Source organism: Psychrobacter sp. PP-21 (assembly GCF_033790785.1).
GTDB lineage: Bacteria > Pseudomonadota > Gammaproteobacteria > Pseudomonadales > Moraxellaceae > Psychrobacter.
The window spans coordinates 1-56,331 of record NZ_JAMYEB010000017.1 but is presented as its reverse complement, the minus strand read 5'-3'; the positions used below and the strand labels follow the sequence as shown (position 1 = coordinate 56,331).

Annotated in this window: 47 protein-coding genes, 1 rRNA gene and 3 pseudogenes; 32 read left to right on the top strand and 19 right to left on the bottom strand. The window is 43.8% G+C overall.

Annotated features, from left to right (window positions below):
- Positions 1–3: 3 nt before the first annotated feature.
- The 4 genes from rrf (at position 4) to NJD71_RS11645 (ending at position 2,473) form a co-directional block, all read left to right on the top strand.
- A 5S ribosomal RNA gene (rrf, locus tag NJD71_RS11660) occupies positions 4–117 on the top strand.
- 113 nt (positions 118–230) lie between these two features.
- Positions 231–452 carry a hypothetical protein gene (locus tag NJD71_RS11655; RefSeq protein WP_319052112.1) on the top strand — a complete coding sequence of 74 codons (222 nt, stop codon included), beginning with the start codon at positions 231–233 and terminating at the stop codon, positions 450–452.
- 378 nt (positions 453–830) lie between these two features.
- Entirely contained in the window at positions 831–1,661 is an 831-nt protein-coding gene (locus NJD71_RS11650; protein WP_319052111.1) for a nucleotide-binding protein, read from the top strand.
- Between the two features lie 122 nt (positions 1,662–1,783).
- A complete protein-coding gene (locus NJD71_RS11645) occupies positions 1,784–2,473 on the top strand; it encodes a DUF3885 domain-containing protein (RefSeq protein WP_319052110.1) in 690 nt (229 codons plus the stop codon).
- Positions 2,474–2,524: 51 nt separating this feature from the next.
- On the opposite strand, the gene NJD71_RS11640 is transcribed toward NJD71_RS11645, so the two are convergent.
- Entirely contained in the window at positions 2,525–2,785 is a 261-nt protein-coding gene (locus tag NJD71_RS11640; RefSeq protein ID WP_319052109.1) for a DUF1289 domain-containing protein, read from the bottom strand.
- Positions 2,786–2,973: 188 nt separating this feature from the next.
- On the opposite strand from NJD71_RS11640, the gene NJD71_RS11635 reads away from it, so the two are divergent.
- The 3 genes from NJD71_RS11635 to NJD71_RS11625 all read left to right on the top strand — a co-directional run bounded on the left by NJD71_RS11635 (position 2,974) and on the right by NJD71_RS11625 (position 6,491).
- Positions 2,974–3,627 (top strand): YqiA/YcfP family alpha/beta fold hydrolase, encoded by a 654-nt coding sequence (locus NJD71_RS11635; protein WP_319052108.1) that lies wholly within the window; start codon positions 2,974–2,976, stop codon positions 3,625–3,627.
- Between the two features lie 110 nt (positions 3,628–3,737).
- Positions 3,738–5,624, top strand: coding sequence for a DNA topoisomerase IV subunit B (gene parE, locus NJD71_RS11630; protein WP_319052107.1), 1,887 nt, complete (start codon positions 3,738–3,740; stop codon positions 5,622–5,624).
- A gap of 177 nt (positions 5,625–5,801) precedes the next feature.
- Positions 5,802–6,491 (top strand): lysophospholipid acyltransferase family protein, encoded by a 690-nt coding sequence (locus NJD71_RS11625; RefSeq protein ID WP_319052106.1) that lies wholly within the window; start codon positions 5,802–5,804, stop codon positions 6,489–6,491.
- A 105-nt stretch (positions 6,492–6,596) separates the two neighbouring features.
- Here the strand turns inward: NJD71_RS11625 and NJD71_RS11620 are convergent, their stop codons facing one another.
- On the bottom strand, positions 6,597–7,379 hold the full coding sequence (locus tag NJD71_RS11620; RefSeq protein ID WP_319052105.1) for an SDR family NAD(P)-dependent oxidoreductase: 783 nt from the start codon (positions 7,377–7,379) through the stop codon (positions 6,597–6,599).
- A 294-nt stretch (positions 7,380–7,673) separates the two neighbouring features.
- Between NJD71_RS11620 and NJD71_RS11615 the strand changes: the two genes are divergently transcribed.
- On the top strand, positions 7,674–9,179 hold the full coding sequence (locus tag NJD71_RS11615; RefSeq protein WP_319052104.1) for a hypothetical protein: 1,506 nt from the start codon (positions 7,674–7,676) through the stop codon (positions 9,177–9,179).
- 203 nt (positions 9,180–9,382) lie between these two features.
- Here the strand turns inward: NJD71_RS11615 and NJD71_RS11610 are convergent, their stop codons facing one another.
- A complete protein-coding gene (locus tag NJD71_RS11610; RefSeq protein ID WP_319052103.1) occupies positions 9,383–11,047 on the bottom strand; it encodes a mechanosensitive ion channel in 1,665 nt (554 codons plus the stop codon).
- A gap of 462 nt (positions 11,048–11,509) precedes the next feature.
- Between NJD71_RS11610 and NJD71_RS11605 the strand changes: the two genes are divergently transcribed.
- Entirely contained in the window at positions 11,510–12,241 is a 732-nt protein-coding gene (locus tag NJD71_RS11605) for an FKBP-type peptidyl-prolyl cis-trans isomerase (protein ID WP_319052101.1), read from the top strand.
- Positions 12,242–12,387: 146 nt separating this feature from the next.
- On the opposite strand, the gene argA is transcribed toward NJD71_RS11605, so the two are convergent.
- A complete protein-coding gene (gene argA / locus NJD71_RS11600; protein ID WP_319052100.1) occupies positions 12,388–13,710 on the bottom strand; it encodes an amino-acid N-acetyltransferase in 1,323 nt (440 codons plus the stop codon).
- 555 nt (positions 13,711–14,265) lie between these two features.
- Here argA and NJD71_RS11595 point away from each other — a divergent pair.
- Positions 14,266–14,847, top strand: a complete 582-nt coding sequence (locus NJD71_RS11595; protein ID WP_319052099.1) for a hypothetical protein — start codon at positions 14,266–14,268, stop codon at positions 14,845–14,847.
- Positions 14,848–15,060: 213 nt separating this feature from the next.
- Here NJD71_RS11595 and NJD71_RS11590 read toward each other — a convergent pair whose 3' ends face one another.
- Positions 15,061–16,047, bottom strand: coding sequence for a patatin-like phospholipase family protein (locus NJD71_RS11590; protein ID WP_319052098.1), 987 nt, complete (start codon positions 16,045–16,047; stop codon positions 15,061–15,063).
- Positions 16,048–16,335: 288 nt separating this feature from the next.
- Between NJD71_RS11590 and recG the strand changes: the two genes are divergently transcribed.
- Positions 16,336–18,687 carry an ATP-dependent DNA helicase RecG gene (recG, locus tag NJD71_RS11585; RefSeq protein WP_319052115.1) on the top strand — a complete coding sequence of 784 codons (2,352 nt, stop codon included), beginning with the start codon at positions 16,336–16,338 and terminating at the stop codon, positions 18,685–18,687.
- 153 nt (positions 18,688–18,840) lie between these two features.
- Here recG and NJD71_RS11580 read toward each other — a convergent pair whose 3' ends face one another.
- The gene (locus NJD71_RS11580) at positions 18,841–18,969 is read right to left on the bottom strand and encodes a hypothetical protein (protein ID WP_319052097.1); all 129 of its coding nucleotides are present in this window, start codon (positions 18,967–18,969) and stop codon (positions 18,841–18,843) included.
- Between the two features lie 525 nt (positions 18,970–19,494).
- On the opposite strand from NJD71_RS11580, the gene NJD71_RS11575 reads away from it, so the two are divergent.
- From NJD71_RS11575 to ahr, 4 genes are all read left to right on the top strand, one after another.
- Positions 19,495–20,826 (top strand): efflux RND transporter periplasmic adaptor subunit, encoded by a 1,332-nt coding sequence (locus NJD71_RS11575; protein WP_319052096.1) that lies wholly within the window; start codon positions 19,495–19,497, stop codon positions 20,824–20,826.
- A complete protein-coding gene (locus tag NJD71_RS11570; RefSeq protein WP_319052095.1) occupies positions 20,823–23,927 on the top strand; it encodes an efflux RND transporter permease subunit in 3,105 nt (1,034 codons plus the stop codon). The genes NJD71_RS11575 and NJD71_RS11570 overlap by 4 nt, the downstream gene beginning before the upstream one ends.
- A 196-nt stretch (positions 23,928–24,123) precedes the next feature.
- Positions 24,124–24,738 carry a YceI family protein gene (locus NJD71_RS11565; RefSeq protein WP_319052094.1) on the top strand — a complete coding sequence of 205 codons (615 nt, stop codon included), beginning with the start codon at positions 24,124–24,126 and terminating at the stop codon, positions 24,736–24,738.
- A 333-nt stretch (positions 24,739–25,071) separates the two neighbouring features.
- Positions 25,072–26,073: an NADPH-dependent aldehyde reductase Ahr gene (gene ahr / locus NJD71_RS11560; protein ID WP_201600889.1), complete on the top strand. Its 1,002-nt coding sequence runs from the start codon at positions 25,072–25,074 to the stop codon at positions 26,071–26,073.
- 179 nt (positions 26,074–26,252) lie between these two features.
- Here the strand turns inward: ahr and NJD71_RS11555 are convergent, their stop codons facing one another.
- A complete protein-coding gene (locus tag NJD71_RS11555) occupies positions 26,253–27,188 on the bottom strand; it encodes a LysR family transcriptional regulator (protein WP_319052093.1) in 936 nt (311 codons plus the stop codon).
- Positions 27,189–27,285: 97 nt separating this feature from the next.
- On the opposite strand from NJD71_RS11555, the gene NJD71_RS11550 reads away from it, so the two are divergent.
- From NJD71_RS11550 to NJD71_RS11525, 6 genes are all read left to right on the top strand, one after another.
- Positions 27,286–27,720 (top strand): DMT family transporter, encoded by a 435-nt coding sequence (locus NJD71_RS11550; protein ID WP_201600155.1) that lies wholly within the window; start codon positions 27,286–27,288, stop codon positions 27,718–27,720.
- Positions 27,721–27,728: 8 nt separating this feature from the next.
- Positions 27,729–28,190, top strand: coding sequence for a DMT family transporter (locus tag NJD71_RS11545; RefSeq protein ID WP_319052114.1), 462 nt, complete (start codon positions 27,729–27,731; stop codon positions 28,188–28,190).
- A 422-nt stretch (positions 28,191–28,612) separates the two neighbouring features.
- A complete protein-coding gene (locus NJD71_RS11540; protein WP_319052092.1) occupies positions 28,613–29,605 on the top strand; it encodes a DUF1852 domain-containing protein in 993 nt (330 codons plus the stop codon).
- A gap of 72 nt (positions 29,606–29,677) precedes the next feature.
- Entirely contained in the window at positions 29,678–30,706 is a 1,029-nt protein-coding gene (locus NJD71_RS11535; RefSeq protein ID WP_319052091.1) for a methionine synthase, read from the top strand.
- Between the two features lie 103 nt (positions 30,707–30,809).
- The gene (locus NJD71_RS11530; RefSeq protein ID WP_025646795.1) at positions 30,810–31,313 is read left to right on the top strand and encodes a flavin reductase; all 504 of its coding nucleotides are present in this window, start codon (positions 30,810–30,812) and stop codon (positions 31,311–31,313) included.
- A 66-nt stretch (positions 31,314–31,379) separates the two neighbouring features.
- Positions 31,380–32,198 carry a sulfite exporter TauE/SafE family protein gene (locus NJD71_RS11525; protein WP_319052089.1) on the top strand — a complete coding sequence of 273 codons (819 nt, stop codon included), beginning with the start codon at positions 31,380–31,382 and terminating at the stop codon, positions 32,196–32,198.
- A gap of 438 nt (positions 32,199–32,636) precedes the next feature.
- On the opposite strand, the pseudogene NJD71_RS11520 reads toward NJD71_RS11525, so the two are convergent.
- Positions 32,637–32,846: pseudogene (locus NJD71_RS11520) on the bottom strand (IS3 family transposase); the annotation flags it as partial.
- Between the two features lie 67 nt (positions 32,847–32,913).
- On the opposite strand from NJD71_RS11520, the pseudogene NJD71_RS11515 reads away from it, so the two are divergent.
- From NJD71_RS11515 to NJD71_RS11505, 3 genes and pseudogenes are all read left to right on the top strand, one after another.
- Positions 32,914–33,580 (top strand): annotated as a pseudogene (locus NJD71_RS11515) (transposase); the annotation flags it as partial.
- Between the two features lie 65 nt (positions 33,581–33,645).
- Positions 33,646–33,921, top strand: a complete 276-nt coding sequence (locus NJD71_RS11510; protein WP_298910444.1) for a transposase — start codon at positions 33,646–33,648, stop codon at positions 33,919–33,921.
- Between the two features lie 92 nt (positions 33,922–34,013).
- On the top strand, positions 34,014–34,895 hold the full coding sequence (locus NJD71_RS11505; RefSeq protein ID WP_319052113.1) for an IS3 family transposase: 882 nt from the start codon (positions 34,014–34,016) through the stop codon (positions 34,893–34,895).
- Here the strand turns inward: NJD71_RS11505 and NJD71_RS11500 are convergent.
- On the bottom strand, positions 34,892–35,680 hold the full coding sequence (locus NJD71_RS11500) for a TnsA endonuclease N-terminal domain-containing protein (protein ID WP_319052088.1): 789 nt from the start codon (positions 35,678–35,680) through the stop codon (positions 34,892–34,894). The genes NJD71_RS11505 and NJD71_RS11500 overlap by 4 nt on opposite strands.
- A 32-nt stretch (positions 35,681–35,712) precedes the next feature.
- Between NJD71_RS11500 and NJD71_RS11495 the strand changes: the two are divergent.
- Positions 35,713–36,553, top strand: a pseudogene (locus NJD71_RS11495) (IS30 family transposase).
- 161 nt (positions 36,554–36,714) lie between these two features.
- On the opposite strand, the gene glmS reads toward NJD71_RS11495, so the two are convergent.
- From glmS to hisF, 7 genes are all read right to left on the bottom strand, one after another.
- Positions 36,715–38,559, bottom strand: a complete 1,845-nt coding sequence (gene glmS / locus NJD71_RS11490) for a glutamine--fructose-6-phosphate transaminase (isomerizing) (protein ID WP_319052087.1) — start codon at positions 38,557–38,559, stop codon at positions 36,715–36,717.
- A 196-nt stretch (positions 38,560–38,755) separates the two neighbouring features.
- Positions 38,756–40,132 (bottom strand): bifunctional UDP-N-acetylglucosamine diphosphorylase/glucosamine-1-phosphate N-acetyltransferase GlmU, encoded by a 1,377-nt coding sequence (glmU, locus tag NJD71_RS11485; protein ID WP_319052086.1) that lies wholly within the window; start codon positions 40,130–40,132, stop codon positions 38,756–38,758.
- Between the two features lie 169 nt (positions 40,133–40,301).
- The gene (locus NJD71_RS11480; protein WP_319052085.1) at positions 40,302–40,907 is read right to left on the bottom strand and encodes a phosphatidylglycerophosphatase A family protein; all 606 of its coding nucleotides are present in this window, start codon (positions 40,905–40,907) and stop codon (positions 40,302–40,304) included.
- Between the two features lie 3 nt (positions 40,908–40,910).
- Positions 40,911–41,954: a thiamine-phosphate kinase gene (thiL, locus tag NJD71_RS11475; protein ID WP_319052084.1), complete on the bottom strand. Its 1,044-nt coding sequence runs from the start codon at positions 41,952–41,954 to the stop codon at positions 40,911–40,913.
- Positions 41,955–41,956: 2 nt separating this feature from the next.
- Positions 41,957–42,796: a transcription antitermination factor NusB gene (gene nusB / locus NJD71_RS11470; RefSeq protein ID WP_319052083.1), complete on the bottom strand. Its 840-nt coding sequence runs from the start codon at positions 42,794–42,796 to the stop codon at positions 41,957–41,959.
- A gap of 257 nt (positions 42,797–43,053) precedes the next feature.
- A complete protein-coding gene (ribH, locus tag NJD71_RS11465; RefSeq protein WP_319052082.1) occupies positions 43,054–43,572 on the bottom strand; it encodes a 6,7-dimethyl-8-ribityllumazine synthase in 519 nt (172 codons plus the stop codon).
- Positions 43,573–43,758: 186 nt separating this feature from the next.
- Positions 43,759–44,541 (bottom strand): imidazole glycerol phosphate synthase subunit HisF, encoded by a 783-nt coding sequence (gene hisF / locus NJD71_RS11460; RefSeq protein WP_319052081.1) that lies wholly within the window; start codon positions 44,539–44,541, stop codon positions 43,759–43,761.
- A gap of 97 nt (positions 44,542–44,638) precedes the next feature.
- Between hisF and NJD71_RS11455 the strand changes: the two genes are divergently transcribed.
- The 5 genes from NJD71_RS11455 (at position 44,639) to NJD71_RS11435 (ending at position 49,040) form a co-directional block, all read left to right on the top strand.
- Positions 44,639–45,487 (top strand): class II glutamine amidotransferase, encoded by an 849-nt coding sequence (locus tag NJD71_RS11455; RefSeq protein ID WP_319052080.1) that lies wholly within the window; start codon positions 44,639–44,641, stop codon positions 45,485–45,487.
- Positions 45,488–45,773: 286 nt separating this feature from the next.
- Positions 45,774–46,940, top strand: a complete 1,167-nt coding sequence (locus NJD71_RS11450; protein ID WP_319052079.1) for a homoserine kinase — start codon at positions 45,774–45,776, stop codon at positions 46,938–46,940.
- Between the two features lie 78 nt (positions 46,941–47,018).
- A complete protein-coding gene (locus tag NJD71_RS11445; RefSeq protein WP_319052078.1) occupies positions 47,019–47,342 on the top strand; it encodes a hypothetical protein in 324 nt (107 codons plus the stop codon).
- Positions 47,343–48,263 carry a class II glutamine amidotransferase gene (locus NJD71_RS11440; protein WP_319052077.1) on the top strand — a complete coding sequence of 307 codons (921 nt, stop codon included), beginning with the start codon at positions 47,343–47,345 and terminating at the stop codon, positions 48,261–48,263.
- An 18-nt stretch (positions 48,264–48,281) separates the two neighbouring features.
- Positions 48,282–49,040, top strand: a complete 759-nt coding sequence (locus tag NJD71_RS11435; RefSeq protein WP_319052076.1) for a DUF3800 domain-containing protein — start codon at positions 48,282–48,284, stop codon at positions 49,038–49,040.
- A gap of 138 nt (positions 49,041–49,178) precedes the next feature.
- Here the strand turns inward: NJD71_RS11435 and NJD71_RS11430 are convergent, their stop codons facing one another.
- Together NJD71_RS11430 and NJD71_RS11425 are read right to left on the bottom strand one after the other, a co-directional pair.
- Entirely contained in the window at positions 49,179–49,727 is a 549-nt protein-coding gene (locus tag NJD71_RS11430; protein WP_319052075.1) for a YchJ family protein, read from the bottom strand.
- 29 nt (positions 49,728–49,756) lie between these two features.
- Positions 49,757–50,473: a metal-dependent hydrolase gene (locus NJD71_RS11425; protein ID WP_319052074.1), complete on the bottom strand. Its 717-nt coding sequence runs from the start codon at positions 50,471–50,473 to the stop codon at positions 49,757–49,759.
- A 127-nt stretch (positions 50,474–50,600) separates the two neighbouring features.
- On the opposite strand from NJD71_RS11425, the gene NJD71_RS11420 reads away from it, so the two are divergent.
- Entirely contained in the window at positions 50,601–51,620 is a 1,020-nt protein-coding gene (locus tag NJD71_RS11420) for a DUF3025 domain-containing protein (RefSeq protein WP_319052073.1), read from the top strand.
- A 321-nt stretch (positions 51,621–51,941) separates the two neighbouring features.
- A complete protein-coding gene (gene acnA / locus NJD71_RS11415; RefSeq protein ID WP_319052072.1) occupies positions 51,942–54,779 on the top strand; it encodes an aconitate hydratase AcnA in 2,838 nt (945 codons plus the stop codon).
- 180 nt (positions 54,780–54,959) lie between these two features.
- On the opposite strand, the gene NJD71_RS11410 is transcribed toward acnA, so the two are convergent.
- On the bottom strand, positions 54,960–56,000 hold the full coding sequence (locus NJD71_RS11410) for a hypothetical protein (protein ID WP_319052071.1): 1,041 nt from the start codon (positions 55,998–56,000) through the stop codon (positions 54,960–54,962).
- Between the last annotated feature and the right edge of the window lie 331 nt (positions 56,001–56,331).

Genomic DNA, 56,331 nt, shown 5'->3' with positions numbered 1-56,331 from the left:
TTTGCTGACGACAATAGCGCGATGGCCCCACCTGATCCCTTCCCGAACTCAGAAGTGAAACATCGTTGCGCCAATGGTAGTGTGGTTCGCCCATGTGAGAGTAGGTCATCGTCAGCTCTCTATTCTAGATTTGCCCCTTGATACTTTAGTGTCAAGGGGCTTTTCTTTGGCTGGAATTTCCTAAAGCTCAGATGCACCTGTCGGTAGTCGGTAAATGGGCGTACCAGTCGATGGTAGAATCATTCAGCGCGAAACCTGCGCCAGTCCGTATTCGCATGATGGGCGGTACAGTGCCAACGGCAGAGATTGTAGATGCTCTGCAAGTGCCGTTTGTTATCGTACCTTTGGTCAACGCTGACAATAATCAGCACGCTGCCAATGAAAATATGCGCATGGGTAACTATATTAATGGCGTACGTACTCTTTATAGTTTAGTTACTAGTCCTTTATAAATGAGAAAGTAAAGCAGTAATAGCCCAATCGCTGACGAAAAGAGCACGATGTAAAATTTGTTAATTGTCGGACTCAGAAGTGAAATATCTTATAATCGATAGTAGTGTGGTTCGCTGACGTGAGAGTAGGTCATCGTTATCTTTTTATAACTAAAGGTCTTCAATCAATTGTGTGATTGGAGACCTTTTTATATCTAGCCTTTGGATCTCAATAAGCTTTATTTTTTGAAAGTATTATATTTAATACTTTTGATTTTGTTATTTACAAATACGAAAGAGTGCAAGATGTGATTTTTATTGCTATATTATTTAGGAGATTATGGCATTATTTTTAGGATTTTAAATTTTTGACATTTAATAAAGTACGGAGATTATGAGTTGAGAAAACCCCGATTATTTATTGCATCCTCAGTTGAAAGTATTCCAATTGCCGAAGCTGTTAATGTCAATCTAGATCATCAGTTTGAAGTTACTATTTGGACAGGGGGTACTTTTAAACTCTCATCTTCAACTATTGAAGATTTAGTTGAGAAGTCTTCTACTGTCGACTTTGCACTGTTTATTTTTGCACCAGATGATGTAGCTGTAATTAGGGATGAAAATCAACATATAGTTAGAGATAATGTAGTATTTGAACTTGGTTTATTTATTGGTGCTATTGGAAAGAAACGTTCTTTTATTCTTAAGCCTCGTGATATAGATATACATCTACCAACTGATTTATTAGGTGTGACGCCTGCTGACTATGATGTGAATCGTTCAGATGGTGATTTAGTTTCTGCAACTAATAGGGCTTGCTCATTAATTAAAATAGAAGCTGCTAGTTTAGGTATTCTAAATCGTTCTAGTCTTTCTGAATCGAAAGCAATTATTGCGAATCCATCAAATTACAAGTTGAAAGAGCAAGACTATAGATTTTTAGCTTCTTGTCTTCAAAGTCAAGTTGCTAATCCTATTGGTTTACCTTTTTACATGATAAGTAATAATATCAATGGGATAGACGATGCTGTTCTTCAGCTTTCTTTAGTAAAACTAGAGCGCATGGGTTTTTTAAGCAAATCTATAGAAATAGATCACCAAGAAGGTTATGAGTTCTATGCTTACTCTATAACTGAATTAGGGGTTGATGAACTTTTAAAAAATGAAGAAGCTCTTCAACTAAAAGTATCTAAGTCGGTGAACAGTTTTGATGACCATATTCCGTTTTGAAGAATATAAAGTAGTGTTAATCACTGGTTTTCCATAAGCGTTTCATAAGGTAGTGTATTGCTTGCTTTACAAATTATTCGTAGTCGACTCATACACTGTTTAGTTTAGGGTTAAGGAATATTATGAGTAAAAATTCAAACTGGTATGCTTTTCAAAATTTTATCAAAACTAATTTTCCTGATAGTAATTTACATCCTACAGAGTCATTTATTAGTCATACCAACCATTTAAGATTTGAACTAGGCGATGGTTTTGAAAACGGTACCATCAAAAGAGTTGATCATTGTGTAAAAAAAGCAGTTAAGATTTTTGAGTCTGTATTTAACGATGAAGATGAAGTCTACATTCTAATTAACTCCTTTAAACATGACGGAGGTGGAGAGTTTTATAAGCCAACGAATGGGTATCTAGAAGCACAATTTTCGTATTTTGACGAAATAATTAAAGATGAGAATATTGTTATAACTTCAGAAACTGACGAGTTTTATGATATTCAAAAAGAAATTTCAGAGATAATGACAATTACTACTCATCATATTCAGAAAATATTTAGAGTAGATCTTGCCTCAGTAAACTATATCAATATCCTTAGAGGTACTGCTAATCTTGAAATGGGTTTATCCCCAGCAATAAGTGACAATATATACTTTATTAACAAATCTAAGAAAATCGTCTTTTACATGTATGATGATCGTGGGTGTATGGTCTATTCATCAGATATAGAGTCTATTCGATTTTTATATGATAACCTCTATGAATGGCTAGTTGAGTACCATATAGAAACATTCGATCATTTATTTCGACGCAAATAATGAATAGAAGCTAAGCAGATTTGCTCTAGTAACCAAAATTATTCCAAAGTATCAAAACAACAAACCCATCTCAACCTCTTCTTCAAAATCAAATCCTAGCTGCTCGTTTTTGCGCAGCCGCATAAGCTCAATACGCAGCTTACGTCCTGCGATAAGCCTCAGTACCTCACGTTGCTGCTCTGTCGTCATATGATGCCATCGTTGGCGCTCGGCTCGACTGCGCAGGCAACCAAAGCAATAGCCTTTTTTATTGCTTTCACAGACACCGATACAAGGGTTGTCAATGTCGAACAGCTCAAACTGTTGATTCATGGCGACTCCATTGCTATTACCATCATTCCTTTGACTGGCACCAGACGATTATGATCATATTATTATGTCGCAAATACCGACTAATAGTGTGCCGTTTTATTGTTATTATTTTTGCGCATCGGGTGCTATGCTTAGCGCTACTAGCCTATATAAGACAATCATAACAAAATTAATAAGTGAGATAATACGTGAACCTGATTTATATCCATGGACTGGACAGCGATGCGAACTCGGCTAAAGGGCTGCTGTTAGACAAATACTGCCAGCATCATCATCCTGATATCACGGTGCTGCGTCCTGATTTGAATAAATCGCCTGCGCAAGTTCGTGAGAAGTTGTTGTTATTGATAGACGGGTTAAACAATAGCAAAGATGAGCAGACCGAATCTTCCAGTACGGTATTGGTTGGTAGCTCATTGGGTGGATATTTTTCTACGTTAATCAGTAATAAAATGGGTTGCCCTGCATTACTACTAAACCCTAGTACGCAGCCACATATTACGCTACAGCGGTTTGCTGATGAGTCTGTATTAATCGATAGTGGTAAAGCAGCATTGTCTGAAGATTATGTTTTACATTCGACAGCAGGCGGCTGGGATATAACCAATGCTGATTTGCAATGGTTTGCAGATCATCAAATCTCTCAAGTTAATTATCCCAACAAAATTGCTGTACTGCTTAAACAGGGTGATGAGCTATTAAGCTCTGAGTTGTCTCAGGACTTTTATGAAGGGCAGGGCGCATCAGTAACCGTACAAGCAGGCGGCGATCATCGCTTTAGTGATTTTGGTGAGCAGCTACCGATGGTAATAGAGATGCTACAGAATTTAGTAAAAACCTAAACAGACGACATTATATGACGTGAACGATGGACTATTGACCTTAACGTCGCTGTTTTTGGTTATAATGGTTTTATAGAGTTAAACGCACATGAATAGTTAAGGATGCATTTGTGAGTCAATATAATGCGCAGTCGTTAGAAGTTTTAGAAGGGCTTGAACCCGTACGTCGTCGCCCGGGTATGTATACCGATACCACGCGACCAAACCATTTGGCGCAAGAGGTCATTGATAACTCGGTGGATGAAGCGTTGGCGGGTTATGCCAAAACCATCAAGGTGCAGCTGCACAGTGATGGGTCGCTGTCTGTCAAAGATGATGGGCGCGGTATGCCGACTGATATTCACCCTGAGTTTGGTCAATCAGGCATCGAGCTGATTTTGACCCGCTTGCATGCGGGTGGCAAGTTCTCGACCTCCAATTACGAAGTGTCTGGCGGTCTGCATGGTGTGGGTATTTCTGTCGTCAATGCGTTATCCACGCGTGTTGAAGTAACGGTATGGCGTGATAGTACGCAGTTTGATATGGCGTTTCAAAACGGCGCACCTGTGACGCCATTGACAGAAGCAGTCAGCTCCAATAAACGTAAACGTGGTACCAAAGTGCATTTTTGGGCCGATGGTAGTTTCTTTGATACGCCCAAATTTAATGTCAAGCAGCTCAAACACAATCTAAAAGCCAAAGCGGTATTGTCTGCGGGGCTAACGATTGAGTTCACCGATGATATCAATGATGAAAAGGTCGTTTGGCAATTTACTGATGGGGTGGTCGAGTATCTAAGCGAGCAATTAGATGGTCTTGAGACGCTACCTGAAGCACCGTTTTATTATAACTACGATGCAAAAGCAGGCGAACGTGCGGGTGTGACCTTTGCGTTGTCTTGGTTACCTGAGGGCGGTACGCCGATTCAAGAAAGCTATGTGAACCTGATCCCGACGGCTCAAGGCGGTACGCACGTCAATGGTCTGCGCACGGGTATCTTAGAAGCGTTACGTGAGTTTTGTGATATTCATAACTTGCTACCGCGCAGTGTGAAGTTAACTGCAGAAGATGTGTGGGATGGAGTGAACTATATCCTATCCTTGAAGTTCTCTGAGCCGCAGTTCTCTGGACAGACTAAAGAGCGCTTATCGAGCCGCGAGGCTGCTGGCGCTGTACAGACCTTGGCAAAAGATGCTTTTAGCTTATGGCTCAACCAACATGCAGATATGGGTACGCAGATTGCGGAATTGGCAATTAATAAAGCAGGACGACGCCTAAAATCCGCCAAAAAAGTCGCTCGTAAGAAGATTACCCAAGGGCCAGCATTGCCAGGTAAATTGGCAGATTGCCGCGGAGATCTGCGTGATGGCGCGGAACTGTTTTTAGTAGAGGGTGACTCGGCAGGCGGTAGCGCTAAGCAAGCGCGTGATCGTCACTATCAAGCGATATTACCCCTGCGTGGTAAGATTTTAAATACGTGGGAAGTGTCCTCAGATACGGTACTATCGAGCCAAGAGATTCACGATATCGCCATTGCGATCGGTGTGGATCCGGCTTCTGATGATCTGTCCGAGCTACGCTATGACAAGATATGTATCTTGGCAGATGCTGACTCTGACGGACTGCATATTGCGACACTGATCTGTGCGTTATTTGTGAAGCATTTCCCTGCGCTGGTCGATGCGGGTCATTTATTTGTCGCGATGCCGCCGCTCTACCGCGTGGATGTGGGTAAAGAAGTACATTATGCGTTAGATGAGCCAGAGCTTGCGCATATTTTGTCCAATGTACCGGGTAATAAGAAAGCGCAAATCACACGCTTCAAAGGTCTGGGTGAGATGAGCGCTGAGCAACTGCGTGAGACGACGATGAGCCGAGACACGCGTCGGTTAGTGCAGTTAGATATGGATGACATGGTACTGACCAATGGCATTATGGATATGCTACTGGCAAAGAAACGTGCCGCTGATCGCAAATCTTGGCTGGAAAGTAAAGGCGATTTAGCTGATATTTCTTAATCGATATCAGTGAGTCTTGAGAAATATGTGCAAGAGTGAACGACATAGGGTATTACTTATATTTATGACTGAGCGCTCTTGTACGTAGTAAAAGCACGCAAAATTCAGCCTAGTCAAACAGGCTTAATGTTATCATGTTAGTACCTTTCACTATATTGTACTGCCATGATGCCAAAGATGTTTAAACGCTCTAAGTCTGCTACTACTGAGTCTGCGCGCTCAAAGATACTGCCGAAGCTCAGTAGAAAACAAGTGGGTGATAATGTGCCTAGGCGCGGTAACAAAGTGTCGCCTGTGATTGGCTTGTGGCTCATGAAGACATTGGGATGGCGAACGGTTGGTGATATTCCTAATATCTCTCAGGCTGTGGTATTGGCATTACCCCATACCTCTAATGTTGATGGCGTTTATGCACTTCCTAGTTTATTTGCGCTAGATTTAAAAATTAGTATCATGGCAAAGCATACGCTGTTTAGAGTGCCAGTATTGTCTCAGCTGCTGTACTGGATGGGGATTATTCCGATTAATCGCACTGAAAAAGGCTCAGTACTACAAGCCAGTATTGATAAGTTTAAGACAGGTGAGCCGCTATTTTTGGGCTTATCACCAGAGGGTACACGGCAGTATACTGAAAGCTGGAAGACAGGGTTTTACTATTTGGCGCTCGGTGCTGGCGTGCCTATCTTGCCAGTCGCGCTGGATTATAATACCAAAGAAGTTCGTTTTTTATCTTTAGTACATCCAACTGGAGATATTGAAGCGGATTTGCCAAAAATTTATGCTCAATACCAAGGTGTCATGCCAAGGCATCCTGAGCGTTTATCGCAGCCGCTACAAGATATCAATAACGCCGCTAAATCTGAATAAGCCTTTTTTATTATATTTCTAAAGATAAAAAAGCCCCTGATACTATGTTATCAGGGGCTTTTTTTGAGTGATTTTATTGTGGCTGTTAACTTAAATAGCAAAATACTAGAACTGTGGCTGACCGTTAGAGGCGCTGACACCGCCATCAACAGGCAGGTTCACCCCAGTAATCATAGCAGCGTCGTTACTGGCCAAAAAAGTAATGGCAGCGGCGATATCTTCTGGGGCAGCCAAACGCCCAAGTGGACAACGGGCTAGGAATTTGTCTGTCTTATTGTCATTGTCTTGAATGGCAGTGGTCATACTGGTCTTAGTCACACTTGGATTGACAGCGTTGACGCGCACACCGTCAGGGCCATGATCTAGCGCCAGCGTACGCGTTAAGTTGGTTACGCCTGCTTTGGCAGCGTTGTAGGCGGCCATATTCCAGTCGCCACCCATACCTGAGAGGGATGAGACATTGACGATACTGCCTTTGGTTTCTATCAAATGGGGCATCGCCGCTTGTGAGACATAAAATGTACCATTTAAATTAACATCAATGGCTGAGCGCCAGTCTTCAGCAGACAGATCTGTTATCTTACCTTGAGTCGCTTTTCCAGCGTTGTTGACCAAAACATCAATCCTTTCAAACTTATCGATAGTATGCTTGATCATCTCCTGTACTTGGCTCTGTACGCTGATATCGCAAGTGACACATAGATAGTTATCAGTATGAATCCACGTATGATCTTCTGGAAACTGTTCTGCTGTTTTTGCTAAGGTATCAGCAGTACGCCCCACCAAAACCACTCTAGCACCTTCTTCAGCAAAGCGAATGGCAGTGGCACGGCCAATACCTGAACCTGCTCCAGTGACGATCACGGTTTTTTCTTTAAAACGCTTCATAATGCTCAATCCTTGTTATTATATAGTGCTGATTAAAATTTGATAAATGAACCTAACAGCGGTGCGTGAATGCAGCCTATAATTATAAAATCTACGAACAAGTAACACCGCTTTGATATCATCATAACAAGTCATTGCGTTGAAAGCGACTGTGTCTGATGGTGCTTATGTAGCGTAATTTTACAGTCGTAAATGCACTAAAGTACTAGCAATGATATTAGTAAAAACGCTATGGTTTTGAGAAGTCAAAAGGCGACTAATCGCCTAATATACGATAATAAAAGGTTGGAATTTGTGTCTCAGTCCTCTACTGCAATATCTGATGAAAGTTATCTTGCTAGTGAGCTTGCCTGTTATTTACAGTCAGCTGCGATAGGCGTCACGCTGCCTGCTATACAAACAGCTGGACAAAAATATGATGCTGGTCAATATCTCTACCAACTCTCAGCAGGCAAGCTGCAACTGCTGGCGTTGACACTGTATTTACCTTTAGATACCAGTTCAGCTGATATTAGTGCAGCACGTATGACTGCGGTAAAATCTGCCCTCGCATGGCATAAGGCATTAGCTTCTCAAAATAAAAGCACCGAAAGAAACGACATCGAAAAAAACCGCACCGAAAGTATCGACACCAACACTAAAGACATAGAGCCCGCTTGCCATGATGTTTTAGTTGTCGATATTCAGCTGACTGATGAGGAAGAGAGGAGTGCAGCACATACTGATAGTCATCAGACCAAACCACCCAGTCGTCTAAAGCATGACTTCGGCGCTCGCTATTTTTTGGAGGATTTGGTGGTAGATATGAGTGAGGCTGGGCCACAACTACACGTGTTCAGCTGGCACGACTGGCAATCGGTCTTGGTAGCGGTACAGACCCCTTGCGAGTTATGGCGGTTTTTGAGTTATCATTTAGCACAGTTGCAATACTCGGCTATCAGTCATGCGCCAAGTTTTGTATCAGAAGAAGTACTCGCGGCTCAGTTTTTGCAAAGTCCATCTTTATTGGCGCCTGCTATCACAGTAGATAATACGCTTATCAAACATGAAACTCAGGATAAACCCAATCCAGCACTTGTCACCATGGCGCTCGCGTACAAAAATCAGAGCGCAACTGCCCAGATGTATCATCAGCATATGCAACAAGCAGCGACACTATGGTCGCAGTTAAGTGCACAGATGATAGCAATGTATCGTGAAAAGCAGACAGCGACAGACGATCAAACACAGCCAGATATCTCAGTGTCTCGCTGGCAGCAACAACTGCTGGATGAGTCGTTGTTCTCGCGGCATGAACTGGTCCGTACGCTATATAGACATCCTAAGCAAAGTGATAAGCTGAGACAAGATGGTTATGTGGTACATCAGCATTCTTACGAGAGCTTGGGTCGGCACTATGTGCTCATATTCTATGGTCAGGATGCTCAGGCAAATAACAGCAAAGCGGCTATCCAGCCGAATCTAGCAAAAATTGCACAGGACGTAGCGACGCGCTTGCCAATAGTAGAGTTACATCATATCGTTGTGCTTGGTATTGATTTTATTACTGAAGATAATGAGACATTTATCGATATTGATGTATGGATACAGCCAGTCGATACGATGACTCAAAGAGAGCGGCAGCTAACTAAGCAAATACAGCAGCTAAAAAAGCAGGAATCGCAAAATAACGTCCAAAGAACAAATAAGCAAGCTGATCAGAATGCTAAATCTGATAACAATGACGAGAACAATAATAAGCCTGCTAAGTTACCTCAAATACAGCTAAGTCTTTCTATACCTGCAAAAAAAGACAAATAGGGATTGATTATTGTAGAGATTAACGATTTCTGCAAAGTAGTTTTTAGAGCAGGGTGGTTCTGAGTCAGGTGCTGTTTCAACATGGTTCCAATGTCGTTTCAATTTTTTATACCCTACCTCTAAGCGATTTCTACTAATACGCGCATAAAAAAAGACAGCCTAGGCTGTCTTTTTCTTATTTAAAAGTAAGGCGTTATGGATGCTTACTTATTGATATCATCGTTAAGATTGCTACCAGGAAGCGTCTGATCACTGTTGTAGATGTCATTGGTATCTACGCGAGGCGTCTCGATAACATCAGTACGCAAGTCAGTAGTTGACGTAGTAGCAGCTGAAGGCGTATTTTCACGTACTGAATCAGCAACTTTCTCTTGCGTCGATGAGTTTGGCGTGACTGCAGACTTTGCTTTCGCTTCGTCACGTTCACGATCCATTTTGTCTTGCATCTTACGTAGGAAGCGTGCAGCTGCTTCTTGACCACCAAGACCAAATGATAGGGCAAAGGCAACGGCTACGGCACCTAAAGTTAGACCAAATGCTAGATTAACGATCGAATCAGCAATACCCATTGCTTTTAGACCCATAGCAAGTACAAGACCCATGATCAATACACGTACGATATTTGCTAAGAACTGTGAACCTTGCTCAGAACGTTCAACAACGCCTGCAATGATATTGGCAAGCCAGAATCCGATGAATAGGATAATCGCACCTAATACGATGTTGGCACCAAAAGCGATGAACATCGTGATGATGCCTGATATAGCAACAAAACCTAATAGATCGGCGGCTGCAATGGCTGCAAATAGCATAGCAAAGAAGATAATCGCATGACCAACTAAGTCCGATACTCTCTGGCTGCCCATGGTTTCTTGCAAGCCAACTTTGGCAGGCAATTGGTTCACTTGCGTATTCTCAAGCAAACCTTTAACGATATTGGCGACCATACGAACAACATAGAAAGTCACTACTAGGATAGCGACTGCCATAAAGATATTTGGCAATGCTTCCATAATTTTGTTAAGCATATTGGTCGCAGGACGAGCAATTACTTCGATTTTCAATGCATTTAACGCAGCAATAATCGTTGGAATAATAACTACTAAAAATGCTAGCGAACCTGCAATGTTAGGTAGGCTGTTTTGTTCACTTAAGCCTGCTTTTGACGCCAATGCTTGAACGTTAAACGTAGAAACAAGATTGGTCACAATGCCGCGTACGACTTTGGCAATGATATAACCAACGACAAAGACCACACCAGCGATGAGGATGTTAGGGATAAAGCTGAAGATTTTGTCGACCATATTGGTCAATGGTGCAAACAAACCATCAAGCTCTAGCTGACCGAGTACCATGGTCAAAACAACCAATAAGATGAACCAGTAAACCATATCAGCGATGGTGCTGCTCATCGGTTTTACGCCGGCTTGTGCGCTTAGACGCTCGTCCATCGTTGTTTTAGAAAGCGCCGCATTGATTGCAGTGCGTGCGACAGTGGCGATGACCCAACCAATCACACCAAGCGCAATCGCACCGATGAGGTTAGGGATGAATGCCAATACTTGATTAACCATATTTGCAAATGGTGCCGAAATTGAGTTTAAGTTTAGTTGGCTAAGCGCCCCTGAAATAGCAATGATAAAGATAAACCAAAAAACAATCTTGGAGATAATTCCCTCAAGATCGTAAGTTTTACCAGTTGAAGAGTTCATGCGTTGATTAAGATTGACTTTAGAGAGCACACCGCGGACAAGTGCTGCGATACCGAGTGCGACCAGCCAACCAATGATAAATATCAAAATAGCGCCAATGATAGAACCGATAGGCCCACCAAGATAACCGTTAAAAGATGTGTACATTGGATTCATCTTATCCTCCTTGAATCATCCTATAGGTAACACTCAAAAGTATTGTTAGTACAATCACTGTTGAACGAGACAAATATACAGATGGTTTATTATAAATAGTGTCTTTAAATTGAGTTATGGAAAGATATTATCATTTTCGAATAAAGAGGATTATCAAAAGTATCAGGCTGGTTTTTAGTTATCGCTTTGCTACTGACACTCATATACCAATGATAAATACCAACATTCGATTACTTATCTCCTTAACGAACTCAGCTTAACTGAACTATTGATGGATTTAAAGACAGAAAGCTTTACCCGACACTATATTTGTGTGATAACTTGTTATTATCACAGGAAATATTTACACAGACTGTACATTCGCCCGATAATTTTGCGCAAAGCGTGGTTCCCAAAACTAAGATTTGTTATTATAGAGAAATGTGACATCTCGCCACTATTCTTACAATTAGAGAGTACTTTATGAAAAAAATCACTACTTTAAGCGTTAGCGCTCTTGCTAGTGCTATTTTGTTAATGACAGGCTGTAGCACCAATAACGGCAGTCAAGAAACAGCTGCTCAAAGCGTTTCTATCACAGAGCAAAGCTCAGCAAGTGAAAAAGTGGGCTATAGCTTAGGCTTCATGATGGCAGAAGGTAATAAAGAAGCAGTTAAAGATCTGAACCTAGATACTTTTGAAAAAGGCTTCCGTGATGGCTATGAAGGCAATGACTCAGCATTGACTCAAGAGCAGATGCAAGAAGTATTGATGACCTATCAAAAAGAACAAGAAGAGCAGTTCGTCAAAGACATGGAAAACAAAGCAACAGAAAACAAAACAGCAGGTACTGCATACCTAGCAGAAAATGCGAAGAAAGAAGGCGTTAAGCAAACCGAGTCTGGCTTACAGTACAAAGTACTAAAAGAAGGTACTGGTAAATCACCAAAAGCAACTGATGTGGTGGAAGTAAACTACGAAGGTAAATTGATTGATGGTACCGTATTTGATAGCTCTTATGAGCGCGGTGAGCCAATCGAGTTCCCACTTAACCAAGTCATCGCTGGCTGGACAGAAGGTCTACAGTTGATGAAAGAGGGCGGCAAATATGAGTTTTATATCCCATCAGATATCGCCTATGGCGAAGCGGGTAATGCGGGTATCGAGCCTAACAGCACGCTTATCTTCACGGTTGAGCTATTGAGTGTAAAGTAAGTATTTAGCGCGTGAAATAAGTATCTAGCGAATAAAAAGCCTTCATAATGATTATGAAGGCTTTTTTTGCGCAAATATTTTAGCTTTGATTGATATTACCCTTGTTAGAGCAAGTCAAATAAGAATAATATCAGCTTGGCTATCCTCTATAGGTTCTTTTGAAAGACTTTAGAGTTGCGACCATTATGGTACTGCTCTTGACGTGATTCTGGTAAGGCATCTGCTTCAACTTCAGCAAAGCCTTGCTCAACGAACCAATGCGCGGTACGAGTCGTCAAAACAAATAGCTTATGCAAGCCATGACTGCGCGCTTGTTGCTCCAAGAACGCAAGTAAGTCAGCACCGCGACTACCACTGCGATACTCAGGACGTACGGCCACACAAGCCACTTCTGCTGATTCAGCATCTAACGTATGTAGCGCGGCACAGCCCAAAATCATACCATCACGCTCGATGACACTATAATTATCAATTTCTTGTTCTAAGCGTTCACGTGAGCGGCTGACTAAGATGCCTTGCTCTTCTAGAGGGGATAGCAGCTCGATAAGACCAACCACGTCATCGATATTGGCACGGCGAATCTCTTCGTAAGGGTCGTGGCTGATAAGCGTACCAGAACCATCACGAGTGAATAGCTCTTCTAGTAGTGCGCCATTTTTGGCGTAGGAGATGATATGTGTGCGGTGTACCCCTTGGCGACATGCTAGGCTTGCGCAGTTTAAGAAGTAATTGATTTCACAGTTTAGATCACGGTCGCGCAAGAAGCGATCCACTTCGTTGGGAATCATCTCATGTAATAAACGATCACCATCATTGATGCCAGCTTCCTCACCCAAGAAGATAAGCTTATCGGCTCCTAACGCTACTGCAGCACTAAGCGCAACGTCTTCAGCGAGCAGGTTAAACACTTCACCCGTTGCCGAATAGCCCATAGAGCCTAGTATCACGGTGTGGTCGTGTAATAAATTGTTTTTGATGGCTTCCACATCGATAGAACGAACTTCGCCCGTCATTTGATAATCAATGCCTTCACGGATGCCATAAGGGCGCGCCGTCACAAAGTTACCTGAGATGGCATCAATGCGCGAACCATACATAGGCGAATTGGCAAGTCCCATCGACAGCTGTGCTTCGATCTGTAAACGAATAGCGCCAACCGCCTGTAGGATGGCTGGCATCGCGGCACGCGGTGTGATACGGATATCTTGATGTAGCGGAGACTCAATATTGTCGTCTTTGAGGTTTTTTTCGATTTGTGGTCGCGCCCCATGCACCAGTACCAGCTTGATGCCCAAACTATGGAGCAAAGCAAAGTCATGAATCAGTGTGCTGAAGTTAGGATGATTGACCGCTTCACCGCCAAACATGATCACGAACGTTTTGCCGCGATGGGTATTAATGTATGGGGCAGAGTTACGGAACCAATGGACGTATTCAGGATTAATCTGGGGCATGGAACTAGTAGTCATAATGGGAGCAGTAGTCGTTAGAATAAGAAAGAGTGCGCAGCAAAAACATGCCTTACGCTAAAGATTTACCATAGCAAAAAACGCGGTTATGAGCTATCTTTTATTTCAGCTGTGTTCGGGTGTTTCATCGCAGTATTCTGATATACACAACCTCAACACGGGGTTAATGTACACACAAAAGCTTTTTGCTATGCTAAGCGCTATTGCTTTACGGTTAGCGAACGAAGATAATCATAAAAATAGTGATTTTTTAAGAAGTAACCTTGTAGGAAGTAACTCTGTAAGAAGTGACTTTATAAAAAGAGTGGCTCTGAAAAAAATAGCAACGATGACGTGATCATGTAATTGATAGAACAAAATAGTTAAAAAGTAGATAATAATAATTTGCTTGTCGGCTATGGTTTAAGTAATACCATCAGTTATATGTGCTGTAGTATTAGGGCTAGGTTGCTCAAGCAGTCATGAGCGATATAAGACAGCTATTGAATAGATTTAAAAAGTTTAAGCTTTGCCATCTGCGTTTTACCGAAATATCAACTAGGGATAATGAGAATTATGAAAAAAAGTAACCAATTTGCTAGCCCATTTAGTGCTTGGAGCGGTCATCGCTTATTTCACGTTGTTGCCGGTACGCTCATCGGTGCAATGGTAGTCACGCAAGCATCAGCAATGCTCCCAACACCAGAGCAAGCAGTTGATAGTTCAATGGCAATGCAGGCAAGTGCGAGCGGTAACTCAAGCGCCCAAGCGGTCAATAGCAAAATCACAGCATCGTTGGTAAGCGTCGATGCCAATGGTCAAGAGACTCTCGTTCCTGTTGATACTAATACTCGATTGCAATCAGGCAATGTTTTGGAGTATCAAGGATACTTCACCAATACCAATGCAGATCGTGTACGTAAGATGACGGTTACTATGAGTATTCCTGATCAAGTAGAGCTGCTTGGTACCGTGGCACCTGATTTCCCATATGGTAGTGTTGATGGCAACAACTTCGCTCGTATGCCACTACGTACAAAGGTAGATAATCAACTGCAAGATGTCGCGCTCAGATACTATAAAGCAGTTCGCTGGGATCTCGAAGGCGTTGGACTAAATGATACGGTAGCGGTAAAATATCGCGCGCGTGTTAAATAACACCAAATCAGCTACGGCTTTAAAAACTTTATTCTGAGGGGTTTGCTAAGCGCTACCAGGTAACAGTAAGCATTAACAAAAAGCACCATAGTTCATAGCTATGGTGCTTTTTTATGTACTGAGATAAATATTGGCTGAAATTTTTTGGTAGGTGTTTCTGAATAAGTATCTTTGGATACACGTTTTTAGATAAGCGTCTTTGGATAGGCCTGACTAAAGGGTTGCGTATTTGCTTTTGAACTTTTCTTGTATCAGTTGTTTGATAGCGCTGATGTGAGGTGTAGTTGCTTGTGAGCCTGCTTCTATAAGATGACGGCGCTGCCTTGTATCTATTGAGCTTATGTGCCCCATATTTGGTGTAATGACAATATCAGCACGATCTCGCTCGCGGCGCATTGATGAGGTGCGTTGGTTCGTTGCGGGTGATACGATATTGGTTTCGAGAAATCCCCAAAAGTCACTCAATGATCTGATGGTTAGGGGATTATTAACCGTAGCACCATTGTTTTGAGCAGTGGTCACATCAACAGCAATAACAATATCCGCACCCAAGTCACGAGCGCTATCTACAGGGACTAGGCTCACCACCCCACCATCGACGTATTTTTTACCGACTTTTTCGGGGATGCGCGGCGCGATAAAAATATTAGGCACGCTACAAGAGGCTTGAACAGCAAGACCTGCATCACCCGTCGTAAAGACGGCTTTTTTTAGAGTATGCTTTTCTGCTGCGACCGCTGCAAAGCTAATAGGAAACGCCTCTATTGCTTTTGCGTTCACTTTATTATTAATAAAGTTTTTGAGCTTGATACCTTCAACAAATCCTTGATTGGATATCGTAAAATCTGTCAGCTGGCTGTCCGAGGTGGTCAGTGCCAACTGCTCAAGCTGTGCAGGCGTGTAGCCACTCGCATACAAGCTGCCAATTAAGCTACCGACACTGGTACCAACCACCATTGTAGGTTTAATGCCATTCTCTTCTAACGCCTTGATTACCCCCACATGAGCAAACCCTTTCGCACCGCCGCCGCCCAATACCAAGGCTACACTAGGTGGCGCTATGGCTGGTTCTAAAGTTACTGGATCGGCGGGCGTTGTAGTGCTACAAGCACTGATAGTGAGTCCAAATACAGTCACTAAACCGGCGCGTAGCAGGCCTAGAGGAGAGTGAAAATGACCATACCAAACAGAAGCAAACATAAAAGTACCTTATAGCGTTGCCATGATGTAAAAAGAAGACAGACGTTGTTCAATGGATAACAGTCAGACGTTCAGTCGTTTGCCATTGGATTGTTTTGCAGCAGTATTACCAAATAGCTGGGCATAAGCAATTGTATTGTCAGCTATAATGATACGAATTGGTATTTTTATATGTGCTATATATGGTAGCTATTTTATGACAACTGCCAATATGTACGGTATATTAAAAACACCCTTAGTATATAAAAATTAAAAATAATATCGTTAGGATTTTTGATGTCAGTATCAATGAATACTTCTTTAGCCAGTGTAAAAGTCCACACAAGGTCTGACTTGTCGCCTTCAGCACTAGACATGCCAGTGACAGCGCTGGCAGGCGTTGGAACAAAAGTGGCAGAGCAACTAGCGCAACTGAATATCAAACGGATATTTGATTTGCTGCTCCACTTACCGCGTGATTATGAAGATCGCAGTCGACTGGTATCAATTGGCGAGGTGGCGCATGGACAGTCGGCGTTGATCACCGGTCGAGTCGTCCATGTTGATACCAAACGTAGCGGTATGACCGTGACCGTGGACGATGATACGGGTACGATATCCTTGCGGTTTTTTAAGGTCTATCGTGGTCTGGTACAGACCATGAATATGGGGACACGGCTACAGCTGTTTGGGGAAGTCAAAGTCAGTCGTTACGGCAAACAAATACACCATCCTGAGTATCAGATCATCACTGACAATACTGTCACAACCGATACCGGTCTACAGCCTATCTATCCTAGCGTAAAAGGTCTGCATCAAAACAAACTACGTACCTTGATTAAACTGGCATTGCAGACAGTTCGTAGTCAGGGTTTGCCCATGACGTTATTCACAGCCAAAGACTTTGCATTCGTTGCTGATTTACCACTCGTGCCTTTTGAGCCATCCAAATCAGCGGTGTCAGAGGCCGAATATACCGAAGATATTTTTTCGACGTTGGTACGCAGTGTACCTGACAATGTGACTAGCAATGCGATTGGCAATAGCGTATATAAGCCCAGTCCTTCTACCTATCAGGCAGATAATGACATACATAACGTTGCTGCCAGTATTGCTCAGCACAATGTCTATAATTTAACGATATTTGAAGCACTAGTGCTGCTACATACACCGCCGACTTATACAAATGCGAGCCAGCAGTACAAGTTATTGACCCAACTGACGGCACGCACTCATGCTGCCTGTCAGCGTTTGATTATTGAAGAGTTGACTGCGCATCAGCTCAGTCTACTATATCGCCGCCAGCAACTTCATCAGCACAAAGCCCCTAAATGTACTACCCATAGCCAGCTTACCGATAAATTGTTTGGCGCATTGCCGTTTGATTTAACGGGTGCCCAAAAAAGAGTGATGACAGATATCACCACAGATATGGCAACCTCAATTCCGATGCTGCGACTGGTACAGGGTGACGTGGGCGCTGGTAAGACGTTGGTTGCAGCAGGGGCTGCCGGATATGCGTTAGACAGCGGTTGGCAAGTGGCCGTAATGGCACCGACTGAGATCTTGGCAGAACAGCATTTGGTAAACTTTAAGCAATGGTTTGAGCCATTGGGAATCAGTGTTGGCTGGCTTGCCGGCAAGCAAACGACTAAACAACGTCGCGAGGCATTGGAAGCGGTTGCGGAAAATACCGTACAAGTCATCGTTGGTACGCATGCTCTGTTCCAGGAGCAAGTAAAGTTTGCCAAACTGGGTCTGGTCATCATTGATGAACAGCATCGATTTGGTGTTGAGCAGCGTATGGCATTGACCAATAAAGGCGTAGCCAACAGCACGCCGCACCAACTGATCATGACAGCAACACCAATTCCGCGGACGCTTGCAATGAGTGTCTATGGCGACATGGATACCTCCATCATTGATGAGTTGCCGCCAGGACGCACACCAATCACGACGGTGACCGTTGATCGGAACCGACGTGATGAGGTGATTGAGCGCATAGCTGTTAACTGTGAGGCAGGCAGGCAAGCCTACTGGGTGTGCTCGTTAGTCGAGGCATCAAGCGTGCTAGATGCACAAGCGGCTGAAGCCACCTATGAAGACTTAAATGAGCGCTTAGATATTCGCATTGGGCTGGTGCATGGCAAAATGAAATCTGCTGATAAGCAAGCCATCATGCAAGAGTTCAAAGCAGGGGATTTAGATTTATTGATTGCCACCACCGTGATCGAGGTGGGCGTTGATGTCCCTAATGCGTCGCTTATGGTGATCGAAAATGCTGAGCGCTTGGGTCTATCACAACTGCATCAATTACGCGGGCGTGTTGGGCGCGGCTCTACTAAAAGCTACTGTGTGCTGCTCTATCAAAAGCCACTCTCGGAGACTGGCACAGAGCGTCTCAAGGTATTGCGTGATAGCACTGATGGTTTTGTTATTGCTCAAAAGGATCTAGAGCTGCGTGGACCGGGTGAGCTACTGGGTAAGCGCCAAACGGGTAACGTCGGATATTATTTGGCTGACCTGATACGTGATGAGCAATTATTTGCCATTGCTCAGCGTTTGGCTAAGCATTTGATAGCAGATCCAGCGCGTAAACCAGATGTTAGCCAATTGATTCATCGCTGGATGCCAGAGGCCAGTCGTTATACCAACGCCTAGTCAAATCAAACCTAGCAATACCGTTTGCGATCTTCGTACCATTAATAGACAGCAAAAAAGAGGACAGCCAACGCTATCCTCTTCTATTTTTAAACCCAAGCTATTTTATAAAAGCGGCTTATTATCAACATTAAGCCATTTCTCAGCAAAAAGCTATTTGGCTTTTTTTGCTTTTTTTAATGACTTCTTTAAATCTTTAAGATCTTTCTGTTTTTGCTTAATTTTTACTTTGGTATCTTTAATATCTTGCTTAATCTTTTTTACTTCTGCTTTATTAGCCATGATGGTTTCCTTTATTGATGACGTTATATCAATAATGACAAATTACCTCATAAATACAAGTATAAACTGTAGGGCGTATGTATCGTGAGTTATTGCAAGTTGCTGTTTTAAGTGCGCCTTTTACATATCCGTGCATTCGCTGCGACATCATGTTCAGCTACTTATCTATCCAAAGGATAAAGGATTAAGCGTTATTGTCAAAGAGATGCCTTGAAGGCTGAATATTAGATATAAAAGAATAGATAAATAGGTTTGGACGCAATGTGGATATACAACGATAAATTATCGTGGTCGGTTTTTTACTCACATTATAATTTTGCCTGTTAATATCTTTATCAAGTTCAATGTCTTACTATATTCTGATAATCATCATCAATTGACTATGCAGATATTCTACACAATTGACCCTGTAAAGAGATAGTCTACAATGATAAAAGACTATTGTTGATAATATCGGTTTACATCATCTTGTTTCCCTTATACTTCTTGCGGCGTTAGTACCGTGCTTATTTATAGAGACCAACTATGAGTGATTTTAAACAGCCTGAGGATAAGCACGTACCAACTCGCGAGCAAGACACCAATATTGAGCCATCCGAACCCTCCAAACTACCACCGTATCGTCAATCTGATACCCTGTCTCAAAACTCTACTTCCAAAATGCCGCTATGGCTACTACCTGTATTGGCAGCGGTGCTGGTCGTTGGTGTCCTCTTGGGCAAGTATTGGGGCAATAATGATACGGTAGCAACGGACGAGTCAGCAGCGTCCACTAGTGTGGCAGGCGATAATATAGCTGATGGTAGCGCTAGTACGGAGCAGTCTGTGCTCTCAGTAGAAACTATCAGTCCAAGCCAAGAGGAGATCGGTAGTACACTCAGTGCTGATGGCACCATTAATGCCAAAGACACTGCCAACGTCAGTGCAAAAGTAAATGGTGTTGCCATCGAACGTATACTGGTCGAGGAGGGTGACCGCGTAAGCGCAGGACAAGTCCTCGCAATGTTTGACACCGATGCGATGGAGCAACAAGTGCTACAGGCTGAGGCAGATGTCGCAGAAGCAGAAGCAACCCTTGCCAATGCTAGTGCAGATGCGGCACGTGTATTGCCTCTTATCGATATTGATGCCATTAGCAAACAAGAAGCTGATCGCTATCGTACCTCTGAAGTACGTGCAAGAGCCGCTTTGCAGGCGTCCAAAGCTCGTTTGAGCAATCAGCGTTTGACACGTGATAATGCAAAAGTGGTCGCACCAGTGAGCGGTATCATCAGTGCCAAGATGGTAGAGGTTGGGCAGGTCGCAGGCGGCGAGCCTTTATTTACAATTATCAAAGGCGGTATTTTAGAATGGCAAGCTGATATCGACCCTAAACTCATTGGCGATATCAACGTTGGTACATCGGTACGAGTCGCTCTGCCTGGCGGTGATGCAGTGATGGGGCAGGTGAGCCGTATTGCCCCGACAGCAGACAGCAATCGCCAAATCACGATTTATGCAAGTTTGGCACCCAATGCAAACATACGTGCTGGCATGTATCAGACAGGCCAGTTCCTGCTTGGAAGTACCAATACCCAAACGATTCCGAATAGCGCTATCGTGAGCAACGATGGCTACGATTATGTGATGCTAGTGATGGCTGAGACCACGTCTCGAGACGACAAGTCTATGGGCCGTATCAAGCAACAGCGTGTGACACTAGGCGAAAGACTGGGTGAAAATGTCGCCGTATTAGAGCCTTTGCCAAGTGATAGCCGAATTGTAAAACAAGGTGGTAGCTTTTTAAATGATGGTGACTTGGTGCGTATCGTAGATGGTGTGAGCCAAACGAGTACAGCAGTGCAGGCACAGTCATGAGTTTAAACGTCTCTGCTTACTCGATCAAAAACCCGCTAGTGGCTATCTTGCTGTTTGTGCTTCTAACATTGGGCGGTATTTACGGCTTCATGAAAATGAAGGTGCAGCAGTTCCCAGATATAGATCTACCCGCTGTGGTCGTGACGGTAACACTACCAGGCGCCGCGCCCTCACAGCTCGAAAACGACATCGCAAAGAAGATCGAAAATAAGCTGACCAGTATCGAGGGTGTGAGTCATATTCGTACCACGTTACAGACTGGTGCCGCGACGATGGCGACTGAGTTTACGTTAGAAAAAGACATTCAAGAAGCCGTCGATGATGTACGCTCGGCAGTCGGTGAAGTACGAGGAGATCTACCAGCCGCTGCCAATGATCCTATTATTACCAAAGTATCTACGGCAGGGTTTCCAGTCGTCACTTATTCTGTGGCCGCTCAAAACATGAGTGTGGAGGATCTATCGTGGTTTGTCGACGATACCGTCACCAAGCGGCTCTCTGATATACCTGGTGTCAGTACCGTTAGCCGTGTTGGAGGTCTACAGCGTGAAATCACAGTTGCTGCTGATCCAATTGCGCTCAGTGGTCTAAAACTATCCATCTCGCAACTGTCACAGCAAATCGCTGGTATCCAGCAAGACAGCTCGGGCGGGGAAGCTGAAGTGGGTAATACCACTCAAACTATCCGTGTGCTGGGTGCTGTTGAGCGTGCAAATGAGCTCAATAATGTACAGGTTGCTGTGCCCACAGGCGGTACACAAGCGCTTGGGCGTATGGCACAAATTACTGATGGCGCAGCTGATCCAAGCTCTATTGCTAAGCTGGATGGAGAAACGGTGGTGGCATTCAACATCACTCGCTCACGCGGTGCCAGTGAAGTCGATGTCATGAAGCTTGTCGATGATGAACTTGCCAAGCTCACAGCTGATGTGGGTAATATCAGTATCGAAAAAGTTTATGATCGCGCAACGCCAGTAGCTGAAGACTATGAATCCTCGCTACGTATGCTAATCGAAGGGGGTATTTTAGCCGTTGTCGTCGTATTTCTGTTCTTGCGCAATATTCGAGCGACGATTGTTGCTGCCGTTGCCTTACCTTTATCAGTAATACCGACCTTTTTGGGTATGTATTTGTTTGGGTTTAGCCTCAATATCATCTCGCTGCTGGCGTTGTCATTGGTCATCGGGGTGTTGGTTGATGATGCCATCGTTGAGGTCGAAAACATCATTCGGCATTTACGTATGGGCAAGACGCCTTATGAGGCGGCTATGGAAGCGGCCGATGAGATTGGTCTGGCGGTGGTTGCCACTACTTTTACTTTGATTGCGGTGTTTTTACCGACGGCATTTATGGGCGGTATTGTCGGACAGTTCTTTCGTCAGTTTGGTTGGACCGCTGCGTTATCGATCTTTGCATCACTCATGGTAGCGCGTCTGATCACCCCTATGATGGCAGCGTATATACTCAGACCAGAGAAAAAACACGTCGAAAAACAAAGCGCGATCATGACGTATTATCTTAAGATCGTCTCTTGGACACTGCATCACCGCTGGCTCACCATGGGTGCCACATTGGTACTGTTTGTAGCATCACTAGGGTTAGTCAAGCTGTTACCGACCTCATTCATTCCGGATAATGACATCGACCAGACTCGGGTTGCCATTGAGCTGACACCTGATGTGTCATTAGCCGATACAGAGCGCGTGGCGGCACTTGCTAGCACTCGTATCTTAGCGATGCCTGAGGTGACCAATATTTTCACCTCCGTGGGAGAGGCGCAGGCATCGATGGGTGCGTCAGATGGTGGTGGCGGCAAAGCTGAAAACATCGCAGGCTTAGATATTGTGCTGGCGCCACGTGCAGAACGAGGCACCAAAAAAGAAATCGAAAGAAAAATCAGCGAGTTGATGACAGATGTGCCAGGAGCACGCTTTACGGTAGGCTTATCAAGTGGCGGGGAGAGTGGCTATAACTTTTCATTGACCAGCACCAACCCGCAACTGCTGGAGCAAACGGCCCAGCAAATCATGACCGAAATACGCGGGCTACCAAGTGCAGGCGCTGTGACCAGTGACCGTAGTCTGCCGCGTCAAGAGCTGACGGTAACGCCTGATAGACTGGCAATGGCTGATAAAGGGGTCACAACTCAGGACATAGCGACCACATTGCGCGTGGCGACCGTTGGTGACTATGAGCAGCGCTTGTCAAAGCTCAATCTGGATACGCGTCAGATTCCTATCGTAGTGCGTCTGCCAGATGTGGCCAAGCAAAATGTGAGTCAGTTAGAAGGTCTATATGTACCGAGTACACTGCCTGCAGGACAAGGAGTACGCGTGGGCGAGGTCGCTGATCTAGACTTTGGCACAGGTCCTGCGCAGATCAGTAGGTTAGATCGCGAGCGGGCTATTAGTATCACCGTACAACCAGCAAGTGGTGAGCTTGGCGATTTGGTCCAAGCGGTCAAATCTGTGCCGACCATGCAGCAACTGCCATCTGCAATTACTATCATTGATCAGGGTCAAGCTGAGAACATGGCTGATCTCTTTAGTGGGTTTATCATTGCCATGTCAGTGGGGGTCGTCTGTATTTTGGGTGTACTCATTTTACTGTTTGGTCGTTTGTTGCAGCCGTTTACTATCTTAATGGCATTGCCATTATCGATAGGCGGGGCGTTTGTTGGCTTGGTTATTACCAATAGTAGCTTGTCGATGCCGTCGATGATTGGTTTTATCATGCTCATGGGTATTGCGACCAAAAACTCAATTCTACTCGTCGACTATGCGCTGATTGCGCAGCGCCAAGGCTTGGCACGTTTTGAGGCTATTGTAGATGCATGTCGCAAACGCGCACGCCCTATTATCATGACTACTATTGCAATGGGCGCTGGTATGTTGCCACTGGTGTTCGGTTGGGGTGATGCTGACCCAACATTTAGGCGACCAATGGCAGCAGCGGTATTGGGCGGTCTGGTCACCTCAACGTTACTTAGTCTAGTGGTCATTCCAGTCGTCTATACTCTGATGGATGATTTGTCAGGATGGTTTGCCAAATGGCTGGTGCCAAGCGGTAAAGATCAGGCAACCACGGACAGTAAGATATGATGTGATGTCTTTGGTCGATCATTTGCGTGACATACTACTAGCAATGATGTCGTATCAAAACAGACAAGCCCATACTTATTGATTAAGTATGGGCTTGTTGTCATTATATAAGAGCGCAATATACATAAGGGCCTGATTGCAAAGAATATAAATGACACGATTGCCCTATCATTTACGATCACAAAGGAATGTTATTATGAATCGAATGTCTCTTGCGGCAATCATGCTGCCCACTCGCAAGCTTCTACCAGCTGTATGTATAGGTATGTTGGGTCTCACTAGCAGCCATGCAGTGATTTATGATATTGACCCTACACATACCAATGTACGTTTTGCTATTGACCACTTTAATACCTCGACCAACACAGGTGGGTTCTACAATCTAACTGGACAGCTAGACTACAACGCCGCTGCTAAAACTGGTGATATCTCGTTGGTTATTCCTCTGAACAGCTTAAATACAGGAGATAAAGGGTTTGATATTGCACTCAAAAGCGCAGATTTTTTTGATGTTAAGCAGTTTCCATTAGCACAATTTGAGTCTACTAAATGGTACTTTTCAACCGATGATAATGGTTCAAACGTCAGTAAAATCGATGGGATGTTGACGCTACATGGCAAGACCAACCCCGTTACATTAACAGCGACTAAGTTCAATTGTTATCTGAACCCAATACTCAAAAAGCCAGTCTGTGGTGGTGATTTCACTACAATCATTGACCGAACAAAATGGGGTATTAGTAAATATACGCTATTAGGTATCACCAGCGAAGTGCAGCTGAATATTCAGATTGAAGCCGCAAAGCGTTAGTAGTAGCTGTGCTCAGCCCTTTAAGTATGAGACTGTGTATGAGGTTGGTTCTAATTTGTTAAAGGTGATAGTGTAATAGCGTCAGTCTTTGCTATAGTCCGCTCAATTGGATTTATTGAAGACGTTTTTATTTCTATTCAAAACGTTTGTATCCAAAATATTTTCTATATCGAATCAACAGGTATCTCAGTAAATATCTTAGTAATGTTGATCCCTTGGCAAAAAATGACCTCAACAATGTATTTGATGTCCCAATCGCTAATAGAGTTATAAATCAACAATCACAACGACCAAAAATCTAACTATCACAATGACTAAAAATAAGGAATAACGATGATTAATGCATATGCAGCAAAAGAGAAAGGTGGCAAATTTGAACCTTATGAGTATGACCCAGGTGCTCTAGGTGATCACGAAGTAGAAATCGAAGTACACAGCTGCGGCATATGCCACAGTGATCTATCAATGTGGCAAAACGAATGGGGCATGACCGAGTACCCGTTCGTCGGTGGTCATGAAGTTGCAGGTAAAGTCCTCAATAAGGGTAAACATGTCAAGCATCTGGAGCTAGGCGACAAAGTTGGACTTGGTTGGCATAAAGGGTACTGCAACGTCTGCGATCTATGTATCGGTGGAGATCATAACCTATGCCCTGAGCAAGAAGGGACGATCATTAGTAACCATGGTGGCTTTGCAGATAAAGTACGCGCAAAAGATACCAGTGTCATAAAAGTACCTGAAGGTCTAGATTTTAATGCAGTGGGACCACTGCTGTGTGGCGGTGTCACCGTGTTTAACCCACTTATAGAGTACGGTATCACACCAACCTCAAGAGTAGCCGTGATCGGTATTGGTGGCTTAGGTCATCTTGCATTGCAGTTTGCCAATGCATGGGGCTGTGAAGTGACCGCATTCACCAGTGAGTCGAAACTGGAAGAAGCAAAAGAGATGGGTGCTCATCATTCGCTAAATTCAAGAGAAGATAGCGAAATCGAAAAAGTCGCGGGTTCTTTTGATTTGATCATCTCAACGGTAAACGTCGATATGAATTGGGATCTGGTTGTTCAGACATTGAAGCCAAAGGGCAAACTACACTTTGTTGGTATATTAGAAGCACCGCTAGAGATATCGGTCGCGCCCATGATTATGGCGCAAAAAAGCCTATCAGGCTCACCCGGTGGCTCACCATCGACGCTGCGCAAAATGTTAGATTTTGCTGCTCGACATAATATCCAGCCAGTAACTGAAACCTATAAAATGTCTGAGATTAACGAAGCGTTTGAGCGCTTAGAAAGCGGTAATGCTCGCTACAGAGTGGTATTAGAAAGAGAATAGCTTCTAAAGACATTACTCTAAAGATAGAGAGCTCTAAACATAGTAGCGATAGGTCATTTAATAGATGACGTATCGCTACTATTTTTTTGTCTGATATAAACGCTTGAGGCTATTTGTCTTGTCTTATCTGAGTTTTCTATAAAGATTAAGGTAGATTACGGAATTTCATTCATTGTTTCTTAGTTGACCTGCCAATATAGCGGCTCGCCATAGATCTCAGTGAAATAATCAATCAAGGTTCTGACATTCAAAGAGATGTGACGCGTATTTGGATAGATAGCAGCGATATGCTGAGGCGTCGTCTTGATGGCAGTTTCATACTCAGGTAGGAGCTTCACCAACTTACCACTCTTTAAATGATCACCGATTAACCAGTCAGGAAACAGTACAACCCCCATGCCTTTGAGCGCTGATACCAGCAACGACTCCGCATTGTTTGACATGAGCAGCGCAGGGGCGGCAACTGGTGTCCAGTTTTTATCATTTTTCTTAAAAAACCAGCGGTTTGGCCCTGATGAGCCTTTATAAACCAAGCATTTATGATGAGCCAAGTCAGATGGCGCTTGTAGGGTGTCATGCTTATTTATATATGCTGGCGCGGCTGCAAGGTGATAGGTTTGCTCACCGAAAATACGTGCATGAAAGGACGAATCATTCAATGTGCCAATCCGAAAAATAACGTCGGTTGCATAATGATGGGGATCCACAAAATCATCGGTGAGCGTTAAGTCTATCTGTAATTTGGGATAGCGAGTACTGAGCGCTGGTATCCAAGGTGCGATATGCCGTTGACCAAAAAACACAGGGGCGTTAATTTTTAACAACCCACCCGGTTCTAATGTCCTGTCTTGCAACTCCTTTTGCGCCGCATTCATGCTTTCGGTCATCGCATGCGCGTAGCTCATAAACATGCGTCCCGCCTCAGTAGGAATGACGGCGCGGGTATTACGATAAAAAAGCTGCTGCCCTAGCGAGTCCTCTAATTGCTTGATGATACGAGACACTTTTGAGGCAGACACTCCTTCTTTTCGTGCCACGACAGAGAAACTCTGGGCATTAAAGACGCTGATAAAAAACAGTAGGGTTTTTATGCTGATGTTGTCGACGGTATTCATTTGTGCAACTTATGCAAAAGTCATTTCTACATTATAGCGTTTTTCGTGGGTATAGGCTGCGGTAAACTACGCGGCATTGCTCATTGAGGATCGTTTTATGCAGATTTTATTGATACTGGTGGTGGTTTTAGGCGGTATGGGGTTGTCGGTCGAGGCCGGACTGCTTGGCCCGCTGGGCAGTCAAGTGGGTGAGTTATGGGCGACGCTCAGTATTTTTGGCGTTGGGGCGGCCTTGACGTTTTTTTTGATGCTGTTTTTTAGTCCGCGAGAGAGCCCGTCGTTTTTCTCACAGCCGCCGTTGCTACTGATTGGTGGCATTTTGGGACCTGTCTACGTGGTGGTGTTAACGGTGGTCACACCCGTTATTGGGATTGCACTGACGATGATTGGCATACTTGCAGGTCAGGTCTTTCAAAGTTTGATTATCGATCACTATGGGTTGTTTGAAACCGAAGAGCGCAAAATAGATATTAGACGAGTGATTGCGTTAGGTTTCATCATTGCAGCACTTATTTTTATGGCAAAGGGGTAGATCACATGATGCTTATTTTAATGATTGTACTAGCAGTGATTGGCGGGGCGACCTTGAGCGTACAAGCGGCATTGAATGGTCGGCTGGGTAGTAATGTTGGCGTTTTCAAAAGTGCCTTTTTGACGTTCTCTGTCGGGGCAGTCGTGACCGCATTGCTTATTTTCTTCTTTGAGCCCAATCATGCGGTGACGTTGATGGATGTCCCTAAATGGCAGTTGCTTGGTGCATTGTACGGTGTGCCTTATATCGTCATCATGGTGGTTGCCGTACAGCGTATTGGTACCGCTGTGGCCACGGTCGCGGTGATCTTTGGTCAGCTGAGTATGAGCGTATTGATCGATAATTTTGGTTGGCTCGGTAATGAAGCCATCAGTTTGTCAGGCAGTCGCATCAGTGCGTTAGTGTGCTTGGCGATTGCGCTGTATTTTATTTATTCGAGTAATAAACCTAAGCCTAAAGAGGTCAGTTAGGTCCAATCTATTTTAGAGTCATGAACTTTGAAGGTATGAAGCCCCTGCTATTAAGCCAATAATAGCGGGGCTAACTGGTTTTTATGACAATATTTTCATGACATTGCTTTAATGACATTGTTTTAATGAATGAAACAATACCGTATCGCCCATATATCACTTCTCATTAAGCCTCAAGCTATATTCTTTGGTCTATTCACTGGTCAAAGCGTTCACTTCTCAGTTTTTTGCAGACTTAGATTTTTTATAGCAATAGTCAAAAATGCTCTTATCAATCTATATCTAATTCCAGATCTGTGTGAAAGATGAATAAAATTCATCCTATATTAAAATAGTATCGTTTTTATTCATGTAAAGTTTTGAGTATGATTCACCCATAACGATATTTTGTTCTATTTTAAATATGAAAGTGGTGAATCATTATGAGTAAAGAGTTTAGCTGTTCAATTAAAAGCATTCGTTTTGATGAAAACTATCATCCTGCTGACAATACACGACTGACGACAAATTTTGCTAACTTAGCACGCGGAGAGCAGCGCGAGGATAACCTACGCAAAACGTTGACGATGATTAACAATCGTTTTAATACCCTTGCGCATTGGGACAATCCTACAGCAGATCGTTATTCTGTTGAGATTGATATCGTCTCTGTAGATATGGATATCGAAGGCAATGGCGATGCTTTTCCTGTCATTGAAACACTCAAAACAACGATTATTGACCACAAAGAAAACAAACGCATCAACGGTATGATTGGTAATAGCTTTTCATCATATGTGCGCGATTATGATTTTAGCGTCGTGCTATTAGATCATTTCGATAAAAATCCAACGTCACCGCCACCAGAGCACTTTGGTGACTTGCATGGCAAGCTGTTTCAGTACCTATTGAACTCAGATGCCTATAAAGCCAATTTCGATAAGCAGCCTGTGATTTGCCTGAGTGTGTCGACAAGCAAAACCTATCATCGTACCAACAATCAACATCCGGTATTGGGTGTCGAGTACAAGCAAGATGAATACTCGCTCACCGACGACTATTTTCACAAGATGGGCTTAGTTGTGCGATATTTTAAGCCTGAAGGTAGCGTCGCACCGTTAGCGTTTTATTTTGCAGGTGACTTACTCAGCGACTATACCGACCTTGAGCTCATCAGTGCAATCAGCACCATGGAGACGTTCCAAAAGATTTATCGCCCTGAGATTTATAATGCCAATTCAAGCGCAGGTCAGGTCTATCAGCCAAGCCTAAAATACCAAGACTATTCGCTCACGCAGATTGTCTATGACCGTGAAGAGCGTAGTCAGATGGCGGTCAAGCAAGGCAAATTTACCGAAACGCATTTTATCAAGCCTTACCAAGATATTCTTGAAGCATGGGCGGCCAATTACGCTGTAAACGAGAACGTCGCTTAAAAAATCCAAATATAAAAGCGCACGCTATAACACCTAAAATAGAGACATCTGAAATAGAGAAGATAATACGACATGACTTTATTATTACCAACATCGACCGCTGGCAGCTTGCCAAAACCCTCTTGGTTGGCAGAACCTGAAAAAATTTGGTCGCCGTGGCAACTTGACGGTGAAGAATTGCTTCAGGCAAAACAGGATGCGCTGCTAGTATCGCTACAAGAGCAAGTGCAAGCAGGCGTCGATATCGTCAGTGACGGTGAGCAGACCCGTCAGCACTTTGTCACTACCTTTATTGAGCACTTAGACGGCGTGGATTTTAACCAGCGCGAAACCGTGCGTATCCGCAATCGATATGATGCCAGCGTACCGTCAGTGGTGGGTGCCGTGAGCCGCCAAAAACCTGTGTTTGTAGAAGATGCCAAGTTTTTACGTAAGCATACTGACAAGCCGATCAAATGGGCATTGCCTGGGCCGATGACCATGATTGATACGCTGTATGACGATCATTATAAAAGTCGCGAAAAGCTGGCATGGGAGTTTGCTAAAATTCTCAATCAAGAGGCCCGCGAGTTAGAAGCAGCAGGCGTGGATATTATCCAATTCGATGAACCTGCATTTAATGTATTCTTCGATGATGTCAATGATTGGGGCATTGCGACACTAGAGCGTGCTATAGAAGGACTTCAATGTGAGACAGCAGTACATATCTGCTACGGTTACGGCATCAAAGCCAATAACGACTGGAAAAAGACACTGGGCTCAGAGTGGCGTCAGTATGAGCAAGCGTTTCCTAAATTGCAGCAGTCCAATATCGATATCGTCTCATTAGAATGTCAAAACTCGCATGTGCCCATGGATTTGATAGAGCTCATTCGCGGTAAAAAAGTGATGGTTGGTGCAATCGATGTCGCTACTAATGATATTGAAACTCCTGAGGAGGTAGCCGATACGCTACGCAAGGCCTTACAATTTGTCGATGCGGACAAGCTGTATCCCTCGACCAACTGCGGTATGGCGCCGTTGTCTCGTGAGGTGGCACGCGGCAAGCTACATGCGCTGAGCGCTGGTGCGGCAATCGTGCGGCAAGAGCTGAGCGTTTAGCAAAACTTAACAAGTTTTGGCTTGTTTAAGCTTATGAGTGGCCTCAGTTAACAAGGTACTTATAGATTTAACGTTTCTCAGGATTGCAGTAATGATAAAAGATATGATTGAAGCCACTGATTTTAGAGATGCCATGGCGCTATTGCCCACGGCGGTCAATGTGATCACCACCAATGGTCCGTCAGGCACTCATGGGTTTACTGCCTCGGCGGTATGTAGCGTCACTGATACACCGCCGACACTGCTGGTATGTATGAATCAAGCCGCTCGCTCACATGGGCATTTTGTGGATAATAAAGTCTTGAGCGTCAATGTGCTTGGTGCCCAGCATGAACACTTATCCAATGCTTTTGCTTCTAAACTAAGCTCAGATGAGCGCTTCGAGCAAGGAGTTTGGACTGAGCTTGTGACAGGCGCGCCTATCCTGAAAGATGCGCTAGTGAGCTTTGATTGTGAGATTGAGCACATTCAAGAAGTGGGTACGCATAGTGTGCTGATGTGCCGAGTGGTCGCTATCAAACCTCCAGAATCCCCAAGCGGGCAAGATGAGAGTTTAGTGTATTTTAACCGTGCTTATCATTACGTCGGTCAAGTTGAGCTTGTATAAGTCATAACTGGCATTAATATAGAGCACTTGCTCAGAAAATAAATCTATATAAGAAGACACTATCCCGTGGAACTACTCATTTTTTTAATCATAGGTGCACTAGCAGGGTTTGCGGCCGGGCTTTTCGGCGTGGGCGGTGGCACCATTATCGTACCGCTGTTATTTATCGTCTTTACCCAAATGGGCTACGATGCCGATACCATTATGCATCTGGCTTTGGGGACGTCGCTTGCGACCATCATCGTCACTTCGATCAGCTCGCTGATGGCGCATAATAAAAAGGGCGGCGTCATGTGGCCGGTCTTTAAAAATCTAGCACCTGGTTTGGCGCTAGGGTGTTTTTTGGGAGCAGGGATAGCAGGGCAAATATCAGGGTTATATCTGCAGCTGATTGTCGGGGTGTTTTTACTGTGGGTCGCTTATAGAATGTTTACCGCTGGTAAAAGACGTACACATATGAGTGATGCGAGTCATACGCCTGTGGTATTACCGTCTAAACCCAAGCAACTTGCGGCAGGTGGTGTTATTGGTGTGGCTTCGGCCATTTTTGGTATTGGCGGTGGCAGCTTAACGGTGCCATATCTCACCCGTTATAATGTGGTTATGCAAAAGGCGGTAGGCACGTCGGCGGCGTGTGGTTTGCCTATTGCCATTGCTGGTGCGCTCGGCTTTATGTTCTTTGGTATGCAGCAGCAAGTTGATGTACCCAATACCATTGGCTTTGTGCATATTTATGCCTTTTTGGGCATTGCGAGTATGAGCTTTTTTACCGCTAAAGTTGGGGCAAAAGTCGCTCATATGCTCTCACCGCCACTGTTAAAAAAGTGCTTTTCGGTATTGTTATTCGTAGTGGGGCTTTATTTTCTTTATAAAGGGTTATTTTAAAGATTTGGATTGGTGTGTTTGAAATATGAAGACTAAGAACGATATGATATTGCTTAATATACGCCAATCTCAACTTATCGTAGGCCTTTGATTTTTATAGAATTTAAAATTCTAATTGTTTTAACTGAAATTTTAAAAACTAAGTAAACCAATACCTTAGAAAAATAAGTTGAGAGTGGGGTTTAATATTGAAAATCACGCCTAGTTTAGTAATCTGTTATAAAATGCTACTTTTCTTACTTGCTGTGACTGCGTCTCCAGAGGCTGCGAAAAATAGCGTTTAATCTTGCTATACCATTTTTATAATGGTTTCACTATAACATCCATTATATTCTTAGCGGTTTTCTTTGGTTTAGAAGCTATTAGACTTGAGACTGTCAGGTAAGCTTCATTGACCCATGCTGTCAAATCCGTAGAACCAAACTTGGGAGATTTTAATTACGCAGCCTGACGATAGTAGTCAAACCACACCTGTCTTGGCGCTCGATAGCCCAAGCCCTTTTGAATCCTAGTCTGATTATAATACAGCTCAATATACCCAATGATATCGCTAGTGGCTGCAAACCTCGTTTTATAATCTTGATGATATACTAGTTCATTCTTCAAGACGCCCCAGAAGCTTTCTATAGGTGCGTTGTCATAGCAATTACTGAGCTATGCTGAAGAAACCGTCGAGGTAAACTTGGTAAACTAAGCGTATTAATCGGAGTTTATCATGACCAAGAAAGTAAGAACCTACAGTGACGAATTTAAAGCCGAGGCCGTCAAGAAGATATCAGACAATAATGGCAATATCTCAGCCACTGCAAAGCAGCTTGGCATTGCCATGCAAACGCTATCAAATTGGCATAACAAAGCCAATCAAGGCAAGCTTGTGGGCACTGAACAATACGATCCTGATCTTATGACGGCTCTTCAGGAAATAAAGCAGCTCAAGCGGCAGCTCAAAGTGGCTGAAGAGGAACGCGAAATACTAAATGAGGAGGGATAAAGCGAAGCACTGCTTCGCCCCGACGCAAGGGGAGAGCTATGCTCGAGTTGGCCACGGCGTACTTCGCGAAAAACAGTTAGTCAGGTACGCCTTTATCAAAGACAACCAGTTCCTCTTTCGCATCACCACTATGTGCCGTGTGTTAAGGGTTAAGCCATCAAGCTATTACGACTGGCTAAGTCGTGATCTCAGCGACCAACAGATACATCGCAACCAGTCTGAATTACTGGTTAAAGCGGCTCACAATGAAACGAAAGAACGTTATGGCGCAGATCGACTGCATGCTCATCTAAGCGAGCAAGGCCATGACATCAGTCCCTACATGGTTAGAAGTATTAAAGAGGAACACGGCATCAAGTGCCGTCGTCATAAGCGCTTTAAAGTCACCACTGTAGTGGCATAATAAACTTGGACAGTGCATAAGAGGTTTATACTACCCTAAAAAAGGAAACTAGTATGACCAACAAACGCAACCAATATACCCGAGAATTCAAACTTGAAGCCATCAGCTTAGTCACTGATCACAACCGTAGCATCCCCGACGTTTCTGATTCACTTGGCATTGGCAAATCCACCTTACAGAAATGGCTGAGTCAGTACCGTCAAGAAATGGGTGGACAAGCACCTAAAGTCGGCAATGCCTTAACCGATGAACAGCGAGAACTCCAAGAACTGCGTAAACAAGTAAAACGGCTGACTATGGAGCGCGACATCTTAAATGAGGAGGGATAAAACGAAGCACTGCTTCGTCCCGACGCAAGACGAGAGCTATGCTCGAGTGAGGCTTCAGCTCTGCTAGCCTTGGACAGTCTGAGCGACTATCGCTGATAAGTCAGCTGGCAGAGCAAGACAAACAGATGAGTAAAACTCAATTGTGTGACCTGTTTGGCATGGTTAAGAGTAGCTATTACTATGGCTTGCAGCCAAAGCCGATAAATATTGAAATGGTCAAGCTTAAAGCCTTAATTCGCCAAATATTTAATGACTCAAAGCAATCAGCTGGCGCTCGCAGCATTGCTGCTATCTTGATGAATGAGCATGGCATTAAGCTGACACGTTACTTAGCTGCTAAGATTATGAGAAGTATGGGGCTCATCAGTTGCCAGCTAAAAACACATAAATACAAGCGAGCTGACGAAGAACACCAAGCTCATGACAACATACTGAACCGTAATTTTAGCCCATCAGCGCCCAATCAGGTCTGGACGGGTGATGTCACATATATTCGTATCAAAGGCGGCTGGTGCTACCTAGCGGTTGTTTTAGATTTATATGCCCGTCGTGTGGTGGGCTTTTCGGTGTCAGATTCCCCTGACAGCGTGTTGACAATCAAAGCGCTGCAAATGGCGTATCAGACGCGCTTAAAGCCAAGTGGCGTGTTGTTTCACTCTGATCAAGGAACCCATTACACTAGCAAGAAGTTTGCTGAATCCGTGGCGAGTTATGAGGGTATGACGCAAAGCATGAGCCGTCGTGGAAATTGTTGGGATAATGCGCCGACCGAAAGATTCTTCAGAAGCTTCAAAACTGAGTGGATGCCAAAGGGCGGTTATGAGGATATCGCTGAGGCTAAAAGCGCCATTGTTGATTACATCTGGGGCTATTATCAGACCGTGAGACCGCATGCTTTCAACGATTATTTGCCGCCAGCAGAAAAAGAGAGACGTTACTTTAATCAAAACCTCTTATCAGCTGTCCTAAATTAGTTGACCACTACAAATGTGAAGAACCTCAGCCCTAATAGCGTTCTCAACTCATTAAGCGAACTACCTACCTCACTGAAATATGCAGTATCAATATCTTTGCATACAGCGATAATGCTTTTTTCAGGATATCTGGTAAATTCCTTAGCGTAAAAATTCAAATTGTCTTGACTATCAATTGACCTATTTAGAGTAGTTTCTGGATATAGCCATTTAATGTTATTTTGAACGGCTATAGGTATGTCTTTTTCAGTGATTATCTGCCACGAAATGCCTTTAGAGTGCCAGTATCGACGCTCTATCTCTAGCTTCTCTAGAGTTCTGGGCTTCATTAGATCTTTTGAATATTTTGCCTGCAAAACAAATTGGCTAAGCTCTTTATCAGAGCTCACAACATAAAAGTCTGATGTCATAACATGAGTATTGCCTCTAATAGCAGGATGCTTTACTTGCATATTCTCTGCAATCTGAAGGGTTTCATCAAATTTAAGAGGAAATTGCTCTCGAATATCTATTATTTCTTGACTCCATTCAAGAAATAGAAATGTTGCTAGCTCTAAATCAGACATTAAATGGTGAGTACGTCTTGTTTTGTGACCGAAAACCCTATGGGATCGACCTGACGACGATATATCAGATATTTTTATCCAAGGTTTGTACTCGGCAAACTCCCCCTGACCTCTACCTTCTTTAAGCCACTTTTCTTGTTTTTTTGAAAGCCTAGATTCAAATAAGAAGTGCAACGTTTTAAAAGAATGAGTTGAAGAGTAAGATGTGCCGTGTTGCATTTCAAACTTCAACTCCTACATATCAGAACGTTATGAAACACTATACACATCTTACCCAAGAGCAAAGATATCAAATATCAGCACTATTGCAAGCTAAAAAAGGCATGAGTGAAATAGCTAGAATTATCGGCTGTCATAAATCAACGGTGAGTCGGGAGATAAGGCGAAACCTGGGACAAAGGGGTTATCGCCCCAAACAAGCCCATCGTTTGGCAAAAGCGCGCAAAGTTAAGAATAGCACACAGATTAGTCGCTTTGGCTGGTGCTATATTGAGCATCTACTCAGCAAACACTACTCCCCTGAACAGATAACAGGGCGACTGAGGATGCTGGGTTGGCAAGATGTCCCAAGCCATGAATCGATATACCAACACATCTATACTGACAAAAAGGCAGGGGGTGATCTACACACCACCCTCAGATGTCAAAAGCGTTATAAGAGACGGTATCTGCAAGGCAATGATAGGCGCGGGAAAATAGCGAACCGCTGTGATATTACTGAGCGTCCTAGCATCATTGAGACACGCAGTCGTATGGGCGATTATGAAGGGGATACGGTGGTTGGTCATGGACATCAAGGTGTTCTGGTTACTTTAGTAGATAGAACGACTCGAGAGACTAAGATCAAAGCGCTACCCAAAGGCTGATATTTACTTCGCTCAGCCTTATCATTCTTGGGAGCGCGGAACGAATGAGAATACCAATGGTTTAATTCGTCAGTTTCTACCTAAGTCGATGCGTCTAGATAACCTATGCAGGCACTTAGTTCAGTCGATTGAAGACAGTTTAAATAATCGACCTAGAAAGGTGCTAGGGTTTAGAACACCGCTTGAGGTAAAATCTAGCTTCGGGTGCGTTGCACTTCAATGTTGAATCTAAGAAGCATAAAAAACCCCTGCTAAAGTTATATAAACTTTAGCAGGGGGTAATAATGGAGTCAACAGTATGATACTTTATTACTCAGTATGATACTTTATTACTTAGTATGATACTTTATTACTCGCTGACAATTATAATAAAATCAATAAATTATATCACTCAACCGTCACTGACTTGGCCAAATTGCGTGGTTGATCGACATCAGTGCCACGCATCACTGCTACATGGTACGACAGCAACTGTACGGGTACACTGTAGACGATAGGGGCTAGGGCCTCGCAAACGTCAGGCACATTTACCAAATGCAGTCTGTCCTCTGCTACCATTTGACTGGCTTCACTAGCAAAGACGAATAGCTCACCATGACGCGCATGCACTTCTTGCATGTTGGCTTTTAATTTATCAAACATACTGTCTTTGGGTGCCAATACGACGATTGGCATATCTTTGTCTACCAGTGCCAATGGTCCGTGCTTGAGCTCACCTGCTGCATAGCCTTCGGCATGAATATAAGAGATCTCTTTTAGTTTCAGCGCGCCCTCTAAAGCAATTGGGAACTGTAGACCACGTCCCAAAAACAGACAGCTCTTCTTGTCTTCAAAATGCTCGCTCATGGCTTGGATAGGACCATCTAGACTGAGACTGGCATATAGCTGTCCCGGCAACTTCTGTAGCTCTCCAAGTAGGGTACTCAAGTGCTCATCGGTCATACGTTGCTGAGTAGCACCCACTTTAAGTATTAGTAGCATCAGTGCGACCAGCTGCGTGGTAAATGCTTTGGTTGAGGCAACGCCAATTTCAGGACCTGCTAGTGTCGGCAGGAATATATCTGTCTCGCGTACCAGTGATGAGGTCGGTACGTTGCACAGCGCTAAGCTAACTAAGCCTACAGGTGCTTGCTTTTGGATATCGCGTAGTGCAGATAAGGTATCAGCCGTTTCACCCGACTGAGAGATACAGATAACCAAAGTATTATCGACGACGACAGGGTTACGGTAACGGAACTCGCTTGCCACTTCGACCGAACAAGGGATACGAATAAGGCTCTCAAACCAGTACTTTGCGACCATACCAGCATGATAACTGGTACCACAAGCGATGACTTGGACATTACGGATACCTGATAGCTTTGTCTCATGACGCTGCAGAAAATCATCGCGTAGTTTAGTGGTTTCGCCATTATCTAAAGCCATCTCAATAGTACGACCGACAGCATCTGGCTGCTCATAGATTTCTTTGAGCATATAGTGCTTGAACTCACCTTTATCTGCGTTGTGCTGAGTGGCATCAATTTCATGTACTTGACGTTGGACTTCAACACCATCTGCATAAACCTGAATGCCACTGCGAGTCAATCTAGCAATATCACCTTCTTCTAGATACATAAAGCGATTGGTCACTGGCAGTAGAGCCAGCTGGTCTGAGGCGATAAAATTCTCGCCAATACCGACGCCAATCACCAACGGTGAGCCTAGACGCACAGTGATAAGCTCATCTGGGCAATCTACATGTACAATACCCAAAGCAAAGGCACCATGCAGTAATGGGATGATAGTACGGACAGCTTCTAACAAGTCAGGCGTTTTTTTATAGATATCATGGACTAAATGCGCCACCACTTCAGTATCTGTCTGCGAGGTAAACTCATAGCCCTTAGCTATCAGCTCTTCTTTTAGCTCAGCATAGTTTTCGACGATGCCGTTATGTACAACAGCAATTTTGCCTGATACATGTGGGTGTGCATTGCGCTGTGCTGGTTCACCGTGGGTGGCCCAGCGTGTATGAGCAATACCGATATAGCCATCAAAGAACTCTGGATTGACGGCGACAGCATCGACTAGCGCTTTTACTTTACCTACTTGACGCTCGCGGTGTAGCTCACCATCACGAATAACCGTCAGACCAGCTGAATCGTAGCCTCTATACTCTAAACGCTTCAAGCCTTCAAGTAAGATATTGGCAATATTTCTCTCAGCAACTGCGCCTACAATTCCACACATGGCTATTCCTTAAATTCAATTTTTAGTAGTTCAATATAGGATGGTACAAGATAAAAAGACTAGCCACTGATTCATCACTCGGGTCATCAATTAGCGCATCAGTTTATAAATATGATGAAGCAGTACCACAACGATTGAAGTACTGCTTAGGGTTGCTCAAGAGTGACGGTCATTAATCACGCTGGCAACGAGCCGGTTACTTCTTGGTCGGACGCTGAAAGTCGTTTTTTTGCACTTGACGCGCGCGGCCAAATGCCAAAGCATTATTATCAACATCTTTTGTAACCACAGAACCTGCCGCCACGGTCGCAGTATCACCAATCGTGACAGGCGCAACCAAGCTAGCATTGGAACCGATAAAAGCGTTGTCTTGGATAATGGTCTGCGATTTATTAGCACCATCATAATTACAGGTAATGACACCAGCACCAATATTGACGCCTGTACCAACAGTCGCATCACCCACATAACTCAAATGGTTTACTTTACTGCCGTAACCGACGGTCGATTTCTTAATTTCTACAAAGTTACCGATTTTACTATTATCAGACAATACCGTCTCAGGACGCAGATGGGCAAAAGGCCCTACATCGACACCAGCACCAATATCAGCGTGATCGATCACGCAGTAAGGTTTGATATGGCAGGCATTACCGATAGTGGCATGTTTAATCACACAGCCAGCTTCGATATAGACGTTATTACCTAAAACGCAATTACCCTCAAATACCACGCCAACATCTACAAACACATCTTGACCAGCGGTTAAAGACCCACGAATATCAACACGGGTAGGATCAGCAAACTGTACACCTGCTTCTTGTAAATCAGCGACTAACTTGCGCTGCCACGTGCGTTCTAGGCTGGCAAGTTGTTGGCGATTATTCACGCCTTCAATCTCAAACGTATGCTCAGGCTCAATCGCCGCAATAGTAATACCATCAGCGACTGCCATTTTGACAATATCAGTCAAATAGTATTCTTTTTGGGCGTTATCGTTAGAGAGTTCAGGTAAATATTTATGCAATAGCGCATTATTCACGCAATAGATACCGCTGTTGATTTCTTTGATGCTTTGCTCATCGGCACTGGCATCTTTTTGCTCAACGATAGCTTCAATATTACCTGCTTGGTCACGCTTGATACGACCGAGTCCAAACGGATTGTCGACAGTAAGGGTTAACATAGACATACCGTCAGTGTTGGCAGTTTTCAATGCGGCTAACGTCTGACAGCTTACCAATGGTACATCGCCATACAAAACAAGGCTTTGCCCTGATTGTGGCAGAGCAGACAGCGTCACTTTGACGGCATGACCTGTTCCTAACTGCTCAGTTTGAGCAACCCAAGTGATCGACGACTGTGTATATTGATTGGTGATTTCTGACTTCACTTGCTCACCGCCAAACCCATGGACAATGATGGTTTCATCAACAGTGAGCTGATGGCAAGTGTCTAGTACGTGACCCAATAATGATTTGCCAGCCAATGTCTGCAATACCTTGGGTTTCGCAGACTGCATACGCGTGCCTTTACCGGCCGCTAAAATAATCACAGAAAGAGGAGATGTCATAATAACCCTACAAATGTAACAAAATATAATATTGGATTATAACGCAAAATCCCTTTTGAAAATAAAATATGACGTGCAGGCTTTGTAACTCGAATATGCCTCGCCTAATTCAGCGAAATCAAACCAGTAAATATACTAAGACTATCCTAGATATTCCTGCGTACTGCTATCAAAAAGCAAAAAACATGACTGCAACGGTATAAATAATCAGCCAAATAACGGCCGCCATGATGCCTGCAATGATGTCATCTAGCATCACCCCAAGACCGCCAGCAACTTTTTTGTCTGCCCAGCCAATCGGTGGTGGCTTTAAAATATCAAACACACGAAATAGGATAAAAGCTGCCGGTAACCAGCCCCAAAACGTCGGCAACATCATCATCGATAAGGCATCTACAGAAGGAGGAAATACATAGGACAAAATATACGATAGGGGTAGCAAGGTAATCCACATACCAGACCACTCATCCCACACAATATGTGGATCATCGTGTACCTGCATCAATTCAGACGTCCGTCCACATATCCAGATACCAACAATACAAGATAGAATAGTTAATATTAAAAAAGGGACAAACCCCAAGGCCATGAGCGGTACGCCCACAATCAGACCACCAACGGTGCCCCACGTACCAGGGGCACGGCGGGGCAGGCCGCTACCTAAGCCTAGCCCAAGCCAATAAACGATAGTATCAAGCATACTGGCACCCGCTGGCAGTGGTGGACAGTCATTTGCTTTACGGATATCAGGCTTAGATAGGTCATGATCAGTCATAGATTAGCCTGTAAAGTGTTGGTAGCCAGTAATATTAGGCCATGTAGAGAATGGTGCAGGTTGGGTAGGCGTCACTAACTGGTTGCTATAGAACAGTTCAGGACGTAACGCTGTAGATGTGTTTTTATCTGTTGCTGTTGACTCTGTTAGCGCAATCACTTTCCCGATACAAGTGATAGGCGTGTTGCCAGCTGGTGGCTCAATATGCGCAGGCAAAGTAAAAGCCAGCTCATAATCATCTCCACCTGCCAGCTGACACAACAAGCGCTTAGATAAGTCTACTGAACGTAACGAGTCACTAGTAGGCAGTTGCTCAAGGTTAAGCTGCATACTCACACCGCTCTGCTGACAGATATGCCCAAGGTCTTGGTATAGACCATCAGAGATATCGATCATCGCCGTTGCGCCCGCGCTTGCCAGTGCCGCACCCAAAGTGATACGAGGCGTTGGCATGTGCAAGCGATGCGTCAGCTCTGTGCCTTGTGGGCTGTCAGGGAACTCTAATGCATAGGCAGCATCACCAAGCGTCCCTGAGACATAGACCTTGTCACCGACCTGCGCCCCCGAGCGATAAACAGCTGGTGTATCTGCGGTAAGTAACCCTTGCGCACTCACACTGATCACCAATTGCTCGCTGCGTGTAGTATCACCGCCAATTAGCGTGACCCCAAACAGTCGACAGGCATGAAATAAACCTTTGGCAAATACAGTGAGCCAGTCGCTGTTTGCCAATTGCTCAGGCAAGGCCAATGCCAGTAAGATACTGTGCGGGGTGGCACCCATTGCTGCAATATCTGAAACATTGACTGCGACGGCTTTGTAGCCAATTTCAAACGCAAGCTTATTTACTTGCTCAAAATCAGCATGGAAATGGCGACCTTGAACCAGCGTATCGATACAGCTGACTAGGCGCGCTCCTACTGGCAGTGACATAACCGCCGCATCATCACCGATACCTTTTTCGATACCCTTTTTGATAGCATCTGACGGTAAATAGTCAGCTTGCATTTGTAAAAATATACGCTCAATCAGCTCAAACTCGTTCATGGTTAGTCTTTGCTTTTTGTGTCGTCAGTGGCTTTCTTATTTGCTTTAAATTCACTGATATTGGCACTGGCTTTACTGGCACTACTGCGCTTGATGTTGGCCTTGTTAGCACTGATACGCGGCTTGTTTGAAGCGGTTGGTGCCTCATCGACAGCGTTTGTAGTTTGAGTAGCTGATTCGACATCGTCTGCTAGCACTGTTTCAGCTTGCTTAGATGCTTTTTGTGAGGTACGTAGGTTAGCTTTGGTATCTGCTTGCACTTCAAGCGCGCGCACTTCAACAGCCATTTTGTCCAGTACTGCATTAATCAACTTATGAGCATCAGTCGCGCCAAAGTGATTGTTAAGCTTCATCGCTTCATCGAGCACAACTTTGTAAGGAATTTCCATACGGTTTTGCAGCTCATAGGCACCAATCAGCAAAATAGCGTGCTCAACGGTATCTAACTTATCAATCTCACGATCGAGATGTTGACTGATAAGGGCGTCTAGCGCTTCAATTTGCTCTGGAATATCACGCATCATTTCGTGATAGTAACCGATATGTACAGTATGCATGGCGTTGGTGGCACGCGTACGTGCAGCGATGTCATGCGGAGCATTGTCTTTCCAGCCAAGCTTGCCATCCACATCAAAGCGGCGGTCGGTGACGAGCCACTCGTATAGTCCTTGCATCGCAAAGCGGCGCGCCTTACGGATAGCAGTGTGACTGGTCTTGTAAGAAGACTCACTCATATCGAAGGTTTGATCACCTGCACTACTGCTCGCTATACGGGTAGCTTCAGCTTCGTTGGCTTGTGCGGTTTTCGCAGCGCTGATAGCGCGCTTGAGTTGGTCAGTCATAGGGGGTCTGTACCTAAATTTTTGAGATGATACCCAGTCAAAAACTAAATCAGCAAAGCATTGATTCGAGTGTGTTGAGATAGAATACTATCAGAACGCATATGTACTTACTTTGCTTATTCAGTTTTATAAAGAGTATAGAAATACGGCGAAAATTCAAAAAATAGCCAGTGTGTTGATAGCTGGCGTCGTGCTATAAGGTACTGCTATTACCAAATAGCAGCACCAGTTGAAACAGAAAGTTCTAGCGTTAAGGTTTAAGCTTCATCGATATCATCAATATCGAGCTGTGACAAAACAGCAATCATTTCTAGCACAACCATCGCAGCTTCAGAGCCTTTGTTGCCTGCTTTAGTACCAGAGCGCTCAATAGCTTGCTCGATGCTATCCGTTGTGATGATACCGTTGGCAACAGGGATATTATAATCCATTGCCACAGCGCTCAGACCTTTGGCCGATTCACTGGCTACAATATCAAAGTGCGGCGTGCTACCACGGATGATTGCACCCAGTGCCACAATCGCGTCAAAGCGATCTGATTCAGCCGCGCGCTGGGCAACAAGTGGCAACTCAAATGCACCAGGAACACGGACAACGGTAATGTTGCTACCCAATACACCATGACGGAGTAGGGCGTCGATTGCGCCATCAACTAGTGACTCGACGACAAAACCATTAAAGCGACCAACGACGATGCCAATGCGAGCGTCAGCATTTTGATGCAAGTTACCATCGATATGGGTCACATCGCTGCGCTGCTGTTGTAAGTTCGACATAAAAAATCCTTTGCTTAATAAAGCGTTCAATTGAGATATAGACGTAAATAAATAGCTAAATATACAAATACGTTCAATCAACTCGGTCGCCTATTATTTTGGCGTTGTCATAGTTAATTGAACGAAAATAAATGGTTAGCACTATGATAGCATTTTTTTGGGTTTTATTTGTATTTTACGAACGTGCTATAGACGCATCTGTATACCTTGCGCTGCCATGTATTCTTTGGCCTCCAACACGGTGTACTCACCGAAGTGAAAAATACTGGCGGCAAGTACCGCATCGACGCCACCTTCTAGCACGCCTTCTGCCAAGTGCTGTAGGTTGCCGACGCCACCTGAAGCAATAACAGGTACATTGACGCGGCTGGTGATCTGCTGCATGAGTGCCAAATCATAGCCTTTTTTGGTGCCATCACCGTCCATCGAAGTGACTAGCAATTCACCAGCGCCCAGCTCGGCCATTTTGCTCGCCCAAGCAGCGGCATCAATACCGGTTGGCTTACGACCACCATGGGTAAAAATCTCCCAACGCGGCACGGTAATACCATCGACGTTGATATCAGCGACGCGTTTGGCATCGATGGCAACGACGATACATTGGTTACCAAATTTTTGCGCGGCTTCCCCAACAAATTCAGGGGTGAATACTGCTGCTGAGTTGATTGCGACTTTGTCCGCGCCTGCGTTTAGCAAATTACGAATATCAGCGATTTTTCGCACGCCGCCGCCGACAGTGAGTGGCACAAATACCGTCTCTGCCATGCGTTCAACGGTATGATACGTGGTATCGCGCTCATCATTGGTCGCAGTGATGTCTAAAAAGGTAATCTCATCAGCGCCTTGTTCGTTGTAGCGGCGAGCGACTTCGACAGGATCGCCTGCGTCTTTGATATCGACAAACTGGACGCCTTTGACCACGCGGCCATCGTCTACGTCAAGACAGGGAATAATACGTTTTGCTAGCATAAAACCGCCTATTAATTCGCGCAAGAATACAAAGATACATCACATAAAATGCTATGATACGCGTAACTATTTTACAAAACAAATGCAAAGGGTGCTTATGTGTCAACTGCTCGGCATGAACAGTAAAAATCCTGCTGATATCGGTTGCTCTTTTGCTGGTTTTCGGGCTCGTGGTGGGCTTACAGACGATCATGTTGACGGTTTTGGCATTGCTTATTTTGAGCCGACGGGACTGCGTTTGTACTGCGATAATCGCGCGGCGATGGATTCCCCACTTGCTGAATTGGTCAGTCACACTCGAGTAAAAGCTGACAATACTATTGTCCATATACGCAAATCAGATGATCAGTTACTCAGTAATGCTCATCCTTTTACGCGTGAGATTTGGGGCGAGGCTTGGGTGTTTTCTCATAACGGTAAAATGATCATTAAAGATGCGGCCGATAGCGACCCTATTAAGCAAGGCAAATCACATCACTATTGCCCAATAGGGGACACCGATTCGGAATTTGCGTTTTGTTATTTGCTCAATCAACTAAAAGACCAGTTTGAGTACAAGCCCGATGCACAGATATTGTATGAGTTCTTAACCATGCAATGTCGTTTTTTGGCGAATTATGGACTGTTCAATTGCGTGATGTCCAATAGCGAGTGGATGCTTGGTTATGCCAATACGTTGTTATTTCATGTGACTCGTCAAACTCCATTTGGCTCAGCGGCTCTCATTGATGTCGATGTGACGATGGATTTTGCGGCCGTCAATGAGACAGACGATGTCATGACGGTGCTTGCTACCACCCCGCTTACCAGTGATGAAGACTGGCAACAGCTGGCTGTCGATGAGTGCATTATTTTTGCAGAGGGCCATATGGTTTATCAAGATGTCCCTAAGTCCCCTGTTTACTTGTCGATTGAAGAAGGTTTGAAAATTGCAAAAAATGCCTAGCCTATATATTAGCTAGCCTATGTGTCAGCTGATTTACTAAGTAGCTGTCTTATTGAGCTGCTCTTTTACTAAGTAGCTACTTTATCAATAACAGTATCAGTATCAGTATCAGCTACGTTGTATGTAGAGCGCAGCTGGTTGACCAAATATCCTAACGATATTTAAAGTTTGCTTATGAGCGACGTAATGGTCACTATTATTATCTGTCGCCACATTTATTATTACCCAAATTGAATTTATTATTTCACGTACTACCTTACCATTTAACCGTCATAAGTGAGATGTCATGTCCGTCTATACCCAGTTAACCGATGATCAGTTTGCCGCCTTTTGCCAAAGCTTTGGTGTGTCGTTCGTCCGTGCGATTCCAATCACTCAAGGTATCAAAAACTCAAACTGGTTTATTCAAACAACTGACGATGTAGATGGCATGTATTCTTATGTATTTACCTTGTTTGAAGAGCGTCCACCTGCTGATATCGAAAAAATGGCAGTCATCTTAAACCAATTAGATGGCAAACTACCTGTTGCCGCGCCACTGGCAGTTATTGAATCGAATAGCGCTCAAACGGATAGTGACGATAAACGTTATGTCATCCATTATGAAGACAAAGCGATTACCCTAGTGCCATGCCTATCAGGATCGCATCCAGACCAAACCACGCAAGCGATGTGTCACGATATCGGAGCGGCGTTAGCCATGCTGCATGAGACCCTACAAGCACTGCAGCCAAGCGAGCAATATGGCGTACCCTTATACCCATGGGCAGATGTACGTGACCGCGAAATGCAGTTTATGCCGAGTGACGAAGCCAAATTGATGAGCGATATTTGGCAGTCTTATCGCGATCTACCGCTGACTACATTGCCAAACGGCTTATGTCATTTAGATATGTTTGCTGACAACACATTATGGAATCTACAAAAAGGTGAAGCACGTCTGACGGGTTTGTTAGATTTCACTGAAGTCAGTGTCGAGCACTATGTGATGGATATTGCGATCACTATCAATGATTTTTGTACCACGTGGGGCGTCGCTGAGCAGGGCGAGTCTGTGAACTTTGATCGCAATAAAATGGAGGCATTCTTACAAGGTTATGAATCGATACGCCCACTAAATACTGATGAGAAACGTGCACTACCTGTTATGCTAGCAAAAGCAGCAGTGATATTCTGGTTACTGCGTCTAAACGTGATTCATTACAACCGTACCGAAGGTCGTACGGGTGACAACATCATGGTCAAAAACCCTGACTTGATGAAGCGTTTAGCCGCCTATCATTGGGCACATGTCGAAAAAGCGCAGAACGCAGTGTTTATATTATCGAACACACAGAACAATCACATTGCTGGTGTATTTAGTAGTATGGCACAAGCCGAGCAAGCACACGAAAAATTAGCTAATAGTAGTGAGTTTGCAGTCAAAGAATACACACTAAATCAAGTATCCTAAACATTGCTTATCCATTTACCCTAGTAACAAGTATGCTAGCAGTAGATATACTAGTAGCAGCACTTTGGAGACGACCCCATGACCGATCAAGTTGATAACTGGCACAAACTGGCACGTTTCGATACCAATATGCAGGGCGAGCTGCATGCCAACCTGCTACGCAATAATGGCATCGCGGTGTCTATACAGCCGCTAAGTGCTATCCCTGGTATGAACTCTGGTATCGTGCTTTGGGTAGAGGGTACAGAGCTGGCAGCAGCCCAGCGTATCCTAGAGGGTATCGATACAGACAGTAGTGCTAGGGCTGATCTACTCGCCAATATGAGCGATGCTGAGCTTGGTATCACGCCAGAAACCGAGCACAATCATGGCAAACAAGACTATAAAGACGGTGAACTATAAATGTGTCAACTCTTAGGAATGAACTGCAATACCCCAACAGATATTGGCTTTAGTTTTGCAGGTTTTCGCAAACGCGGCGGAATGACCGACAGTCATGAAGACGGCTTTGGTATTGCGTTTTTTGAACGTAGCGAATGCAGCAATAATAACAATACTAACGATGGCACGGTAAATGACTCAACAGGCCTGCGACTATTTCATGACAACAGACCGAGCCACCTGTCACCAGTGGCTGACTTGGTGAACAACTACCCAATCAAAGCCATGAATGTCATCGCTCATATTCGTAAAGCGACGCAAGGGCAGAACTGCTTGGCAAATACGCATCCGTTTGTCCGTGAAGTATGGGGCGAACAGTGGGTATTTGCGCACAATGGACAGATGAATAGCGAGTTTATTAAACGCTGCCAACGTCTGCAAGACAACGGTAATGCCGCGCATTGTCAGCCAGTGGGTAGCACTGACTCTGAAATGATCTTTTGCTATCTCATTAATCGTTTAAAGAGTAGCTTCAAAACTCGTCCTGACGACCAAACACTGTTTAATTTTTTGACCACGCAGTGTCGCTATCTGTCTGCAAATGGTCTATTCAATTGCTTGATATCGAATGGTAAGTGGCTACTGGCTTATGCGGGTAGTTTGTTGTTTTATCTCACACGAAAAGCACCATTTGGTGAGGCGAAATTATCAGACGACGATCTGGCGATTAACTTCGGTGATGTGACCACAGACACGGACAAAGTCACTATCTTGGTCACCGTGCCGCTTACTGAAAATGAGAAATGGCAGCAGCTGGCGGTCAATGAGTGCTTAATCTTCCAAGACGGCGATGTCATTTATAAAGACAGCCCAAGTCAGCGTAAGTTTTTGACGGTTGAGGAAGGGATTGCGATTGCAAGGGAAGTTGGGGCGAGTGTTTGATAGGGAGGCTATATGTATATGATGTACGTTGATGAAAGTGGTGATGTAGGGTTGATTAATAGTCCGACTCGTTATTTTTGTTTAAGTGGTTTGGTTGTCCATGAAAGTAAGTGGGATGAGTTGTTAGAGCTAATAATAGATTTTCGACGCTATATAAGAGCTCAATATAGTTTCAAGCTTCGAGAAGAAATACATAGCTCTCATTTCTTGCATAAACCTGGAGAATTGAGCAGAATCCCCAAATCCATGAGATTGAGATTACTAAGAGATATTATTGATTTTGAGGCTGAGTTAAAAGAAATCATTCGAATCATAAATGTAGTAGTGGACAAAGATAGTAAAGCTGAAAACAGCGATATTTTTGAGATAGCGTGGACAACGCTTATTCAAAGATTTGAAAATACTATAAATTACAAAAATTTTGTTGGAAGTAATAATGATTCTGACACAGGAATGCTATTCGTTGATCAAACTGATGAAGTAAAGCTAAGAAGTTTAGCAAGAAGAATGAGGAAATATAATCCAATACCTAACAGTATGGGAGGAGGATATAGAATGAAGCCGACTAAATGGATAATTGAGGATGCGGTACATCAAAATTCTTTACATTCTTATATCATACAGTTATGTGATGTGAATGCTTACTTCTTAAATCAAATGATGCAACCATGCTCATATGTCAAGAAAAAAGGCGGAAGAAACTATTTTCAAAGACTCTTGCCAATTTTATCGACTCAGGCATCTAGAAATAACGCCTTTGGAATTGTTACTCGATAATTAGAAAGGGTTCAGCGTATAGCTGAACCCGATGGATCCTACTGTAGAGTCTAGCTCTAGGTTAGATCACATTTAAATTATACATGATACTATGTAATGTAGCAAATCTAGCGAATTTTTTATAGTTACTCATAACTTCTACAAATACATCCCACAACACCGCTTAAATTTCTCACCAGACCCACAAATACAAGGTTGTTTTTGTGTCACCGTCATCGCAACCGTCGGATCTAAAAAATACCAACGTGCATCGTTATTAGTCTTGTCTTTTACTATTACAAAGGTGGATAACTCATGATGCGCTTGTATTTTTCCTCCTAAATCATTTGCATTATCTTTGGCATTAAAATACGCCTTAAACTCAACCTGCGCATGTCTTTTGCCCAGCTTAGGTATGTGCTTCACAATCTCTAACCCTGCCCAGTCCGTCTCTTTTGCCCAACTTTCAATCGCATCAATATCAAGTAAAGCTTGCTGCGCGGGTACAGTAGTTTTAACAATATACTCAGGCAGTACCAACACAAATGCACTATAACGGCTACGCATCAATCGCTCTGCATCAGGCGCGACAAGCGACTCATGATACGGCTGGCAGCAGTCTTGATAGGAGAGCGGCGAGTCTGTCTCTGTTAATGGATTGATTTGGCAAGGGCAGGTTTTGGTAGTAGATGGTATAAGAAGTGACATATCATACTCTAATGATTGGCAGTAATAGTTTACCGTAGCATATTTTCTAGGAGTGTCGGCAGCATACCAACTCTTAGCTGTGCCCATGCAGAAGGATCACTTAGTCGCGACCAAAACATCTTAAAAGGCGGAGCGACATATACCAGTAATGCAAGGATAGTATATAAGAGCAAGTACCACCATTTATCTTTTGGTTGGTAGAACTTCATCGCCGTGCCCGATGAGCGCTTCATTTTCATATTAGACAAATTCACGCTATACAGCTCATCCAATGACAAGTGCACTATCGCCCCGCCAAATAAAAACAGACCGTAAAACCAGCTGGTCGTCAGTGGTAGGTGTAGACCGTAATAACTTAAACACGTCAGACCCAGTCCCAATATCGCCATATATGGCACAGAGTGAATGACGCCGCGATGCACAGTCATCGTAGTAAAAATATGAAAAACGACATAACGCATAAAACCGTAGCCAGCCAGCCATAATGCTATCAGCGAAAGCAAGCTTAGCTCACTACGCCAGTGCATGACCAAACCAAAGGCAAAGACAAAAGAGGTGATATTAAAACCAAGCTTAATCGGTGTTGAGTTATCCGAATCTAAATCTGGTAACAACCCGCCAATAGTCCCAAGTGCCACACACATCAAAAACCCTGAGTCGTCGATCAGTCCAGCTTTATATACAGTCAGACTCATGGCACCGCTAACCATAAATGCAACGTTTAAGTGGGTATTAAAATTTGCCATAAAAACTCATTTATCCATCGCGCTCGAAAAGACCTTTCGAGTCGCTCATCTAGCTGTAAAAAAGCGCACCATGATACCATAGACCGTCCATACGTCTAACAGAGATAAACCTTAAGAGATAGCCCTTATGCCCGCCAATGACTTGCCCGCCAAAACAAAACCCGACACAGACAACAACGACGACCCTTCTATCGTAGAGAGTACACTTGATAAACTCTTTGCCGATATTGACTGGCAAGCACCGTGGCTGTCTCATATTGCTCAGCTTAATTACCTCAGCACAACCATCGAGCACCTTAGCAATACCAGTTGCCAAGTAGACAGTATGGGCACACCAAAAGCTGTCGGTAGTACACCTGATGTCGTTGGTGCGGTATTAAAAGCAGCAATGGAGCGGCAAGCGACGGCCTTGGAGCAACCCTTACCACAGACCAAACCAGCTGGTGATAATAAGCCGCAGACACTACAGTTCGTCTCTCAAAATGCATTGCCCGATGGCGAAGCTTACGAGTATTTCATCGGGACAAGCGGACATATTCCGACGCGGGACAATCTGCACGATTTATTTAACGGTAGTATCTGGCTGACCTTCCCGAAGACTAAGGCTATGCTCAATTACTATCATATGCTGGAGATTGCCAAGCAAGGCGTTAGTGAGCGACGAGGACGGGTACGTGACACCATTACGGTGTTCGATGAGAATGGCGCCGTGCTGGTGACTTCTGATGTTAGTATCGGTGAGGCGTTGGTTAGTTTTGACTGGCAGGCAAGTTTGGTTAAGCCACGTGCTAAATGGGACAACCCAGCACGACCAAATACAAGTGCTCAGGCAGCAGTCTATATCTTTGGGCATGCACTACTTGAGCAACTGATACAACCGCGCAAGCCATTGTGTGCGCATAGTATTGTCATTCATGTTTCACAAGAGTTCTTTACCTTATCATTGGCTGAACGTATGAGCTATTTGGATGATAAGGTTGCCAAATACATGGACACGTTATTATCAAATGATGATGTCAAACCACGCCAGCTTGCGCCGCTACCGATTTTAGGCGTGCCGCATTTCTGGGCAGCAAACGCCGTGACCGAGTTTTATGACGACAGCTACGTGTTCCGTAGTGGCAGACGCCAAAAACCCAGTAAGTGATAGCGATCACCATTAGTATATAGCTCATTAAGCCTTTGTTACGTTTACGATTGTGCCACGATTCGATAACGTCTAGACGTTAACAAAGCCTTGCATGTTTGTTATGGTAAAAGAAGCTTTTGTTGAGCAAGCAAATAGCGTTATCAAAGTAGCATTGTTAAAGTAGCGTTATTTTCTTTGCGAGCAGAAGCGGTCATAAGATAAATTGACGACACCTTTTGATTATCAAAATCAATTCGATCATTTATTCAGCCACCAGTCATATACCTACACCCATAATAATTGACGTCTAGGATCTATAACAACGATAAGGAAGCTATCATGAGTGATATTTTTAATGTAAAAGACACCCTCTCAGTCGCTGGCAAGGAATATGCCTTTTATAGTTTGCCAAAGCTGACCGAAACTTACGAACATATCGATACCCTACCATTTTGTATGAAAGTGGTATTAGAAAACCTATTGCGTAACGAAGACGGCGGCCAGTCGGTTGGCAAAAACCATATCGAAGCAGTTGCTAACTGGGATGCAGGCGCTGAGGCATCAAAAGAGATTGCCTTTATGCCAGCACGTGTGGTTTTGCAAGATTTTACTGGTGTGCCGTCAGTTGTTGATTTGGCCGCGATGCGTGATGCAGTGGTTGAGCTTGGCGGTAAAGCTGAGCAAATCAACCCATTTATCCCTAGTGAGCTGGTCGTTGATCACTCTGTACAGGTCGATGCTTATGGTCGTGAGGATGCACTAGATCTCAACGAAAAAATTGAATTTAAGCGTAACAATGAGCGCTATGAGTTTTTGCATTGGGGCAAACAAGCCTTTGAAAACTTCGTCGTCGTACCACCAGCGACAGGTATCGTGCATCAGGTCAACCTCGAGTATCTCGCTCGCGTCGTGATGGCAGCAGATGTTGATGGCGAGCTGATGGCTTATCCAGACACCGTATTTGGTACAGACAGCCACACCACGATGATTAATGGTATCGGTGTGCTTGGTTGGGGCGTAGGCGGTATCGAAGCCGAAGCAGCGATGCTGGGTCAACCTTCCTCGATGCTAATTCCGCAAGTGGTCGGGTTTGAGCTCAAAGGCAAGCTAACTGAGGGTGTCACGGCGACTGATTTAGTATTACGTGTCGTTGAGATGTTGCGTGCACATGGCGTGGTCGGTAAGTTCGTTGAGTTTTATGGTGAAGGCCTGCACAGTATGCCGCTAGCAGACCGCGCTACCATTGCCAATATGTCACCAGAGTATGGCGCGACTTGTGGTATCTTCCCAATTGACCAAATGGCGATTGATTATCTGCGTCTGTCTGGTCGAGATGAAGAACAAATTGAGTTGGTTGAGCAATATGCCAAGGCGCAGGGTCTGTGGCATGATGCTGACACACCAGCAGCAACATACTCGAGCAAGCTAGAGCTTGATTTATCTTCAGTACAGCCAGCATTGGCTGGTCCTAATTTGCCGCAGCAGCGCATCAACCTATCAGATATGCATGAGAAGTTTGGCGAAACGCTGGAGAAGATGAACAAAGACCGCAAAGTAGAAGTAGACGGTAAGATACGCTTTGATCAAGAGGGCGGTGAGCAAGAGCAAGCAGAAGATCTAGCGGCTGAACCAAAGATTGAAGTCGACACAAGAGACGATGATCTAAAGCATGCTCCAGCGAATAACGTCTTCTCAAATGTCAGTATCGATGACAAGCAGCACAAGTTAAGAGATGGCTCAGTCGTAATTGCTGCCATTACCTCTTGTACCAATACCTCAAACCCTGCGGTTATGATTGGTGCTGGTCTGGTTGCCAAAAAAGCTGCTGCTAAAGGGCTCAAAGCCAAACCGTGGGTAAAAACGTCATTGGCCCCTGGCTCTAAAGTCGTCACTGATTACCTAGAAAAAACCAACCTTATGGATGAGCTAGAAAAAACAGGCTTCTATTTGGTAGGTTATGGGTGTACTACCTGTATCGGTAACTCAGGGCCACTTCCTGAAGCGATTGAAAAAGGTATTGAAGAGAACGACTTGGTTGCTTCTGCCGTACTGTCAGGTAACCGTAACTTTGAAGGTCGTATCCACTCACATGTGAAGGCCAGTTATTTGGCATCACCGCCGCTAGTAGTTGCCTATGCGCTAGCAGGTACGGTCGATATCGACTTGACGACACATCCATTAGCGCAAGACCAAGACGGCAATGATGTATTCCTAAAAGACATTTGGCCAACTTCAGAAGAAATCAACGAGTTGATTGCCAATAACATCGATGCTGATATGTTCCGCAAAAACTATGGTGAAGTATTTGACGGTAGTGCCGCGTGGAATGCGATTAGCTCAGCGGACAGCCAGCTGTACCCATGGGATGAAGGGTCAACGTATATCAAGAACCCACCGTTCTTTGATGGTATGACCATGGAGCCAGAAGGTATTCCTGATATCGAAGGCGCACGTATCCTTGGTCTGTTCGGTGATTCAATCACCACCGATCACATCTCACCAGCGGGTAATATCGATCCAGACTCACCAGCAGGTCAGTACTTGCAAGAGCGCGGTGTGATGGAAGCAGACTTCAACAGCTATGGCTCACGCCGTGGTAACGATGCGGTCATGACTCGTGGTACCTTTGCCAACATCCGTATCAAAAATACCATGATGGGCGGTAAAGAAGGCGGTTATACCTACTACTTCAAGGATGACAGCGCTACGTTACAAGATGGCGAAGAAATGCCTATCTATAATGCAGCAATGAAATATAAAGAAGACAAGCGTCCGCTCGTCGTACTTGGTGGGTCAGAGTATGGTTCTGGTTCGAGCCGTGATTGGGCAGCCAAAGGTACTATCTTGCTAGGTGTAAAAGCCGTGTTGACCAGCTCGTTTGAGCGTATTCACCGCTCAAACCTCGTCGGTATGGGTGTGTTGCCATTGACGTTTAAAGACGGTCAAAATGCAGAAACCTACAAACTAGATGGTTCTGAAGTATTGAGCATCACGAGTCTGGATAATGGTGAAAGCAAAACCGCCAAAGTCACGGCTACACGTGCTGATGGGTCGAGCGAGACCTTTGAAGTCAATGTCGGTCTGCAAACGCCAAAAGAGCGCGAATATGTGCGTCATGGTGGTGTGTTGCACTACGTACTACGTCAATTGGCAAGCGAGAATAAAGAAGCAGGCTAGTAATTAGTTAAGCTAAATACAAAAAAGCTCAGTCGTGATGACTGGGCTTTTTTGTATCTTAAGATAGAAGAGGTTGCGATTATTATCTGCTTATATTCGATGTTTCTGCTTGATACATATCTGAAATAATTTTAAATACAGTGTTAAACAAATATTGATAGCTGACAGGAAAATACTCAATTACTTATTTATTAAGCTCAGAACCTTGCTAAGATCATTTACATCTTGTGATAACAATATGGAAGATATATCAGGAACTATCTGTGGCAATTTATTTGACCACTTCGTTAGTGAATTGTCTCCAAAGGGGTGAATGGCATTAACGCATTTGATAGAGCGTTTATCCAATATATTGTTAAACTGATCATAAATAGCCATATTACTAAAATATTTCTCATATAAACTATCTAATACTTTATGAGTTCTTAATGTGTTTGAACTACTGTATTTAGAGTCGAATATATAGTAACTTATATCATCCTGAACTTTCTTTACTAGAACGAAATCCGGATTGTAATAATTATATTGACTTTTTGGATTATTCTTATTCAAAGCCACTAAGTCATTATGTTGAGTATTTTCATTAAATCCAAGAATTTTTTTCTCGTAATAGAGGTTTAAAAAAGAATCCTCTTTACAAAAATTAATTTGAGATGGAATAAAACGTTTAAAAAAAGGATGTTCTACCGAGCTAGTAATTTTCCAACCATCTTTGTGTAAAGCATCAATCAACTTATACATTGTAAATAGTTCATAAATTTTGGATGTTGACCTAATCTTAGCCAAATCGTGATCAATTCCAATGTTAGGGTTACCTAATGAATACCAATCTTCTAAGTAATTATATACTGTCAGATAGAAACTAGACTTTCTTGCAAATGGTGTTAACTTAGGTGGAATAAAACCTTCAAAATCGATATTTAATTTTCTTTGAAGGAAGTATAATAAATTATCAGTATGAGTAAGTACAGAATCAATTCTTTTCTGCATACCAGAAGTTGTTAATTGTGCATATAAATCATCGATATTAAAATTATTTGACTTATAAAATGGTCTGATTGTTTTGTATTCTTTATCATAGGTTGGTCTATATATTTTTCTATCAATAGCATCTGATATAACTAATAGGTTTTCTTTAATTGATACTAATCCACCAAGTAAAATTTTATTTTCTTCTAAATTGTAGCTATCAATATAATTTTCCCTTTGTATGTTATCCAATGAATAAATTTTACCAAACAATGTGAGTGAATTTGGAGAATATCCTTGATAAAGTTGATCTAGATTACTAATTACATCATATGGATTAATGTTATAAAAATTTTTTTCATTAGTATTTTCTTTTATTAACTCTAACCTGTTTCTTAAGTCTTTACGTAAGTAAGAACTTCTCTGATCAAAAACACTAACTATGTTCTCAGCTAAACTATAGTCACTGCACTACAAAAGAGTTATGTTTTGGATGAATATCATAAAACAATTTAGATAAGTCATTTTCCATCCAACCTTGGCGTAAAAACTTCACTTGAGCCCACTTTTTCTCGATGGGATT

Excerpts from the sequence above, each read along its gene's own strand:
- NJD71_RS11440 (WP_319052077.1), top strand. The coding sequence starts at position 47,343 with ATGTGTCAACTCTTAGGAATGAACTGCAATACCCCAACAGATATTGGC.
- NJD71_RS11445 (WP_319052078.1), top strand. The coding sequence starts at position 47,019 with ATGACCGATCAAGTTGATAACTGGCACAAACTGGCACGTTTCGATACC.
- NJD71_RS11430 (WP_319052075.1), bottom strand. The coding sequence starts at position 49,727 with ATGTCACTTCTTATACCATCTACTACCAAAACCTGCCCTTGCCAAATC.
- NJD71_RS11555 (WP_319052093.1), bottom strand. The coding sequence starts at position 27,188 with ATGAATACCGTCGACAACATCAGCATAAAAACCCTACTGTTTTTTATC.
- NJD71_RS11590 (WP_319052098.1), bottom strand. The coding sequence starts at position 16,047 with ATGTTTGCTTCTGTTTGGTATGGTCATTTTCACTCTCCTCTAGGCCTG.
- recG (WP_319052115.1), top strand. The coding sequence starts at position 16,336 with ATGAATACTTCTTTAGCCAGTGTAAAAGTCCACACAAGGTCTGACTTG.
- NJD71_RS11455 (WP_319052080.1), top strand. The coding sequence starts at position 44,639 with ATGTGTCAACTGCTCGGCATGAACAGTAAAAATCCTGCTGATATCGGT.
- NJD71_RS11420 (WP_319052073.1), top strand. The coding sequence starts at position 50,601 with ATGCCCGCCAATGACTTGCCCGCCAAAACAAAACCCGACACAGACAAC.
- NJD71_RS11610 (WP_319052103.1), bottom strand. The coding sequence starts at position 11,047 with ATGAATCCAATGTACACATCTTTTAACGGTTATCTTGGTGGGCCTATC.
- NJD71_RS11535 (WP_319052091.1), top strand. The coding sequence starts at position 29,678 with ATGACTTTATTATTACCAACATCGACCGCTGGCAGCTTGCCAAAACCC.
- NJD71_RS11510 (WP_298910444.1), top strand. The coding sequence starts at position 33,646 with ATGACCAACAAACGCAACCAATATACCCGAGAATTCAAACTTGAAGCC.
- ribH (WP_319052082.1), bottom strand. The coding sequence starts at position 43,572 with ATGTCGAACTTACAACAGCAGCGCAGCGATGTGACCCATATCGATGGT.
- NJD71_RS11605 (WP_319052101.1), top strand. The coding sequence starts at position 11,510 with ATGAAAAAAATCACTACTTTAAGCGTTAGCGCTCTTGCTAGTGCTATT.
- NJD71_RS11645 (WP_319052110.1), top strand. The coding sequence starts at position 1,784 with ATGAGTAAAAATTCAAACTGGTATGCTTTTCAAAATTTTATCAAAACT.
- thiL (WP_319052084.1), bottom strand. The coding sequence starts at position 41,954 with ATGAACGAGTTTGAGCTGATTGAGCGTATATTTTTACAAATGCAAGCT.
- NJD71_RS11540 (WP_319052092.1), top strand. The coding sequence starts at position 28,613 with ATGAGTAAAGAGTTTAGCTGTTCAATTAAAAGCATTCGTTTTGATGAA.
- ahr (WP_201600889.1), top strand. The coding sequence starts at position 25,072 with ATGATTAATGCATATGCAGCAAAAGAGAAAGGTGGCAAATTTGAACCT.
- NJD71_RS11640 (WP_319052109.1), bottom strand. The coding sequence starts at position 2,785 with ATGAATCAACAGTTTGAGCTGTTCGACATTGACAACCCTTGTATCGGT.
- NJD71_RS11575 (WP_319052096.1), top strand. The coding sequence starts at position 19,495 with ATGAGTGATTTTAAACAGCCTGAGGATAAGCACGTACCAACTCGCGAG.
- NJD71_RS11450 (WP_319052079.1), top strand. The coding sequence starts at position 45,774 with ATGTCCGTCTATACCCAGTTAACCGATGATCAGTTTGCCGCCTTTTGC.
- NJD71_RS11655 (WP_319052112.1), top strand. The coding sequence starts at position 231 with ATGGTAGAATCATTCAGCGCGAAACCTGCGCCAGTCCGTATTCGCATG.
- NJD71_RS11530 (WP_025646795.1), top strand. The coding sequence starts at position 30,810 with ATGATTGAAGCCACTGATTTTAGAGATGCCATGGCGCTATTGCCCACG.
- NJD71_RS11425 (WP_319052074.1), bottom strand. The coding sequence starts at position 50,473 with ATGGCAAATTTTAATACCCACTTAAACGTTGCATTTATGGTTAGCGGT.
- glmS (WP_319052087.1), bottom strand. The coding sequence starts at position 38,559 with ATGTGTGGAATTGTAGGCGCAGTTGCTGAGAGAAATATTGCCAATATC.
- NJD71_RS11435 (WP_319052076.1), top strand. The coding sequence starts at position 48,282 with ATGATGTACGTTGATGAAAGTGGTGATGTAGGGTTGATTAATAGTCCG.
- NJD71_RS11625 (WP_319052106.1), top strand. The coding sequence starts at position 5,802 with ATGTTTAAACGCTCTAAGTCTGCTACTACTGAGTCTGCGCGCTCAAAG.
- glmU (WP_319052086.1), bottom strand. The coding sequence starts at position 40,132 with ATGACATCTCCTCTTTCTGTGATTATTTTAGCGGCCGGTAAAGGCACG.
- NJD71_RS11550 (WP_201600155.1), top strand. The coding sequence starts at position 27,286 with ATGCAGATTTTATTGATACTGGTGGTGGTTTTAGGCGGTATGGGGTTG.
- NJD71_RS11545 (WP_319052114.1), top strand. The coding sequence starts at position 27,729 with ATGCTTATTTTAATGATTGTACTAGCAGTGATTGGCGGGGCGACCTTG.
- NJD71_RS11595 (WP_319052099.1), top strand. The coding sequence starts at position 14,266 with ATGAAAAAAAGTAACCAATTTGCTAGCCCATTTAGTGCTTGGAGCGGT.
- NJD71_RS11480 (WP_319052085.1), bottom strand. The coding sequence starts at position 40,907 with ATGACTGATCATGACCTATCTAAGCCTGATATCCGTAAAGCAAATGAC.
- NJD71_RS11565 (WP_319052094.1), top strand. The coding sequence starts at position 24,124 with ATGAATCGAATGTCTCTTGCGGCAATCATGCTGCCCACTCGCAAGCTT.
- NJD71_RS11570 (WP_319052095.1), top strand. The coding sequence starts at position 20,823 with ATGAGTTTAAACGTCTCTGCTTACTCGATCAAAAACCCGCTAGTGGCT.
- nusB (WP_319052083.1), bottom strand. The coding sequence starts at position 42,796 with ATGACTGACCAACTCAAGCGCGCTATCAGCGCTGCGAAAACCGCACAA.
- hisF (WP_319052081.1), bottom strand. The coding sequence starts at position 44,541 with ATGCTAGCAAAACGTATTATTCCCTGTCTTGACGTAGACGATGGCCGC.
- NJD71_RS11620 (WP_319052105.1), bottom strand. The coding sequence starts at position 7,379 with ATGAAGCGTTTTAAAGAAAAAACCGTGATCGTCACTGGAGCAGGTTCA.
- argA (WP_319052100.1), bottom strand. The coding sequence starts at position 13,710 with ATGACTACTAGTTCCATGCCCCAGATTAATCCTGAATACGTCCATTGG.
- NJD71_RS11580 (WP_319052097.1), bottom strand. The coding sequence starts at position 18,969 with ATGGCTAATAAAGCAGAAGTAAAAAAGATTAAGCAAGATATTAAAGAT.
- acnA (WP_319052072.1), top strand. The coding sequence starts at position 51,942 with ATGAGTGATATTTTTAATGTAAAAGACACCCTCTCAGTCGCTGGCAAG.
- NJD71_RS11500 (WP_319052088.1), bottom strand. The coding sequence starts at position 35,680 with ATGCAACACGGCACATCTTACTCTTCAACTCATTCTTTTAAAACGTTG.